At 59.1% G+C, this 52728-nt stretch carries 57 protein-coding genes (1 of these 57 cut by a window edge); 24 read left to right on the forward strand and 33 right to left on the reverse strand.

Annotated elements, in window-relative coordinates; translation table 11 throughout:
- Positions 1 to 242 precede the first annotated feature (242 nt).
- Positions 243 to 3059 carry a DNA polymerase I gene (gene polA / locus LAB08_RS00270; RefSeq protein WP_096514074.1) on the reverse strand — a complete coding sequence of 939 codons (2817 nt, stop codon included), beginning with the start codon at positions 3057 to 3059 and terminating at the stop codon, positions 243 to 245.
- Between the two features lie 74 nt (positions 3060 to 3133).
- On the opposite strand from polA, the gene LAB08_RS00275 reads away from it, so the two are divergent.
- Entirely contained in the window at positions 3134 to 3424 is a 291-nt protein-coding gene (locus LAB08_RS00275; protein ID WP_096514073.1) for a DUF2782 domain-containing protein, read from the forward strand.
- A 57-nt stretch (positions 3425 to 3481) separates the two neighbouring features.
- The gene (locus tag LAB08_RS00280) at positions 3482 to 4432 is read left to right on the forward strand and encodes a homoserine kinase (protein ID WP_096514072.1); all 951 of its coding nucleotides are present in this window, start codon (positions 3482 to 3484) and stop codon (positions 4430 to 4432) included.
- Between the two features lie 117 nt (positions 4433 to 4549).
- Here the strand turns inward: LAB08_RS00280 and znuA are convergent, their stop codons facing one another.
- Entirely contained in the window at positions 4550 to 5470 is a 921-nt protein-coding gene (znuA, locus tag LAB08_RS00285; protein WP_172901639.1) for a zinc ABC transporter substrate-binding protein ZnuA, read from the reverse strand.
- A gap of 66 nt (positions 5471 to 5536) precedes the next feature.
- On the opposite strand from znuA, the gene zur reads away from it, so the two are divergent.
- Genes zur through LAB08_RS00305 form a run of 4 tightly spaced genes read left to right on the forward strand, consistent with a single transcriptional unit; the run spans position 5537 to position 8342 of the window.
- On the forward strand, positions 5537 to 6019 hold the full coding sequence (gene zur / locus LAB08_RS00290; protein ID WP_096514070.1) for a zinc uptake transcriptional repressor Zur: 483 nt from the start codon (positions 5537 to 5539) through the stop codon (positions 6017 to 6019).
- Positions 6019 to 6804, forward strand: a complete 786-nt coding sequence (gene znuC, locus LAB08_RS00295) for a zinc ABC transporter ATP-binding protein ZnuC (RefSeq protein WP_096514069.1) — start codon at positions 6019 to 6021, stop codon at positions 6802 to 6804. Before zur ends, znuC begins: the two co-directional genes overlap by 1 nt.
- Entirely contained in the window at positions 6797 to 7585 is a 789-nt protein-coding gene (gene znuB / locus LAB08_RS00300) for a zinc ABC transporter permease subunit ZnuB (protein WP_096514068.1), read from the forward strand. Before znuC ends, znuB begins: the two co-directional genes overlap by 8 nt.
- 37 nt (positions 7586 to 7622) lie before the next feature.
- Positions 7623 to 8342, forward strand: coding sequence for a PA5502 family lipoprotein (locus LAB08_RS00305; protein ID WP_096514067.1), 720 nt, complete (start codon positions 7623 to 7625; stop codon positions 8340 to 8342).
- Positions 8343 to 8463: 121 nt separating this feature from the next.
- Here LAB08_RS00305 and katE read toward each other — a convergent pair whose 3' ends face one another.
- Positions 8464 to 10605 (reverse strand): catalase HPII, encoded by a 2142-nt coding sequence (gene katE / locus LAB08_RS00310; protein WP_301943432.1) that lies wholly within the window; start codon positions 10603 to 10605, stop codon positions 8464 to 8466.
- 206 nt (positions 10606 to 10811) lie between these two features.
- Between katE and LAB08_RS00315 the strand changes: the two genes are divergently transcribed.
- Genes LAB08_RS00315 through LAB08_RS00325 form a run of 3 tightly spaced genes read left to right on the forward strand, consistent with a single transcriptional unit; the run spans position 10812 to position 13327 of the window.
- Positions 10812 to 11819: a methionine ABC transporter ATP-binding protein gene (locus LAB08_RS00315; RefSeq protein ID WP_096514065.1), complete on the forward strand. Its 1008-nt coding sequence runs from the start codon at positions 10812 to 10814 to the stop codon at positions 11817 to 11819.
- Positions 11819 to 12493 carry a methionine ABC transporter permease gene (locus tag LAB08_RS00320; RefSeq protein ID WP_096514064.1) on the forward strand — a complete coding sequence of 225 codons (675 nt, stop codon included), beginning with the start codon at positions 11819 to 11821 and terminating at the stop codon, positions 12491 to 12493. Before LAB08_RS00315 ends, LAB08_RS00320 begins: the two co-directional genes overlap by 1 nt.
- A 60-nt stretch (positions 12494 to 12553) precedes the next feature.
- A complete protein-coding gene (locus LAB08_RS00325) occupies positions 12554 to 13327 on the forward strand; it encodes a MetQ/NlpA family ABC transporter substrate-binding protein (protein ID WP_096514063.1) in 774 nt (257 codons plus the stop codon).
- 169 nt (positions 13328 to 13496) lie between these two features.
- Here LAB08_RS00325 and LAB08_RS00330 read toward each other — a convergent pair whose 3' ends face one another.
- The 5 genes from LAB08_RS00330 to LAB08_RS00350 are packed head-to-tail and all read right to left on the reverse strand — an operon-like array spanning position 13497 to position 17399.
- Entirely contained in the window at positions 13497 to 14132 is a 636-nt protein-coding gene (locus tag LAB08_RS00330; RefSeq protein ID WP_096514062.1) for an SCO family protein, read from the reverse strand.
- Complete coding sequence (gene cyoE, locus LAB08_RS00335; protein ID WP_096514061.1) at positions 14129 to 15028, reverse strand: heme o synthase; 900 nt, start codon at positions 15026 to 15028, stop codon at positions 14129 to 14131. The genes LAB08_RS00330 and cyoE overlap by 4 nt, the downstream gene beginning before the upstream one ends.
- On the reverse strand, positions 15016 to 16089 hold the full coding sequence (locus tag LAB08_RS00340; protein ID WP_096514060.1) for a COX15/CtaA family protein: 1074 nt from the start codon (positions 16087 to 16089) through the stop codon (positions 15016 to 15018). The genes cyoE and LAB08_RS00340 overlap by 13 nt, the downstream gene beginning before the upstream one ends.
- Positions 16090 to 16099: 10 nt before the next feature.
- On the reverse strand, positions 16100 to 16693 hold the full coding sequence (locus tag LAB08_RS00345; protein ID WP_096515610.1) for a PA_0111/PP_0108 family redox-active disulfide protein: 594 nt from the start codon (positions 16691 to 16693) through the stop codon (positions 16100 to 16102).
- Entirely contained in the window at positions 16659 to 17399 is a 741-nt protein-coding gene (locus tag LAB08_RS00350) for an SURF1 family protein (protein ID WP_096514059.1), read from the reverse strand. Before LAB08_RS00350 ends, LAB08_RS00345 begins: the two co-directional genes overlap by 35 nt.
- A 71-nt stretch (positions 17400 to 17470) precedes the next feature.
- On the opposite strand from LAB08_RS00350, the gene LAB08_RS00355 reads away from it, so the two are divergent.
- On the forward strand, positions 17471 to 17674 hold the full coding sequence (locus tag LAB08_RS00355; RefSeq protein ID WP_096514058.1) for a twin transmembrane helix small protein: 204 nt from the start codon (positions 17471 to 17473) through the stop codon (positions 17672 to 17674).
- A 51-nt stretch (positions 17675 to 17725) separates the two neighbouring features.
- On the opposite strand, the gene LAB08_RS00360 is transcribed toward LAB08_RS00355, so the two are convergent.
- The 4 genes from LAB08_RS00360 to coxB form a co-directional block, all read right to left on the reverse strand.
- The gene (locus LAB08_RS00360) at positions 17726 to 18613 is read right to left on the reverse strand and encodes a cytochrome c oxidase subunit 3 (RefSeq protein ID WP_096514057.1); all 888 of its coding nucleotides are present in this window, start codon (positions 18611 to 18613) and stop codon (positions 17726 to 17728) included.
- A gap of 25 nt (positions 18614 to 18638) precedes the next feature.
- Positions 18639 to 19190 (reverse strand): cytochrome c oxidase assembly protein, encoded by a 552-nt coding sequence (locus LAB08_RS00365; protein ID WP_096514056.1) that lies wholly within the window; start codon positions 19188 to 19190, stop codon positions 18639 to 18641.
- Positions 19191 to 19304: 114 nt separating this feature from the next.
- Positions 19305 to 20897 (reverse strand): cytochrome c oxidase subunit I, encoded by a 1593-nt coding sequence (gene ctaD / locus LAB08_RS00370; protein ID WP_096514055.1) that lies wholly within the window; start codon positions 20895 to 20897, stop codon positions 19305 to 19307.
- 82 nt (positions 20898 to 20979) lie between these two features.
- Positions 20980 to 22107, reverse strand: a complete 1128-nt coding sequence (coxB, locus tag LAB08_RS00375; protein WP_096514054.1) for a cytochrome c oxidase subunit II — start codon at positions 22105 to 22107, stop codon at positions 20980 to 20982.
- Between the two features lie 371 nt (positions 22108 to 22478).
- Here coxB and LAB08_RS00380 point away from each other — a divergent pair, with 371 nt between their 5' ends.
- Positions 22479 to 23129, forward strand: a complete 651-nt coding sequence (locus LAB08_RS00380; protein ID WP_096514053.1) for a hypothetical protein — start codon at positions 22479 to 22481, stop codon at positions 23127 to 23129.
- A gap of 111 nt (positions 23130 to 23240) precedes the next feature.
- Here the strand turns inward: LAB08_RS00380 and LAB08_RS00385 are convergent, their stop codons facing one another.
- The 3 genes from LAB08_RS00385 to LAB08_RS00395 form a co-directional block, all read right to left on the reverse strand.
- Complete coding sequence (locus LAB08_RS00385; protein WP_096514052.1) at positions 23241 to 24767, reverse strand: SulP family inorganic anion transporter; 1527 nt, start codon at positions 24765 to 24767, stop codon at positions 23241 to 23243.
- A gap of 90 nt (positions 24768 to 24857) precedes the next feature.
- Complete coding sequence (locus LAB08_RS00390; protein WP_096514051.1) at positions 24858 to 25589, reverse strand: carbonic anhydrase; 732 nt, start codon at positions 25587 to 25589, stop codon at positions 24858 to 24860.
- A 243-nt stretch (positions 25590 to 25832) separates the two neighbouring features.
- The gene (locus LAB08_RS00395) at positions 25833 to 26891 is read right to left on the reverse strand and encodes a PA0069 family radical SAM protein (RefSeq protein WP_096514050.1); all 1059 of its coding nucleotides are present in this window, start codon (positions 26889 to 26891) and stop codon (positions 25833 to 25835) included.
- 230 nt (positions 26892 to 27121) lie between these two features.
- On the opposite strand from LAB08_RS00395, the gene LAB08_RS00400 reads away from it, so the two are divergent.
- On the forward strand, positions 27122 to 27427 hold the full coding sequence (locus LAB08_RS00400) for a hypothetical protein (RefSeq protein ID WP_096514049.1): 306 nt from the start codon (positions 27122 to 27124) through the stop codon (positions 27425 to 27427).
- Positions 27428 to 27645: 218 nt separating this feature from the next.
- Complete coding sequence (locus LAB08_RS00405; protein ID WP_096514048.1) at positions 27646 to 28290, forward strand: phosphatase domain-containing protein; 645 nt, start codon at positions 27646 to 27648, stop codon at positions 28288 to 28290.
- A 45-nt stretch (positions 28291 to 28335) separates the two neighbouring features.
- Here LAB08_RS00405 and LAB08_RS00410 read toward each other — a convergent pair whose 3' ends face one another.
- Entirely contained in the window at positions 28336 to 28623 is a 288-nt protein-coding gene (locus LAB08_RS00410) for a YheV family putative zinc ribbon protein (protein WP_096514047.1), read from the reverse strand.
- The gene (gene prlC / locus LAB08_RS00415) at positions 28620 to 30698 is read right to left on the reverse strand and encodes an oligopeptidase A (protein ID WP_172901638.1); all 2079 of its coding nucleotides are present in this window, start codon (positions 30696 to 30698) and stop codon (positions 28620 to 28622) included. Before prlC ends, LAB08_RS00410 begins: the two co-directional genes overlap by 4 nt.
- Positions 30699 to 30760: 62 nt before the next feature.
- On the opposite strand from prlC, the gene LAB08_RS00420 reads away from it, so the two are divergent.
- From LAB08_RS00420 to LAB08_RS00430, 3 genes are all read left to right on the forward strand, one after another.
- Positions 30761 to 31306, forward strand: a complete 546-nt coding sequence (locus LAB08_RS00420) for a gamma carbonic anhydrase family protein (protein WP_096514046.1) — start codon at positions 30761 to 30763, stop codon at positions 31304 to 31306.
- A 27-nt stretch (positions 31307 to 31333) separates the two neighbouring features.
- Complete coding sequence (locus LAB08_RS00425) at positions 31334 to 31984, forward strand: HAD family hydrolase (protein ID WP_096514045.1); 651 nt, start codon at positions 31334 to 31336, stop codon at positions 31982 to 31984.
- Positions 31985 to 32180: 196 nt separating this feature from the next.
- Positions 32181 to 32639, forward strand: a complete 459-nt coding sequence (locus LAB08_RS00430) for an REP-associated tyrosine transposase (protein ID WP_096514044.1) — start codon at positions 32181 to 32183, stop codon at positions 32637 to 32639.
- A 127-nt stretch (positions 32640 to 32766) separates the two neighbouring features.
- Here LAB08_RS00430 and LAB08_RS00435 read toward each other — a convergent pair whose 3' ends face one another.
- Positions 32767 to 33858, reverse strand: a complete 1092-nt coding sequence (locus LAB08_RS00435; protein ID WP_096514043.1) for an aminopeptidase — start codon at positions 33856 to 33858, stop codon at positions 32767 to 32769.
- Between the two features lie 60 nt (positions 33859 to 33918).
- On the opposite strand from LAB08_RS00435, the gene LAB08_RS00440 reads away from it, so the two are divergent.
- Positions 33919 to 34341: a PA0061/PA0062 family lipoprotein gene (locus LAB08_RS00440; protein ID WP_096514042.1), complete on the forward strand. Its 423-nt coding sequence runs from the start codon at positions 33919 to 33921 to the stop codon at positions 34339 to 34341.
- 40 nt (positions 34342 to 34381) lie between these two features.
- The gene (locus LAB08_RS00445; protein ID WP_096514041.1) at positions 34382 to 34807 is read left to right on the forward strand and encodes a PA0061/PA0062 family lipoprotein; all 426 of its coding nucleotides are present in this window, start codon (positions 34382 to 34384) and stop codon (positions 34805 to 34807) included.
- Between the two features lie 6 nt (positions 34808 to 34813).
- Here the strand turns inward: LAB08_RS00445 and LAB08_RS00450 are convergent, their stop codons facing one another.
- Both LAB08_RS00450 and LAB08_RS00455 read right to left on the reverse strand, forming a co-directional pair.
- Entirely contained in the window at positions 34814 to 35047 is a 234-nt protein-coding gene (locus tag LAB08_RS00450) for a DUF1161 domain-containing protein (RefSeq protein ID WP_095194445.1), read from the reverse strand.
- 185 nt (positions 35048 to 35232) lie between these two features.
- Positions 35233 to 35664, reverse strand: coding sequence for an OsmC family protein (locus LAB08_RS00455; RefSeq protein ID WP_096514040.1), 432 nt, complete (start codon positions 35662 to 35664; stop codon positions 35233 to 35235).
- 254 nt (positions 35665 to 35918) lie between these two features.
- Here LAB08_RS00455 and LAB08_RS00460 point away from each other — a divergent pair, with 254 nt between their 5' ends.
- Positions 35919 to 36920 carry an LLM class flavin-dependent oxidoreductase gene (locus LAB08_RS00460; RefSeq protein ID WP_096514039.1) on the forward strand — a complete coding sequence of 334 codons (1002 nt, stop codon included), beginning with the start codon at positions 35919 to 35921 and terminating at the stop codon, positions 36918 to 36920.
- Positions 36921 to 37048: 128 nt separating this feature from the next.
- Here LAB08_RS00460 and LAB08_RS00465 read toward each other — a convergent pair whose 3' ends face one another.
- Both LAB08_RS00465 and LAB08_RS00470 read right to left on the reverse strand, forming a co-directional pair.
- Entirely contained in the window at positions 37049 to 37270 is a 222-nt protein-coding gene (locus tag LAB08_RS00465; RefSeq protein WP_096514038.1) for a DUF1161 domain-containing protein, read from the reverse strand.
- 123 nt (positions 37271 to 37393) lie between these two features.
- Positions 37394 to 37609, reverse strand: coding sequence for a dodecin (locus LAB08_RS00470; RefSeq protein ID WP_008027736.1), 216 nt, complete (start codon positions 37607 to 37609; stop codon positions 37394 to 37396).
- A gap of 157 nt (positions 37610 to 37766) precedes the next feature.
- Here LAB08_RS00470 and LAB08_RS00475 point away from each other — a divergent pair, with 157 nt between their 5' ends.
- Positions 37767 to 38093 (forward strand): ElaB/YgaM/YqjD family protein, encoded by a 327-nt coding sequence (locus tag LAB08_RS00475; protein WP_096514037.1) that lies wholly within the window; start codon positions 37767 to 37769, stop codon positions 38091 to 38093.
- On the opposite strand, the gene LAB08_RS00480 is transcribed toward LAB08_RS00475, so the two are convergent.
- Positions 38066 to 38983: a LysR family transcriptional regulator gene (locus LAB08_RS00480; protein WP_096514036.1), complete on the reverse strand. Its 918-nt coding sequence runs from the start codon at positions 38981 to 38983 to the stop codon at positions 38066 to 38068. The genes LAB08_RS00475 and LAB08_RS00480 overlap by 28 nt on opposite strands.
- Before the next feature lie 112 nt (positions 38984 to 39095).
- On the opposite strand from LAB08_RS00480, the gene trpB reads away from it, so the two are divergent.
- The 3 genes from trpB to LAB08_RS00495 all read left to right on the forward strand — a co-directional run bounded on the left by trpB (position 39096) and on the right by LAB08_RS00495 (position 41684).
- Entirely contained in the window at positions 39096 to 40316 is a 1221-nt protein-coding gene (gene trpB / locus LAB08_RS00485; RefSeq protein WP_096514035.1) for a tryptophan synthase subunit beta, read from the forward strand.
- Positions 40316 to 41128 carry a tryptophan synthase subunit alpha gene (gene trpA, locus LAB08_RS00490; RefSeq protein WP_096514034.1) on the forward strand — a complete coding sequence of 271 codons (813 nt, stop codon included), beginning with the start codon at positions 40316 to 40318 and terminating at the stop codon, positions 41126 to 41128. The genes trpB and trpA overlap by 1 nt, the downstream gene beginning before the upstream one ends.
- A 121-nt stretch (positions 41129 to 41249) precedes the next feature.
- Positions 41250 to 41684 carry an anti-virulence regulator CigR family protein gene (locus tag LAB08_RS00495; protein ID WP_096514033.1) on the forward strand — a complete coding sequence of 145 codons (435 nt, stop codon included), beginning with the start codon at positions 41250 to 41252 and terminating at the stop codon, positions 41682 to 41684.
- Positions 41685 to 41814: 130 nt separating this feature from the next.
- Here the strand turns inward: LAB08_RS00495 and LAB08_RS00500 are convergent, their stop codons facing one another.
- The 10 genes from LAB08_RS00500 to LAB08_RS00545 all read right to left on the reverse strand — a co-directional run bounded on the left by LAB08_RS00500 (position 41815) and on the right by LAB08_RS00545 (position 51704).
- Positions 41815 to 43776, reverse strand: coding sequence for a DUF7844 domain-containing protein (locus LAB08_RS00500; RefSeq protein WP_096514032.1), 1962 nt, complete (start codon positions 43774 to 43776; stop codon positions 41815 to 41817).
- Positions 43773 to 44093, reverse strand: coding sequence for a DUF2388 domain-containing protein (locus LAB08_RS00505; RefSeq protein WP_008002141.1), 321 nt, complete (start codon positions 44091 to 44093; stop codon positions 43773 to 43775). Before LAB08_RS00505 ends, LAB08_RS00500 begins: the two co-directional genes overlap by 4 nt.
- Before the next feature lie 27 nt (positions 44094 to 44120).
- A complete protein-coding gene (locus LAB08_RS00510; protein WP_096514031.1) occupies positions 44121 to 44438 on the reverse strand; it encodes a DUF2388 domain-containing protein in 318 nt (105 codons plus the stop codon).
- Positions 44439 to 44545: 107 nt separating this feature from the next.
- Entirely contained in the window at positions 44546 to 44866 is a 321-nt protein-coding gene (locus LAB08_RS00515) for a DUF2388 domain-containing protein (protein ID WP_085716020.1), read from the reverse strand.
- A gap of 339 nt (positions 44867 to 45205) precedes the next feature.
- Complete coding sequence (locus tag LAB08_RS00520) at positions 45206 to 45421, reverse strand: DUF1127 domain-containing protein (RefSeq protein ID WP_007947887.1); 216 nt, start codon at positions 45419 to 45421, stop codon at positions 45206 to 45208.
- Positions 45422 to 45739: 318 nt separating this feature from the next.
- Positions 45740 to 47233 carry a succinyl-CoA:acetate CoA-transferase ScpC gene (gene scpC / locus LAB08_RS00525; RefSeq protein ID WP_096514030.1) on the reverse strand — a complete coding sequence of 498 codons (1494 nt, stop codon included), beginning with the start codon at positions 47231 to 47233 and terminating at the stop codon, positions 45740 to 45742.
- A 213-nt stretch (positions 47234 to 47446) separates the two neighbouring features.
- Positions 47447 to 48883, reverse strand: a complete 1437-nt coding sequence (locus LAB08_RS00530; protein ID WP_096514029.1) for an NAD(P)(+) transhydrogenase (Re/Si-specific) subunit beta — start codon at positions 48881 to 48883, stop codon at positions 47447 to 47449.
- Positions 48880 to 49236, reverse strand: a complete 357-nt coding sequence (locus LAB08_RS00535) for an NAD(P) transhydrogenase subunit alpha part 2 (RefSeq protein ID WP_096514028.1) — start codon at positions 49234 to 49236, stop codon at positions 48880 to 48882. Before LAB08_RS00535 ends, LAB08_RS00530 begins: the two co-directional genes overlap by 4 nt.
- 11 nt (positions 49237 to 49247) lie before the next feature.
- Positions 49248 to 50369: a Re/Si-specific NAD(P)(+) transhydrogenase subunit alpha gene (locus LAB08_RS00540; RefSeq protein ID WP_096514027.1), complete on the reverse strand. Its 1122-nt coding sequence runs from the start codon at positions 50367 to 50369 to the stop codon at positions 49248 to 49250.
- Between the two features lie 435 nt (positions 50370 to 50804).
- Positions 50805 to 51704 (reverse strand): LysR family transcriptional regulator, encoded by a 900-nt coding sequence (locus tag LAB08_RS00545; RefSeq protein WP_096514026.1) that lies wholly within the window; start codon positions 51702 to 51704, stop codon positions 50805 to 50807.
- 157 nt (positions 51705 to 51861) lie between these two features.
- Between LAB08_RS00545 and LAB08_RS00550 the strand changes: the two genes are divergently transcribed.
- Positions 51862 to 52728: the 5' portion of an acyl-CoA dehydrogenase gene (locus LAB08_RS00550; RefSeq protein WP_077047085.1), read on the forward strand. The gene runs 315 nt beyond the window's last position; only the first 867 of its 1182 coding nucleotides appear in the window; its start codon is at positions 51862 to 51864; its stop codon lies beyond the right edge, outside the window.

Here is a 52728-nt window from a genome sequence, read left to right on the forward strand (position 1 = left end):
CACTTAACACAACATAGGAGCATCGAAGGGCTTCACCAGCCATTCAGTAACTCTGAGTAGCAAATCTTCGGATTAGTTCATAATTTTTTCAAATACGTTTGGAATAACCCTAAGCGCGTTCTGGACTAAGAGCTCTTCGCCCACTGCCGCGGCGCTATCTGTAGGAGCTTGCTCGCGATGATGTATCGGGCGTAGCGATCAGCCTGACACTCTTTCGCGAGCAAGCTCGCTCCTACAGGGAGTCAGTGAGCCTCATCCCAGTTATTGCCCACACCCACTTCGACCAGCAGCGGAACATCCAGCTTCGCCGCACCACTCATGTGGATTCGAATTTCATCTCGGACCTGCTCGACCAGGTCTTCGCGCACCTCAAGCACCAGTTCATCGTGCACTTGCAGGATGACTTTGGCGTCGAGGCCCGACTCTGCCAGCCAGTTGTCCACCGCCACCATGGCTTTCTTGATGATATCGGCCGCGGTGCCCTGCATCGGCGCGTTGATCGCCGTGCGTTCGGCAGCGGCACGCTCTTGCGGCTTGTTGGAATTGATCTCCGGCAGATACAACCGGCGCCCGAAGAACGTTTCCACGAAACCCTGATCCGCCGCTTGGGCGCGTGTGCGGTCCATGTACTCACGCACGCCCGGATAGCGGGCGAAGTACGTATCGATGTAAGCCTTGGCGGTCTTGGTATCGACACCAATGTCTTTGCCCAGTTTCTGGGCACCCATGCCGTAGATCAGGCCGAAGTTGATCGCCTTGGCACTGCGGCGCTGGTCGGAGGTCACGTCTGCCAACTCGACTTTGAAGACCTCGGCGGCGGTGGCGGTGTGCACGTCCAGATTGTGGCGGAAGGCGTTCATCAGGCCTTCGTCACGGGACAGGTGCGCCATGATCCTCAGTTCGATCTGCGAGTAGTCCGCCGCCAGCAATTTGTAACCGGTAGGCGCCACGAAGGCCTGGCGGATGCGACGCCCTTCAGCGGTGCGCACCGGGATGTTCTGCAGGTTCGGGTCACTGGAAGACAGGCGTCCGGTGGACGCTACTGCCTGGTGATACGAAGTGTGGATGCGCCCGGTGCGCGGGTTGATCTGCTCCGGCAGACGGTCGGTGTAGGTGCTTTTCAGCTTGCTCATGGAGCGGTATTCCATCAGCACCTTGGGCAGCCGGTAGTCGTCCTCGGCCAGCTTGGCCAACACCTCTTCGGCGGTGGACGGCTGGCCCTTGGCGGTTTTCTTCAGCACCGGCAGGCCGAGCTTCTCGTAGAGGATCACGCCAAGCTGCTTTGGCGACCCCAGATTGAACTCCTCGCCGGCAATCTCGAAGGCTTCACGCTCCAGCGCCACCATCTTGTCGCCCAGTTCGATGCTTTGCACGCCCAACAGCGCGGCATCGACGAAAGCTCCCTGGCGTTCGATACGCGCCAGCACGGGCACCAGCGGGATTTCGATGTCGGTCAATACACTGGCCAGGCTTGGGATGGCGGTGAGCTTCTCGAACAGCGCCTGGTGCAGACGCAAGGTAACGTCGGCATCTTCAGCGGCATAAGGGCCGGCCTGCTCCAGGGCGATTTGATCGAAGGTCAGCTGCTTAACGCCTTTGCCGGCGATGTCCTGGAAACTCACTGTGGTGTGATCCAGGTACTTCAGCGCCAGGCTGTCCATGTCGTGGCGGGTGGCTGTGGAGTTGAGCACGTAGGATTCGAGCATGGTATCGAACGCAATGCCGCGCACGGTGATGCCGTTGGCCTGATCGCCACCGATGGCGCAGTTGGCCAGGATGTTCATGTCGAACTTGGCGTGCTGGCCGACCTTGAGTTTGTTCGGGTCTTCCAGGATCGGCTTGAGCGCGCGCAGGACCGTGTCGCGATCCAGTTGCTCGGGCACGCCGATGTAGGAGTGGGTCAACGGGATGTAGGCGGCTTCGTTGGCCTGCACCGCAAACGACAGGCCCACCAGTTGCGCCTGTTGCGCGTCGATGCCGGTGGTTTCGGTGTCGAAGGCGAACAGCGGGGCGTTATTGAGTTTCTCCAGCCAGGCGTCGAACCGTGCCTGATCGAGGATGGTCTCGTAGCGGGTTTCAGACGTTGCCACCGGCGCTTCGGCCTCCGCGATGGCTTCGGCGGCGCTGAACAGGTCGACGACTGGCTCAGGTTCGGCGGCAGTGCTCAGTTCAATGCGCTTGGCGTCCCGTTGCAGATCGTTCAACCAGCTCTTGAATTCCAGCAGGTTGTAGAGCTCGGTGAGCTTGACCGGATCTTCCGGGCCCATTTGCAGGTCATCGAGGCCGACGTCCAGCGGCACATCCACTTTGATCGTCGCCAGTTGATAGGAGAGGAACGCCATCTCCTTGTGTTCTTCAAGCTTGGCCGGCAGCGTCTTTGCACCGCGGATCGGCAGGGTCGGGACAATATCAAGCTGCGCGTAGAGCTCGGTCAGGCCGCCATTCACGCCGACCAGCAGCCCGGAAGCGGTTTTCGGACCGATGCCCGGAACGCCTGGAATGTTGTCGGAAGAATCGCCCATGAGTGCCAGATAGTCGATGATCTGTTCCGGAGCGACGCCGAATTTCTCCTTCACGCCCTCCACGTCCATGCTGCTACCGGTCATGGTATTGACCAAGGTAATGTGGCCGTCGACCAGTTGCGCCATGTCCTTGTCGCCGGTGGAGATGACGACCGGACGATCGGCGGCGGCACTGCTGCGGGCCAGGGTGCCGATCACGTCATCGGCTTCGACACCTTCGACGCACAGCAGCGGGAAGCCCAGGGCGATCACGCTCTGATGCAGCGGCTCGATCTGCACGCGCATGTCATCGGGCATGCTCGGGCGGTTGGCCTTGTATTCGGCGTACATTTCATCGCGAAATGTCCCACCCTTGGCGTCGAACACCACGGCGAACGGGCTGTCCGGGTACTGCTTGCGCAGACTCTTGAGCATGTTCAACACGCCCTTGACCGCGCCGGTCGGCAGGCCTTTTGAGGTGGTCAGCGGTGGCAGCGCGTGAAAGGCGCGGTACAGGTAAGACGAACCGTCCACCAGGACGAGGGGGGCTTGGCTCATGAGCAGGATCAACCTTTTCGGCGGGTCCGGCGCTAGAATAGCGGGACCGTTGACGACAAAGGGACAAGGTTATCATGCGCACACTAAATCGCCTGTTGCTGGCTGGGTTGTTTGCAACCGCACCGTTGGCCGTGATGGCGGCGAACGATGCGCCATCGCCTGAACCGGATGTAACCATTCGCACGGAAGGCGATAACACCATCAAGGAATACCGCCAGAATGGCTTTCTGTACGCCATTCAAGTAACGCCGAAAGGCGGAAAGCCGTACTTTCTGGTGCGCGCCGATGGATCGGACGGTAACTTCATCCGCTCGGATCAGCCGGATATGCTGATTCCGTCGTGGAAGATTTTTGAGTGGAAATAGTTTCTTAATTTCAATCGGCGCTGGCTCAACAGCGGCGCCCGTACTGGCAGTTTAAACATGTCTGTGTTCACCCCCCTGGCTCGGCCCGAGCTGGAAACTTTTCTCGCCCCTTATGGCCTCGGCCGCCTGCTTGATTTCCAGGGGATTGCCGCCGGTAGCGAAAACACCAACTTCTTTATCAGCCTGGAGCAGGGCGAATTTGTCCTGACTCTGGTCGAGCGTGGCCCGGTCCAGGAGATGCCGTTCTTCATCGAATTGCTCGACGTGCTGCACGAAGCCGATCTGCCGGTGCCCTACGCCCTGCGCACCACTGATGGGATCGCGTTGCGTGAACTGGCGGGCAAACCTGCGTTGCTGCAACCGCGTCTGGCCGGCAAGCACATCAAGCAAGCCAATGCTCAGCATTGCGCGCAGGTGGGCGAGTTGCTTGCCCACCTGCATCTCGCGACCCAAGCCAACATGATCAAGCGCAAAACCGATCGTGGCCTGGACTGGATGCTGGAGGAGGGCACGCAGTTTCTGTCGCACCTCAATACCGAGCAGAAAGATCTGCTGGAACGGGCGCTGGATGAAATCACACTGCAGAAAGAGAAAATTCTGGCGCTGCCACGGGCCAACATCCACGCCGATCTGTTCCGCGATAACGCGATGTTTGAAGGCACGCACCTGACCGGTCTGATCGATTTCTACAACGCCTGCTCGGGGCCGATGCTCTATGACGTGGCGATTGCCCTGAATGACTGGTGTTCGGACGATGAAGGTCTGATCGACGGACCTCGGGCGCGGGCGTTGCTCGGCTCTTACGCAGCGCTGCGTCCATTCACGGCCGCCGAAGCCGAGCTGTGGCCGACCCTGTTGCGGGTGGCCTGTGTGCGCTTCTGGTTGTCGCGCTTGATCGCGGCGGAGTCATTCGCCGGGCAGGATGTGTTGATTCACGATCCGATGGAGTTTCAGCAGCGGTTGGCGCAGCGGCAGACGGTCAATACGCCGCTACCGTTCGCCCTCTAAAAGCTTCGCGAGCAGGCTCGCTCCCACAGTTGACCGATGTGAACACAGATTTTGTGTCCGCGAGGGATCCCTGTGGGAGCGAGCCTGCTCGCGAATGGGGCGACACAAGTTCCGGAGTTACAACGACTCCAGACACCCCGCCAAATCATTCCCCAACTTCTCCAGCACCTGCTCATACCCCTGAGCGGTTGCCGGCGTGTACCCACCCAGCGCATCCAGCTCCGCCAGTTTCACGGGCAGGCCGGCCACCAGGGTTTCCGCCAGGCGCGGGCGCAACGGGGGTTCGCTGAACACACAGGTCTTGCCGACTTCCTGCAACCGCGCACGCATCGCTGCGACATGCTGGGCGCCGGGTTGCACCTCGGCGGCGACGCTGAACACCCCCGCGTGCTTGAGACCGTAGGCGTCCTCGAAGTAGTCGAAGGCTTCGTGGAACACAAAGTAAGGTTTGCCTTCAACACCGGCCAGGCGCTTCTTCAGCCGCAGGTCGAGGGCATCGAGGCGTTCATCAAAGGCCTTGAGGTTGCTCTCATACCGCGCGGCATTGGCAGGATCGGCCGCGCTGAGGTCGGCGGCCATTTTCGTGGCGATGACGCGTGCGTTGATCGGCGACAGCCACAAATGCGCATCCAGGCTGCCCGGACGGTGATCGTGGTCGTGCTCGTCGGCTTCTTCGGCGTGGGAGTGACTGTCCTCGGCGAAACGGCGCAGTTTCATACCGGGCAAATCCTGCACGGCGACGCTAGGCAGCGTACGACCATTGAGCACCCGAGGCAGGAAACCTTCCATGTCCGGCCCGATCCAGTAAACCAGATCCACGGACTGCACCTTCCGTACGTCGGAAGGGCGCAAGGCATAGTTATGCGGCGACGCTCCGGGTGGCAACAAGACTTCCGGAATCGCTACGCCGTCCTGCACCGCCGCGGCGATCAGCTGCAGCGGCTTGATGCTGGTGAGGACCTTGACCTCGGCTTGCGCCTGACCGATCAGCAGAAAACTTGCGAAAAATGCGACAAAGATTGAAAAAAGTCGGGACACGATGACCACTCGAAGAGGCGAGAACGGGTAACATAATAACGTCTCTCACAATAATCGTCGCCGCTCATGCCTAAAACACCGATTGCCAGCCGTCCCCACGACCACTCTCATTGCGTGCACAGCGCATTGTCTGAGGCCGATGCCCTGTGCGCGCGTCAGGGTTTGCGCCTGACTGCATTGCGGCGGCGGGTGCTGGAACTGGTGTGGCAAAGCCACAAGCCGCTGGGTGCCTACGACATTCTCGCGGTGCTCAGCGAGCAGGATGGTCGCCGTGCGGCGCCGCCGACCGTGTATCGCGCGCTCGACTTCCTGCTGGAAAACGGCCTCGTACACCGCATCTCTTCGCTCAACGCCTTCATCGGCTGCAATCACCCGGAACACGCGCACCAGGGGCAGTTCCTGATCTGCCGCGACTGCCACGCTGCCATTGAGCTCGAGCAGAAATCCATCAGCGACGCGATCATTGCCAGTGCCCAGGATGTCGGGTTCGTCGTTGAAGGCCAGACCGTCGAAGTGATCGGTCTCTGCTCGGGTTGCCAGGAGGCTTGATGAGCAACGCGCTGATCCGCCTCGAGCAGGTTGCTGTCACGTTTGCCGGGCAAAGTGTGCTGGATAACATCGAGCTGAGCGTCGAGCCAGGTCAGATTGTCACCCTGATCGGCCCCAACGGCGCCGGCAAGACCACGTTGGTGCGCGCCGTGCTGGGGCTGTTGAAGCCCGACAGTGGCAGTGTCTGGCGCAAACCGAAATTGCGGGTCGGCTACATGCCGCAAAAACTGCATGTCGATCCGACCTTGCCGCTCTCGGTCCTGCGTTTCTTGCGACTTGTGCCTGGGGTGGATCGTGCGATGGCCTTGGCCGCGCTCAAGGAAGTCGGCGCCGAACAGGTGATCGACAGCCCCGTGCAAAGCGTCTCCGGCGGTGAAATGCAGCGCGTCCTGCTGGCCCGTGCGCTGTTGCGCGAACCGGAGTTGCTGGTGCTCGACGAGCCGGTGCAAGGTGTCGACGTGGCCGGCCAGGCCGAACTCTATAGCCTGATCACCCGCCTGCGCGACCGTCACGGCTGCGGTGTGCTGATGGTCTCCCACGATCTGCATCTGGTGATGAGCACCACCGATCAGGTGGTTTGCCTCAATCGTCACGTTTGCTGCTCCGGCCATCCCGAGCAGGTCAGCGGCGATCCGGCCTTCGTCGAGCTGTTCGGGAAAAACGCACAAAGCCTGGCGATTTATCACCACCACCACGACCATGCCCACGATTTGCACGGCTCGGTGGTCAAAGCGCCCGGATCGGGCCATACCCATGTTCACGGAGATAGCTGCAAGCATGGCTGATTTTCTGCTCTACGCCCTGCTTGCAGGTCTGGCCCTGGCAGTGGTCGCGGGTCCGTTGGGTTCTTTCGTGGTCTGGCGGCGCATGGCCTATTTTGGCGACACCCTGTCCCACGCGGCGTTGCTCGGGGTTGCGTTGGGCTTCCTGCTGGATGTCAGCCCCACCGTTGCGGTCACCGTAGGCTGTTTGCTGCTGGCGGTGATGCTGGTGACGTTGCAACAGCGTCAACCGCTGGCGTCCGACACGCTTTTGGGAATTCTCGCACCGAGCACCCTCTCTCTGGGCTTGGTCGTACTAAGCTTCATGCACGAAGTGCGGATCGACCTGATGGCCTATCTGTTCGGTGACCTGTTGGCGATCAGCCCTGTCGATCTGGCCTGGATTCTGGGTGGCAGTGCGGCAGTGCTGGTGTTGCTGGTGACGTTGTGGCGGCCACTGTTGGCAATCACCGTGCATGAGGAGTTGGCCAGGGTCGAAGGCTTGCCCGTGGCGGGGTTGCGCATGGCGTTGATGCTGCTGATCGCCGTGGTGATTGCCGTGGCGATGAAAATCGTCGGTGTATTGCTGATTACTTCGTTGCTGATCATTCCGGCGGCTGCGGCACAACGACACGCCCGCTCGCCGGAACAGATGGCACTGGGTGCGAGCCTTCTGGGCATACTCGCCGTATGCGGCGGGCTGGCGCTGTCCTGGTTCAAGGACACTCCGGCCGGCCCGTCGATTGTAGTGACAGCCGCCGCGCTGTTTCTGCTGAGTTTTGTTCTGCCCCGCCGAGGGGTGTAGACTTGCTCGTTTTTTGCGCATATAGAGAGTCGCAGGAATGAAGTCGTTCCCCTCCCGTTATCTGCTCCTTGTCGCATTTTCTGTGCTGCTGGGCGCTTGCCAAAGCACGCCACCGGCAGCCACCGAGGCCCCGGATGCACGGGCCACGGCTATCGCACAGCTTGAGCAAAGCCTGGCCAGCAGCGAACTGGCCACCGCCGAAGATCAACTGGCCGCTTTGCAGGCTCAATCGCCCAACGATCAATCCCTGGAGCAATACCAGCGGCAATTGGCCGAAGCCTATCTGATGCGCAGCCAGATCGTGCTGCAAAAAGGTGACGTCAACGCGGCTGCTACTGCCCTGGCTCGGGCCCGTGCGCTGATGCCCAAGGCTCCGGCGCTGACTGGCGGGGTCAACGGTGCCATCGCTCAAGCCCGTAAGGCTGAACTGGATAAGGCCGAAGCGGACCTCAAGTCTGCCGAAGCCAAGCGCAAAGCCAAGGTCATTGACCCGGAGGCTGAAAGCACCACGGTGAAGCTGAAAATCACCGATATGGGGAAAGTGCGTCGTCAATTGGATGCCATCGCCGCCGATGTGGTGAATTTTCAGTGCGACGTGAGCATCCAGGTGCCGCGTACCGATGATTATCCTTGGTTGGCGAATCTGCTGACCAAGCGGGTGAACAAGCTTGATCCACAGTTTGATCTGAAGCTGGACCGACAGATCAATCGCAGCGTTCCGGCACAGATGGTTTTGAGTCCGCGCAAACAGCCTTAACAGCATCGCGGGCAAGCCTTGCTCCCACAGGTTTTGAGTCGCCCACCTGATTGATGAACGACCCATACCCTGTGGGAGCAAGGCTTGCCCGCGATGGCGTCCTCTGAATCAACACAAAAACCTAAGCCGGAATGGCTTTGGCCTTCGGCTCCCTCTCCCAAACCCGATGCTGCCCGATCGCCGCAAAAAACGCCTTGAACAGCTTGGCGTCCGTTCCCACGATCAACCCCGCATCAACCTCCAGCTTCAACACATCCATCAACTGCTTCGCCTCGCCATGCAACGCAATGGCTTTCAGGTGTTTGTACGCCTCCAGCAAGTAATGCAACGCCACGCCATCAGTGCTCAGCGCCTTGATCGAGGCCGCGCCACCGGGCACGAACACCGCATCGAACGCCACTGACGGCAAGCCTTCCATCGACGCGTCCACCGGCAACGATTTGCCTTCGGCGGTCTTCACCGGGGCCGAGCTCGGGCCGAGTAATTTGGCGTGCGCACCTTCAGCCTTCAGCGCTTTCTTGAGCACATCAATCGCTGCGCCATCTACCCCATTGGCCGCCAGAATCGCCACTTTGCGGGTCTTGATATCGGCGGGCAGCAAGTTGACCTGGCTCAACGCCGGTGAATGCTCCAGGGACGTTTTGGGTACATCCACCGTCCCGGCTTTCGGCGACGGCAGGCCCAGGTTCTGTGCGACCCGCCTGGCCAGTTCCAGATCAATGTTCGCCAGAATCTCATTCACCTGCCGTTCGCGGATGAATTCACGTTCCACCTTGCCCAGCTCAAAGCTGTACGCCGAAATGATGTGTTCCTGCTCGTGCTTGCTCATGCTGTGGAAAAACAGCCGCGCCTGGGAGAAGTGGTCGCTGAACGACTCGCTGCGCTGGCGGATTTTGTTGGCGTCGATGCGCTCCGGATAACTCTCGAAACCGCCATCCTGTGCAGACGGCGGGGTTTCCTTCGGCCAGCCGCCATCGATGGAGTTGGGCTCGTAGGCCGCGCGCCCCTTGTCGATGGTGGTGCGGTGCAGCGCGTCTCGCTGGCCATTGTTCAGGGGGGAAATCGTACGGTTGATGGGAATCTCGTGAAAGTTCGGCCCACCGAGTCGGCTGATCTGCGTATCGGTGTAGGAAAACAACCGGCCTTGCAGCAGCGGGTCGTTGGAGAAATCGATCCCCGGCACGATATGCCCCGGGCAGAACGCAACTTGCTCGGTTTCGGCAAAGAAGTTGTCCGGGTTGCGGTCGAGCACCATTTTGCCCAGCGGCGTAATTGGCACGATTTCTTCGGGGATGATCTTGGTCGGGTCGAGGATGTCGAAATCGAAGGCGTGTTCGTTTTCTTCCTCGATGACCTGAACACCCAATTCCCATTCCGGGTAGTCCCCCATCTCGATGGCTTCCCAGAGGTCGCGTCGGTGGTAGTCGGTGTCTTTTCCCGCGAGTTTTTGCGCTTCATCCCACACCAGCGAACAGGTGCCGGCAGTGGGTCGCCAGTGGAATTTGACGAAGCGCGATTTGCCTTCGGCATTGATCATGCGAAAGGTATGCACGCCGAAACCCTGCATGCTGCGCAGGCTTTTGGGGATCGCCCGGTCGGACATGGCCCAGATCACCATGTGCGCCGATTCCGGTTGTAGCGAAACAAAGTCCCAGAAAGTGTCATGGGCCGAGCCGCCGGTGGGTATTTCATTGTGGGGCTCGGGTTTCACCGCGTGTACGAAGTCAGGAAACTTGATGGCGTCCTGAATGAAAAACACCGGCATGTTGTTGCCCACCAGGTCGTAGATGCCTTCGTCAGTGAAGAACTTCACGGCGAAACCTCTGACATCACGCACCGTATCGCCTGACCCGCGAGGGCCTTGCACCGTGGAAAAACGCACGAACACGGGCGTCTTTTTGCCGGGATCCTGCAGGAAACCGGCCTTGGTCAAAACGCTGTGATTCTCATAACTCTGGAAATAGCCATGGGCACCCGTCCCGCGGGCGTGGACGATGCGTTCGGGAATGCGCTCATGGTCAAAATGCGTGATCTTTTCACGCATGATGAAGTCTTCCAGCAGTGACGGCCCACGGGCGCCGGCTTTCAACGTGTTCTGATTGTCGGCCACCTTCACGCCTTGATTGGTGCGCAGCGCTTCACCTGTGGCATCGGAGCGGAATTTTTCCAGGCTATCGAGCTTGGCGTTGGTGTTGCTGCGGTCCAGGGTATCGGTCCCGGCCAGTGCGCTCTTGGTGACGGCAGGTTTCTTGGTGCTCATCAGGCATGACTCCTCGGCTGTTTTCGAGTTGCCTAAGTAGTGACTGATGACGTTTTTAGCCGTTCCTTTTATCTGACCTTTGATCGCGTTATTGCCAAATCGCTGGTTGAATACGAAATAAATGCTAAGAACCTCTATACGGACAGGCTAAAATGCGCGCCCCGGCTAACCGCTGATCCTTTTTCAACGCGCCCCACAAGGTTCGCTACGTGATCGAGTTTCAAAACGTCCATAAAACCTACCGCGTCGCCGGTAGGGATATCCCCGCCCTGCACCCGACCAATCTGACGATTGAGAACGGCCAGGTCTTTGGCCTGATCGGTCATTCCGGTGCGGGAAAAAGTACCCTGCTGCGTCTGATCAATCGCCTGGAAAATTCCAGTGGCGGCAAGATCATCGTCGATGGCGAGGAAGTCACAGCGCTCGACGCCAACGGGCTGCGCCGTTTCCGTCAGCAGATAGGCATGATTTTCCAGCACTTCAACCTGCTGGCCTCCAAGACCGTGGCCGATAACGTCGCGCTGCCGCTGACGCTGGCCGGTGAATTGTCCCGCAGCGACATCGACCGGCGCGTCGCCGAGTTGCTCGCCCGAGTTGGTTTGTCCGATCACGCCAACAAGTACCCGGCGCAGTTGTCTGGCGGCCAGAAGCAGCGTGTCGGCATCGCCCGCGCCCTGGCAACCAAGCCGAAAATCCTGCTGTGCGACGAAGCCACCAGTGCACTGGACCCGCAGACCACGGCGTCGGTCCTGCAATTGCTGGCCGAGATCAATCGCGAGTTGAAGCTGACCATTGTGCTGATCACCCATGAAATGGACGTGATTCGCCGGGTCTGCGACCAGGTAGGGGTGATGGACGCAGGCGTGATCGTCGAGCAAGGTTCGGTGGCCGAGGTGTTCCTGCATCCAAAACACCCGACCACCAAGCGATTCGTACAGGAAGACGAGCACATCGACGAAAGTGAACAGCGCGACGACTTTGCGCATGTGCCGGGTCGCATCGTGCGTCTGACCTTCCAGGGCGAAGCGACCTACGCGCCATTGCTGGGCACCGTCGCCCGCGAAACCGGCGTGGACTACAGCATTCTCGCCGGTCGTATCGATCGCATCAAAGACATCCCTTACGGGCAACTGACCCTGGCCGTGACGGGCGGTGACATGGAGGCGGCTTTCGCCCGCTTCACCGCAGCGGACGTCCACATGGAGGTGCTGCGTTAATGGAAGCCCTGACAAGTTTCTTCGCCAATATCGACTGGTTTGAAATCTGGCTGGCCACCGGCGATACCCTGCTGATGCTCGGCGGTTCGTTGTTGTTCACCGTGTTGCTGGGCCTGCCGCTGGGCGTGTTGCTGTTCCTCTGCAGCCCGCGTCAATTGCTGGAAACCAAAGGCGTCTACGCGATGTTGTCGTTGGTGGTGAACATCCTGCGTTCGCTGCCGTTCATCATTCTGCTGATCGTGATGATCCCGTTCACTGTGTTGATCACCGGCACCTCGCTGGGTGTCGCCGGTGCGATCCCGCCACTGGTGGTAGGCGCCACGCCGTTCTTTGCGCGACTGGTGGAAACCGCGTTGCGTGAAGTGGATCGCGGCATCATCGAAGCGACCCAGTCGATGGGCGCGACCACGCGGCAGATCATCACCAACGCGTTGTTGCCCGAAGCCCGTCCGGGCATCTTCGCGGCGATTACGGTGACAGCTATTACACTGGTTTCCTACACGGCAATGGCTGGTGTGGTGGGCGCCGGTGGTCTGGGTGACCTGGCGATCCGTTTCGGTTACCAGCGTTTCCAGACCGATGTGATGGTGGTCACGGTGGTATTGCTGCTGGTGCTGGTGCAGGTTCTGCAAACCGTCGGCGACAAATTGGTCGTCCACTTTTCCCGTAAGTAAGACATGAGCCGGCCATTCGCTGGCAGGCGCCCAACGGGCGCCTCACATGGAGTTAGCTGAATGAAAAAACTACTCGTCGCCTTCGCTGCCGTTGCAGCCTTTTCCGCCCACGCTGCCGACACTTTGACGGTCGCCGCCACACCGGTGCCGCACGCGGAAATCCTCGAGTTCGTTAAACCGGCACTGGCCAAGGAAGGCGTGGACCTGAAGGTCAAGGTCTTCACCGATTACATCCAGCCGAACGTGCAAGTGGCGGAAAAACGTCTGGACGCCAACTTTTTCCAGCACCAGCCATACCTCGATGAGTTCAACAAGGCCAAGGGCACCCACCTGGTGTCGGTTGCCGGCGTGCACCTGGAGCCGCTGGGCGCTTACTCCAGCAAGTACAAGAAGCTGGATGAGCTGCCAAGCACCGCCACTGTGGTTATCCCGAACGATGCCACCAACGGCGGCCGCGCGCTGTTGCTGCTGGACAAGGCAGGCGTGATCAAGTTGAAGGATGCGAACAACATTCTGTCGACCGTCAAGGACATCACCGAGAACCCGAAGAACCTGAAATTCCGTGAGCTGGAAGCCGCGACCATCCCGCGCGTGCTGACCCAGGTCGACCTGGCGCTGATCAACACCAACTATGCGCTGGAAGCCAAGCTCGATCCGGCCAAGGATGCGCTGGTCATCGAAGGCAGCGACTCGCCTTACGTGAACATCCTCGTTGCCCGTCCTGACGACAAGGACAGCGACGCGATGAAGAAACTGGTGGCTGCCCTGCACAGCCCGGAAGTGAAGGCATTCATCATCGAGAAGTACAAAGGCGCGGTCGTGCCGGCGTTCTGATTGGCGGATGCAACGAAAAAGGGGACGCCGTGAGCGTCCCCTTTTTTGTGCCCGAAACACCGTAACTGTGGGAGCGAGCCTGCTCGCGAAAGCGGTTTGCCAGTCAACGATGATGTTGAATGTTATGGCCTCTTCGCGAGCAGGCTCGCTCCCACAGGGTTTTGTGTGGTTATTTGCGGTTAACCATCACCGGCAACTGCGCCACAAGCTTCGCATTGTTCAAAGGCGCTCGAATAAACCCGCGCTGCGTACCGTCCGGGCCGATGACCGCGAGGTTGCCGCTGTGGTCGACGGTGTAGTTCGGCTTGCTGGTGTCCGCCGGAATGAACGGGATGCTCACGGCGTTGGCGACCTTTTGCAGCTCCTGGGTCGACGTCGCTGTCAGGCCGATGAACTGCGGATCGAAGTAACCCAGGTACTGCTTGAGTTGCTTGGGCGTATCGCGGTTCGGGTCGACGCTGACCAGAATGATCTGCAACTTGGCCACAGCCTCGGGCGGCAGTTCGCTCTTGATCTGGCGCAGTTGGGCGAGGGTGGTCGGGCAGATGTCCGGGCAGAAGGTGTAACCGAAGAACAGCACGCTCCACTTGCCCTTGAGCTCGTTGATCGCCACCGGTTTACCGTCCTGGTCTGTCATCGTGACATCCGGCAGATTGCGGCTTTGCGGTAGCAGGATAATACCGGCATCGATCAGCGCCGTCGGGTCGCCCTGGCCTTTGCCGGAGAGCACTTTATTGATGGTCAGGCCCAGGACAAGCGCGATCAGGGCGACAAGGATGAAGACGGTTTTCTGGGTTCGGGTCATAGGTTCAACAATAAGTAGTGGTCTACGAGCAGGGCGATAAACAGCAGGAACAAGTAATAGATAGAGTACTTGAAGGTGTTGATCGCCGCGTGCGGCCGAGTGCCACGGTACAGCACCACGGCCCATTGCAGAAACCTCGCACCCAGGCCGATGGCGCAAATCAGGTAGAGCGGGCCGCTCATGTGGATCACGTAGGGCATCAGGCTGACGGCCAGCAGCGCGCCGGTATAAAGCAGAATATGCACCTTGGTGTATTGCTCGCCATGGGTCACCGGCAGCATCGGGATGTCGGCCTTGGCGTATTCCTCCTTGCGGTGGATAGCCAGTGCCCAGAAGTGCGGCGGCGTCCAGGCGAAGATGATCAGCACCAGCAACAGCGGTTCGGCGCTGACGTGTCCGGTGGCCGCGGTCCAGCCGAGCAGGGGCGGGGCAGCACCGGCCAGCCCGCCGATCACGATGTTCTGTGGCGTCGCACGTTTGAGGAAACCGGTGTAGACCACTGCATAACCGAGCAGCGAGGTGAGAGTCAGCCACGCCGTCAGCGGATTGGTGAAGGCCAGCAGCAAGGCCTGGCCGAGCAGTGCCAGTATCAAGGCAAAGGTCAGTGCGGCGGCAGGCGAGACCCGGCCCTCGGCCAATGGGCGCTTGTGGGTTCGGGCCATCACGGCGTCGATCCGCCGATCCACCACATGGTTCACCGCCGCCGCGCCGCCGGCACACAATGCAATCCCCAGGTTGCCGAACACCAGCACGGTCCATGGCACGCCAGCGCGAGTGGCGAGGAACATCCCGACCAGCGAGGTGATGAGCATCAGCACCACCACCTTGGGTTTGGTCAGCTCCAGGTAGTCACGCCAGATCGCCTGGCTGTGACGCTCGCCAATCAGAATCGCCATGGCATCTCTCCTTTTATTGTTATGGGCCCGGCTGAGTGTTTACGCGGACTGAAGCGCCAGCGTGCCGGCTGCTTGACCCGAACCAGACTGGTTCGCGCGTGATAGTTGACCAGCACCATCGTCAGCAGCAGCGCCGCGCCCCCGGCGTTGTGCGCCACGGCCACTGGCAACGGCAGATGAAACAGCACGTTGCTGATGCCCAGCGTAATTTGCGCCGCGAGGGCGATCAGCACCAACCCGGCGAGCCGCGTCATGCCGACGACTTTCAGTTGCCAGGCCAGGCCGAGCAATACCAGGGTCACCAGCAGCGCGCCGATACGGTGAGTCAGGTGAATCGCGGTGCGGGCATCGCTGTCCAGCTGCCCCCCGAGGTAGTTCGGACCGATGTGCTGGGTCAGGTGAAAACCATTGGCGAAATCCGCCGGTGGCAGCCATTGGCCATGGCACGTCGGGAAGTCGATACAGGCCACGGCGGCATAGTTGGAACTGACCCAGCCGCCGAGGGCGATCTGCAAAATCACCAGCAACAGGCCGGCGGTCGCCCAGTGTTGCAAGCGACGTGGCACCGTCAGCGCCGGCAATACGCCGGACAGGCGCAAGGTCAGCAGAAACAACAGACTCAAGGTGGCGAATCCGCCGAGCAAATGCCCGGTCACCACCTGCGGCCAGAGCTTGAGCGTGACCGTCCACATGCCGAAGGCCGCCTGGGCGAACACCACGGCCAACAGGAACAGCGGCAGCTTCACCGGTTGCCCCGGATGCTTGCGATGGACCCAGGCGCGACCGGCCAATATCGAGATAAGCAAGCCGAGGGTGCCGGCGAAGTAGCGATGAACCATCTCGTTCCAGCCCTTATGGGCTTCCACCGGGGCATCCGGGAAGTGCAGTTCGGCATGGGCCAGTTGGGCTTCGCTTTTCGGTACGCTGATAAAGCCATAACAGCCGGGCCAATCCGGGCATCCGAGACCGGCGTGGGTCAGGCGGGTGTAGGCGCCGAGCAACACCACCATCAGTGCCAGGAAGGTGGCAAACAGCGCGAGGCGAAATCCAGGTTTGGCCATGACGATGCCCTTATCCGATGTTCGACAGTTTCAGCAGGTGGCGCAGGTCGTTGAGCAGGTCCTTGCCTTTGACCGACGGGTCGTAGCGCAGCACCAGATTGCCGTGGGGGTCGATGATCCACAGGTGCGCGGTGTCATTGCCCTGGGCGCCTTTGGTGTAGATCTGCGGGTCTAGGGAATAGCGTTGCAACTGCGGGTACTCGTGTTGAAGTTTAGTCTCGTAATCACTGCTCAGCGGTTGTGTCACCGCGAGTGCGTGACTGGCGCGACCGGCATCGCGACCGAGGCCGATCTGGATTTGTCGGGCCAGATAAACCAGTTGCTGGCAGTCCACCGAACACTCCTTGGGTGCCGTTACCAGCAACTGCCAGCGGTCTTCCTGCGCCTGCACGCCAAGGTCGGCGCGGGTCTGGCCGTTGCCGATCAGTTCGCCGTGATAACTGCGGCCTTCCGGCACCCAGAACTGCAATTTGTACATGCCGGTGGCGAGGATCATCGGACCGACTACCCCGAGCACAATCAGCAGTAGCTGCAAACGTCCCTTGCGCCGACTCGGCAGCGCTTTTGCCTCAGACATGCTGGGTGGATTCATGGCCGCTCCCATGGTGTTTCTCCTTTGCGTTGTGCCAGCCGAGGTAGAGATAGAGGCCGAGCAGGGCGATCGACATGGCAAACCACTGCACGGCATAAGCGATGTGTTTTTCCGGGCCCGTGGCAACCACCGGCCAATCGGCCTGGTAAGTCGCAGGTCCGGTTTCTGCGCGTAATTCGTAGGCAAAGCCCTCGCGGCCCAGGGCAGTCCAGAGGGCCTTGGGGTCAACTGCCGTCAGCAGTTTTGGCCAGGTACTGGTGCTTGGGTCGGCGTGGAGCTGGAAAGCCGCACCGGGTGGAACGTAGACCCAGGCGTCGAGGCTCAGGGGCTCAGCCGGTGTAGAAAATTGTGGAGGTGTACGGCGGTCCGGCCATGGCAGCCAGCCGCGGTTGACCAGCAGCCACAGTCCGGTCACCTGATCCTGAAACGGTTGCAGCAACTCGACCCCGACCTTGCCGCCACGCTGGCGGTTATCCAGCAACAGACTATGGGCGGCATCGAATTGGCCGTGCAGGCGCACCCGGCGAAAGGCCGGGTCTGCCGTGTGTTGCAGCTCGGTGCTGGCCATCGATTCGGCAACCCGACGCTCCGCGTATGTTTGCAGCAGCGCGCTTTTTTCCGCGCCCCGGTTCAATTGCCAGAACCCGAGCGACACCAGCAGCGGCAGCAGGATCGCGACCACCAGTGTCGGCACAACGCCCGGCCGGAAGCGCTTCATGGCGTCGCCAGAAAGTCGGTCAGCGCGATAGCTATACTCAAGTGCATCGCTTGTCTCCCCGGAGTCTCACCATGCTCAAAGCAGCTATCGTCCTGATGCTGATTGCCACGGTTGTCAGCCTGTTCAGCGGCCTGTTTTTTCTGGTCAAGGACGACAGCAGCTCGAACCGCCTCGTCATTGCCTTGAGTGTTCGTGTTGCCTTGGCCGCCTGCACCGTCGGCTTGATTGCCTGGGGTTTCTTCAGCGGCCAGTTGGTGTCGCACGCACCTTGGTAGGGCGCGCACAGCGCGCAGCTACAAGCTCAAAGCTCAAAGCTTGCAGCGGCTCTAAAGCACATAAACGAAAACGAACAACCCGATCCACACCACGTCCACGAAGTGCCAATACCAGCTTGCCGCCTCGAAGCCGAACTGATGCTCATTGTCGAAGTGCCCGCGCAAGATGCGCATCAGCATCACGAACAGGATGATGGTGCCGATGGTCACGTGCGCACCGTGGAACCCGGTGAGCATGAAGAACGTGGCGCCGTAGATGCCCGAGCCCAGGGTCAGGCCCAGTTCGTGGTAGGCGTGGATATACTCTTCGGCCTGGAAACTGAGGAAGCCGCATCCCAACAGCACGGTGATCGCCAGCCAGAGTTTCAGCGCGCCGCGATGTCCCTTTTTCAAGGCGTGGTGGGCGATGGTGATGGTGACGCTGGAGCTCACCAGCAACACGGTATTGAGCAGCGGCAGACCCCAGGGGCTGATGACTTCCTTGGGGGGCGGGAACAGTTTGGAGTCCGGGTTGTTCAGTAACGGCCAGGTGAATTCGAAGTTTGGCCACAGCATATGGGCGATGCCTTTTGTGCCTTCGCCGCCCAGCGCGGGACCGGCAATGTGGCGCACATAAAACAGCGCGCCGAAGAAGGCGATGAAAAACATGACCTCCGAAAAGATGAACCAGCTCATGCCCCAGCGAAACGAGCGATCCATCTGGGCGCTGTACAACCCGCTGCGGCTTTCCTTGATCACTGTGCCGAACCAGCCAAACAGCATGTAGGCCAACAGCAGGCCACCGACGAAAAAGATCAGCGGGCCGTGGGATTCCGGCCGCGCTGCTTTCAGGTCGTTGAACCAGGTGCCCAGGCCGAACACGGTGGTGACCATGCCGATCGTGGCGATGATCGGCCATTTGCTCTGGGCCGGAACGTAATAATGTTCATGAGTTGCCATTTATTGTTCTCCTTATCGGGCACGCTCAACCGCCAGTGTTTACAGCGACCGGTGGATGTCGGGCGGTGATATCGAACAGCGTGTAGGACAGCGTCAGGTGCTTCACATCCTTGGGCATGTCACGGTCAACGATGAAACGTACCGGCATCTCGATCCGTTGACCGGGCTGCAGCACTTGCTGGGTAAAGCAGAAACATTCGGTCTTGTGGAAATACGCCGCCGCCGCGCTCGGCGCGATACTCGGCACGGCCTGGGCGCTCATCGGGCGGTCGGTGGGGTTGTGCGCAATGAAGATCATCTCGCTCACCGCCCCCGGGTTGGCCGTGAGCTCATCGCTCTTGGGGTAGAAATCCCAGGGCATATCGACAGAGTTGGTCGTCAGGAACTGCACGCGAACCTGCCGCGAGGCATCGACTGTCTGCTCACCCTCGTACTGCCCGGCGGTCTTGCCATTGATACCGAACGCCTTGCACATCACGTCGTAGATCGGAACCAGGGCAAACCCGAAGACAAACATCGCCACCACCACGATCAATAAACGTGTGACCAATTTCTTCATCGAAATCGAGTCAGCCATGATTCGAATCCTCAACACCAAACCCTGTAGGAGCGAGCCTGCTCGCGAAGCAGGCTCCGCGGTTCAGCAGACAAACCGCGTCATCGTTTTTCGCGAGCAGGCTCGCTCCCACAGTCATTTCACTTCCGGCGGCGTGGTGAATGTGTGATACGGCGCCGGTGACGGAATGCTCCACTCCAGGCCTTCAGCCCCGTCCCACGGTTTGGCCGGTGCTGGCGGACCGCCGCGGATAGTCTTGATCACGATGAACAGGAAGAAGATCTGGGTGGCGCCGAACATGAACGCGCCAATCGACGACACCATGTTGAAGTCGGCGAATTGCAGGTTGTAGTCCGGAATCCGCCGCGGCATGCCCGCCAGCCCCACGAAGTGCATCGGGAAGAAGGCCATGTTCATGCCGATGAACGACAGCCAGAAGTGCAGCTTGCCGAGGGTTTCGTCGTACATGTGGCCGGTCCATTTCGGTAGCCAGAAGTAGGCCGAGGCGAAAATCCCGAAGATCGCTCCCGGCACCAGCACGTAGTGGAAATGCGCGACCACGAAGTAGGTGTCCTGGTACTGGAAGTCCGCCGGCGCAATAGCCAGCATCAGCCCGGAGAAACCACCGATGGAGAACAGGATGACGAACGCCACGGCGAACAGCATCGGTGTTTCGAAGGTCAACGAACCCTGCCACATGGTGCTGGCCCAGTTGAACACCTTGACCCCGGTGGGCACCGCGATCAGCAGCGTGGCGTACATGAAGAACAGCTCGCCCACCAGCGGAATGCCGACCACGAACATGTGGTGCGCCCAGACGATGAAGGACAGGAAGGCAATAGATGCCGTGGCGTAGACCATCGAGGTGTAGCCAAACAGCGGCTTGCGTGAAAAGGCCGGGATGATCGAGCTGACGGCACCGAAGGCCGGCAGGATCATGATGTACACCTCGGGGTGGCCGAAGAACCAGAACACATGCTGGAACAGCACCGGATCACCGCCACCGGCGGCACTGAAGAAGCTGGTGCCGAAGTGGATGTCCATCAGCATCATCGTTACGCAACCGGCCAGCACCGGCATCACCGCGATCAGCAGGAACGCGGTGATCAGCCAGGTCCAGACGAACAGCGGCATTTTCATCAATGTCATGCCGGGGGCGCGCAGGTTGAGGATGGTGGCGATCACGTTGATCGCGCCCATGATCGAACTGATCCCCATCAAGTGGATGGCGAAGATGAAGAACGTCACGCTTTCCGGCGCATAGGTCGTCGATAGCGGCGCGTAGAACGTCCAGCCGAAATTCGGACCGCCACCTGGGGTGAACAGGGTCGATACCAGCAAAATGAACGCCGCCGGCAGCAGCCAGAAGCTGAAGTTGTTCATTCGCGGCAGGGCCATGTCCGGTGCGCCGATCATCAGCGGGACCATCCAGTTGGCGAGACCGACGAAGGCCGGCATCACCGCACCGAACACCATCACCAGACCGTGCATGGTGGTCATCTGGTTGAAGAATTCCGGCTGGACGATCTGCAACCCCGGCTGGAACAGTTCGGCGCGAATCACCATCGCGAACGTACCGCCCAGGAGGAACATGGAGAAGGCAAACCACAGGTACAGCGTGCCGATATCCTTGTGGTTGGTGGTCAGCACCCAGCGCATCAGACCCTTGGCAGGGCCGTGGGCGTGCTCGGTGTGGGTATGGACAGGGTCATCGATTACAGCAGTCATGTTCTGTCTCCTGCAAACAGACGGGCTGGGCAGGCCGGGGTGCATTGCCCCGGCCGGTTCCTGGTGTGCGCAATGGACCGGGTCATTTGCTTTCCGCCTGTTTCAACTCCAGCACTTCTTTTGGCGTGACCATGTCGCCCTTGTTGTTGCCCCAGGCGTTACGTTCATAGGTCACGACCGCCGCGATATCGACTTCCGAGAGCTGCTTGCCGAACGCCGCCATGGCGGTGCCGGGCTTGCCGTGGAAGACCAGGCTCAGGTGCGCTTCTTTTGGCCCGGTGGCGATTTTCGAGCCTTTGAGAGCCGGGAACATCGGCGGCAGGCCCTGGCCTTCGGCCTGGTGACAGGCTACGCAGGTGGTGTGATAAATCTTGTCGCCGCGCTCCTTGAGCTCGTCGAGGGTCCATTCCTTGCTGGTCAGCTCTTTGAGTTGCGCGGCTTCTGCCTTGCGCTCACCCAGCCATTTTTCGTAGTCAGGCTTGTCCTTGACCTCGACCACGATCGGCATGAATCCGTGATCCTTGCCGCACAGCTCGGCGCATTGACCACGGTAGATGCCGGGCTTGTCGATGCGGGTCCAGGCTTCGTTGACGAACCCCGGAATGGCATCGCGCTTGACCGCGAAGGCCGGCACCCACCAGGAATGGATCACGTCGGCGGACGTCACAAGGAAGCGCACCTTGGCGCCGATCGGCAGCACCAAAGGCTTGTCGACCTCGAGCAAGTAGTGCTCGCCCTTGGTTTCCTTGTTGTGGATCTGGTCGGCGGGCGTGGTCAGGTTACTGAAGAATTCGACGTCCTGGCCCAGGTATTTGTAATGCCACTTCCACTGATAGCCGGTGATCTGGATATCGATATCCGGTTCACTGGCGTCGTACATCTTGATCAGGGTGGCCGTCGCTGGAACCGCCATGACCACCAGAATCACGAAGGGCACGATGGTCCAGAGGATTTCGACGGTGGTGCTTTCATGAAATTTTGCCGCCACCTGCCCCGTCGAGCGGCGGTGAAGGATCATCGACCAGAACATGGCGCCAAAGACGATGATGCCGATCACTACACAGATCCAGAAAATGGTCATGTGCAGGTCAAACACAGCGTGACTGATTTCAGTCGCTCCAGGCGCCATATTCACAGTCCAGGCCGCTTGCGCCTGACTGAAAATCGACCACAACAGGAGGCCCATCCAGACATGTGGATGTCGCATCATTGCGGGTTCCCCTTATCGTTCTTGTTATCCCGCCGGCTTTCACCTGCGGCAAGGGAGCGGCTGCATCAGACTACGAACTTGAATCGCCGGGCCTTGCTGCAGTTGCAGTCGGGCGTCATCAGCTAACTCCATTCATGAGCGAGTATAGACAGCGGCTCTCACCTCGCAATGTGGCGGCGTAAATCATCTGAAACAGCATTAACTTGCGTTGCAGGTCACGAATGGAGAAGGATGCAGACGAGTGGTGGCAAACCGATATAACGGAGGCGTCTCAAGGATGAAATAATTATGACAAATGCGTCTTAGCATTTTTCATATGCCAGCTAAGTTATGTCTTCCCTATTTCATTGCCTTTGTTTCCTGGAGTTTTCATGAACACCGCCGCATTGCGCGAGCAGATCCAAAAAGCCCAACAACACGAAGCCGAGACCGGCCTGCTGACTCGTCAGCTGGAAAGCAAACTGCCTCATTTACACCCGGCGATCCAATTGCCGGAGACTGACGCCAACGGCGTGCTGACGCGTTTTGTCGCCGCCTATATTGATGAAGTACCTGACCTGCTGGATGCAGCCAATGAAGTCGCCAGGGAAGCGGGCATTGAGTCACAGATCAAACCGGTGCTGACAATCGCCGAGCAGTACTTCCTCCAGCCGCCGGCGATCATGGCCGGTCACGTCGGACTCGACAGCCTGCTGGATGAAGCCTACCTGGCGCACCGCTTTGTCGAAGAGGTCAATGACCTGTACATCAAGCATTTCGGCCAGCCACTGATCCCCTTGGACATGACGGTCGCCAATCTGATTGCTCACCAGTTGATCGGTGAAGAATTTGCCAACCAACTGGACGAGGCAGTGCATCACGCCGTGGACGAGATGCTCGACGACGAAAGCTTTGCGCTGGAATCGGTTGAAGCCTACCGCGAGAAGCTCAGCAGCCCCGACACCGGCGCCGCTTGGAAACGCTGGCCGTGCATGTCCCGCCGCCTTGGCGTGGGCCTGGAGCTGGATCAGACCGTGGCTTGATCCACCCCGGAACCTGTGGGAGCGAGCCTGCTCGCGAATGCTTTTGATCATTCAACATTTACGTCGATTGACAGAACGCTTTCGCGAGCAGGCTCGCTCCCACAGGGTTATCTACCCGACTGTACCTATGCCGGTATTGGTCCGCACCCGCCCCTCCAGCCTGCGTTTCAATCCGCGCGACTCAATCAACAACTTCGAACCCTTGGCCGCATTCGCCCGCCCCCATTCCTCCAGCAACTCCAGACACGAGTGATCGATGTAGCTCAGGTGATTGAGCGGCACATGCACCGTTGTGCCTGGCGCAATGCTGTCCAGCACCCGTGTCAGGGCCGGCACTTTGAGGAACGTCGCCGCGCCCACCAGGCGCAACTCCATTTCGCCGTCCCGGGGCAGGTCGATCAGGCTGATTTTCAGTCGTGAAGCCTTCAGTGCGAGTTTCACCAGTGTCAGGCCGAAACCGATCAGCACACCGGTCAGCAAGTCAGTGAAGATGATCGCCAATGCCGTCGCGGCATAGGTGAACATCGGCATTCGGCCATAGCGACCCAGGCCGCGGAAAGCCTTGAGGTCCACCAGTTTGAAACCGGTATAAACCAACACGCCGGCCAGGCTCGCCACCGGAATGCTTTGCAACACGCTCGACAGCAGCAATACGAACGCCAGCAGCCACAGCCCGTGGAAAATCGTCGAGTAGCGGGTGGTAGCCCCGGCCTGGACGTTGGCCGAACTGCGCACGATTACCCCGGTCATCGGCAACGCGCCGAGCAACCCGCAAAGCATGTTGCCGACGCCTTGCGCTGACAATTCACGGTCGAAGTCCGAACGCTGGCCACTGTGCATGCGATCCACGGCCGCGGCGGATAGCAAGGTTTCGGCGCTGGCGATGAAGGCCACGGCGAAGGCGGCGATCAACAGGGTGGGATCGGCCAGATTGAGCAGGTCCGCCGGTTTGAGCCAGTCGATGGCTTCGGCCAGGTTGGCTGGAACTTCAACCCGTTTGACCGGCAATGCCAGTAGCAGACTGGCGATCGTTGCCATACCGACCCCGAGCAACGCCCCGGGAATGAAGCGCAGTGAGTGCGGACGGAGTCTTTCCCACAGCCACATCACGGCGATGGTCGAAAGTCCGAGCAGTCCAGCCTGCCAGCCGAACGATGGCAGTGCCTGGGCCACCGCGTTGGGGAATGCCGTAAGGTTATCCAGACCGGAGGGCTTGGGCGTAGCGTCGAGCATCACATGCACTTGCGAAAGCACGATCAGTACGCCAATCCCGGCGAGCATGCCGTACACCACCGCGGGCGCAGTGACCCGGAACCAGCAACCCAGCTTCAAGCGCCCGGCCAGCAGCTGCAGAAACCCCGCCAACAGCAGGATGGGGCCGAGCATGACCACCCCGTGCTGACGCACCAGTTCGAACACCAGAACGGCCAGGCCTGCCGCGGGACCGCTGACTTGTAACGGAGAGCCTGCCAACCAACCCACGATCAGGCCGCCGACGATCCCGGTGATCAGGCCTTTGGCAGGGGGCAGCCCCGAAGCGATGGCGATGCCCATGCACAGGGGCAGGGCGACCAGAAACACAACCACCGAAGCCAATAACTCCCGTGGCAGAACAGCTTTGAGTTGAGCAGCACGCATGATGAATCTCCCGAAGTTTTCTTCAGGCATGGCAAGGCCGGACCGCTGAAACAGCGGCCGGCGTCAAACCACACGGTTTTTTAGGAGGATTTAGAAGCGCGCTTTTGGCGTCGCCATCGGAATCGGCAGGCTGCCATCGAGCGGCAGGAATCGACCCTGATCCGCGTCGTAGGCTTTGATCTTGCTGGTCTCGATGTCGTAGACCCAGCCATGGATGAACAAGTGACCGTTCGCGATGCGCGAGGCTACCGAGGGGTGGGTACGCAAGTGTTGCAATTGAGCGATGACATTTTCCTCAGTGAGGACATGCATCGTTTCGTTTTCGTCGGCGCAGTTGCAGTTGTCGTGCACCATGGTTTTCGCCACTTCCGCATGCTGCAGCCAGGCTTTGACCGTGGGCATTTTTTCCAGGGTGTGGGGGTTGAGCACCGCCCGCATCGCACCGCAATCGGAGTGGCCGCAAATGATGATGTGCTGCACACCCAACGCCAGCACCGCGTACTCGATGGCAGTGGAAACGCCGCCGTTCATCTGCCCGTATGGCGGGACGACGTTGCCGACGTTACGGGTGACGAACAGATCGCCAGGAGAGCTGTGGGTGATGAGTTCGGGGACGATGCGCGAGTCAGCGCAGGTAATGAACATTGCCCGTGGCGTTTGAGCCGTGGCGAGTTTCTTGAAGAGTTCTTCCTGTTGCGGAAAGATCTCCTGATGAAAATGCAAAAAGCCGTCAACGATATGCTTCAACGCTGCATCGGCGGTTTCCGCGCCAGGTTGCGCAGAAGCCGACGCAGCCAACGGCTGTTTATCCTTGTCACTCATGATTCATCCTCTTTGGCGAACGCTGGGAGTTATCCCGTGTTGTCCGGTGTGAAGCCAGTGGCTGGTTAAAAAACATCCAGGTCAAAAAGACTGACCCATCAGTCACTCGATGAACAAGGTAGCGGCCGAATCTTAACTCAAACTGAATCAAGCGCTCTAGAACGTATGTTCCAGGTCACGGAAAACGTGACCAGGCTAAAATTTGCCCAGGTTTTCCAGTACTCAACGATAGGCCAATTGTCCTTAAATCAACGACATTTGGCGACCCGGCGGACAAAAGGCTTCGCAGTCCAGATTAAAGCCTTCCCGATGATTGAGCCCCAGACGCTTGAGGGTTTTGGCAAAGCGTTGTGCCAGCAGGTCGGCAAAGGGGCCTTCACCACGCATCCGCGCCCCAAAGCGGCTGTCGTAAAGCTCCCCACCACGACTCTGGCGAATCAGGCTCAATACATGGGCGGCCCGTTGCGGGTAGTGGGCGTCCAACCATTCTGAGAACAGCGGCGCCACTTCCAGCGGCAGGCGCAGCATCATGTAGGCCGCACTTTGCGCACCGGCTGCGTGGGCCTCGGTGAGCAGGTTTTCGAGTTCGCTGTCGTTGATCATCGGAATCATCGGTGAACACAGCACCCCAACCGGAATCCCCGCGTCGCGCATGACCCTGATCGCCCGTAATCGGGCCTTGGGCGCCGCAGCGCGGGGTTCGAGGATGCGTTTAAGTTCGTCGTCCAGGGTGGTCAGGCTGATCATCACTGCCACCAATCTCTGCCGGGCCAGCTCGGTCAGCAGATCCAGATCACGAAGAATCAACGAGCCCTTGGTGACGATGGTCACCGGATGACGGTAACGCAGCAGCACTTCGAGGGTTTGCCGGGTGATTTTGTATTCGCGTTCGATTGGTTGGTAGGGATCGGTATTGGAACCGAGGTTGATCGGCGCGCATCGATAGCCGCGTTTGGACAGCTGTTCTTCCAGCACCTCTACGGCGTTGGTCTTGGCAATCAGCTTCGTTTCGAAATCCAGCCCGGGTGACATGTCCCAATAGGCGTGGCTGGGGCGAGCATAACAATAGATGCAACCGTGCTCGCAACCACGGTAGGGGTTGATCGAGCGATCGAAGGGCAGATCCGGTGAGTTGTTGCGGGTGATGATGGTCTTTGCCGTCTCGATGCGCACCTCGGTGCCTTGGGTCAACGGTACTTCCTGGTACCAACCGTCGTCCTCGGCGACCGAGCGATTGGGGGAGAAGCGATTGTGCGGATTGGTCGCGGTGCCGCGTCCACGGGGTGGCAAGGGAGTGCTCATGATCAACGCTCATTGCTGTATGTGCATACAGTATCCGAGGTTTGGCAAAGCGGCCAGTGCCGTTCGGCATATTTAGCCCTTATTCGCATTGAAATTCGTGATCGTTGGATTAATCAGTTTAACTTTGGTCATTCGTGGAAATACATGTCGAATAGCTTGAGTGTGTAAGTGCTCAGTATATTTACCGCTCACACAGTGTTTGTTGATTACTTAATAAATGGAGTTATTGAATGTCGACTTTTAATCAACGTGGTATTTTTTTGCAATTGCTGACTCCCAGTCCGGTCAACCCTCGAGAAGCGCGAGTTTCGATGCAGCTTGCCCGCAAGGAGTCAGGCTGGGATCCGGTAAACCAGGAGCAGACAGAGGCATTGGTGGATTGCCTCTGCATCGAGGCTGTATCCAGTGATGGCGGAAAGTCCTTTCGTATTAATACTGTTCGCCAGGATGTGGACGGTGATGGCGATATTGATAAAGATGACGAAGCAAAACTGTTGGCACTGGCCAAGGCTTATTCCAATATCTTGAATCCTTGATTTGTCGGGCTAAACCTATATGAAAAATCATGTGGGTTTAGTTGATAAACTTGCACGTCATAACAACGAAGTATTAATGATGTGTCCGAAGCGTGCTTTTGACCGACGGCATTAAAACGGCGGGTTCACAATTCTTTGACAGTCGGCTCACGGGCCTTTGACCGCTTGTAGCTAAATATGGGTGTCATCATCCTGCTACTCCTGACGGTCATCCATTCATGTCCCTGATGCGCCTTATCCCTGCGATGTGCCTGTCGCTGGTCGCCTGCCTCAACCTGACACCGGTATTCGCCGACGACTCTGCCTCGCCTCGTCCATCGGAATGGGCGCAACCGGTAGAGAAACAATACAACCTCTTCCAGATGTCGCCGACGCTCTACCGTAGCGCTCTACCCGACCAAGGAGCGGTACCGTTACTGGAAAAGCTCAAGGTCGCAACGGTGATCAGCTTTCTGCCCGAACCGGATTCACGCTGGTTGAGCACACCCGGTATCGAACAGGTGCAGTTACCCTATCGCACCAATCATGTAGACGACGCCGATGTGCTCAAGGCGCTGCGTGCCATTCAAACCGCCGAAGCCAAAGGCCCGGTACTGATGCACTGCAAGCACGGCTCGGACCGGACCGGGCTGATGGCGGCCATGTATCGGGTGGTGGTGCAGGGTTGGAGCAAGGAAGACGCGTTGAGCGAAATGACTCAGGGGGGCTTTGGTGACAGCACCCACTTCAAGGACGGCGTTCGCTACATGATGAAAGCGGATGTCGACAAACTTCGCACCGCGTTGGCCAATGGCGATTGCAGCACGAGCCCATTCGCGGCGTGTTCGATGAAGAGCTGGTTCCAGTCGGCCCACCTCCAGTAACAGCGCCTTCCACTGCATTGCGCAGTGGAAGGGTGTCTTTGTTACTCAGTGCTGCTCGTCAGGCTTTTTCTTCAGTTTTGGATTCGGAAAAAACTGCACGGCTTGAACTTTGACATCCGTGGATTTCACCACGGGTGTATTGACCCGTGTGCCCAACTCCTTGGGCACCGACAGACCTTGTTCATTCAGCGTATCGGAATAACCGCAGGCCACGCACTCGCGATGTGGCACGTTGTCTTCGCTCCACATCATCAACTTGTCCGGCTCACTGCAGGCCGGGCAAACCGCGCCGGCGATAAAACGTCGTTTGGTAATCACAGGACCCTCACTCATGCTGCCGCGCCTTCACTCAGGCCGCTATGGCGCAAGAGTGCGTCAATGGATGGCTCACGGCCACGGAAGTCGACGAACAACACCATCGGTTCCTGAGAACCGCCGCGCGCCAGGATCGCCTCGCGGAACGCGCGACCTGTAGCTGCGTTGAGCACGCCTTCTTCTTCGAACTTCGAGAAGGCATCGGCCGACAGCACCTCTGCCCATTTGTAGCTGTAGTAACCCGCGGCGTAACCACCGGCAAAGATGTGGGCGAAGCTGTTGGGGAAACGGTTATAGGCCGGCGGACGCATTACCGAAACTTCGTCACGTACACCTTCAAGCACTTGCAGCACGCTGCGACCGTCACCGTGAGTGGCGTGCAGTTCGAAGTCGAACAGCGAGAATTCCAGTTGGCGCACCATCATCAGGCCGGACTGGAAGTTTTTCGCCGCGAGCATTTTTTGCAGCAGGTCCTGAGGCAGTGGCTCGCCGGTTTCGTAATGGCCGGAGATCAGTGCCAGGCCTTCCGGTTCCCAGCACCAGTTCTCCATGAACTGACTCGGCAACTCGACCGCATCCCAGGCTACGCCGTTGATGCCGGATACACCGGCATGTTCGACACGGGTCAGCAGGTGATGCAGGCCATGACCGAATTCGTGGAAGAGGGTGGTGACTTCATCATGGGTCAGCAGCGCAGGTTTGCCGCTGTCGGCCGGGGTAAAGTTGCACACCAGGTTGGCTACGGGGCTTTGCAGCACGCCCTCTGCAGTGCGGCGACGGTCGCGGGCACCGTCCATCCAGGCACCGCCACGTTTGTTGGCGCGGGCATACAGGTCGAAGAAGAAGCGGCCGACGTGCTGGCCGTTTTCCTTGATTTCGAACAGGCGAACATCCGGGTGCCAGGTGTCGAAACCTTTTTGCTCGGCGATCTCGATGCCGTAGAGGCGTTGCACGATGGCGAACAGGCCGCTCAGCACTTTATCGATCGGGAAGTAGGCACGCAGGGCTTCCTGGGCAACACTGTAGCGCTGCTCGCGGAGTTTTTCGCCGTAGAAACCGCTGTCCCAGCTTTGCAGATCCGGGCAACCTTGTTCGGCGGCGTAAGCCCTGAGCTGTTGCAGATCTTGAGCGGCGAACGGTTTGCTGCGCTTGGCCAGATCGCGCAGGAAGCTCAGCACCTGATCGCTGGATTCGGCCATTTTGGTGGCCAGGCTCAGCTCGGAGAAACTGGCGAAGCCCAGCAATTTGGCAAGCTCCTGACGCAGGTCGAGGATTTCTTCCATGACCGGGCCGTTGTCGTTCTGACCGGCATTCGGGCCTTGATCCGACGCACGGGTGCAGTAGGCGGCGTAGACTTCCTCGCGCAAGGCACGATTCGGGGCGTAGGTCATCACCGCGTAGTAGCTCGGGAACTCCAGGGTGATCAGCCAGCCGTCGAGGTCCTTGGCCTGGGCCGCGGCAGCCATTTGCGCCTTGGCCGAATCGGTCAGGCCGGCGAGGGCGGCTTCGTCCGTGATGTGTTTGGTCCAGGCCTGGGTCGCATCCAGCAACTGGTTGGAGAAGCGGCTGCCCAGTTCGGACAGCTTGCTTTGCACTTCGGCGTAACGCTTCTGTTCGGCTTCCGGCAGGTCGATACCCGACAGGCGGAAATCGCGCAGGGCGTGTTCCAGGATAGTTTTCTGCGCCACGTCGAAACCGGCGGCTTCCGGGCTGCTGGCCAGGGCTTCATAGGCCTGGAACAGCTCGCGGTTCTGGCCCATTTCAGTGGAGTAGGCGCTCAACGCCGGCAGGCAGGATTCATAGGCTTCGCGCAGTTCGGCGCTGTTGCACACGGCATTCAAGTGGCTGACCGGGCTCCAGGCCGCGCCCAGACGGTCATTGAGTTCATCCATCGCCAGCACCAGGCCGGCCCAGGTCGGCTGTTTGCCCTGGGTCTTCAGGATCTCGATAATGGCGGCGCGGTTGTCAGCCAGGATCTGTTCGATGGCCGGTTGCACGTGTTCGGCGCGGATCGCGGAGAACGGCGGCAGGTCGTAGGACTGCAAAAGAGGGTTGTTCACGCTCACGGTTGGCACCTTGGCTGGAAGAATCATGCAGCCATCTTAATTACAATCGGCACTCACCGCAGCTATCAGCGACAGAGAGAGAACCTATCGTGTCCCTTCGCAAGTATCAGAACCACACGCCATTAATCGGCAATGGCGCTTTTGTCGACAGCTCGGCGGTGGTGATCGGCGATGTTGAAATCGGCGAAGACAGTTCGATATGGCCATTGACGGTGATCCGCGGCGACATGCACCGCATCCGCATCGGTGCACGCACCAGCGTGCAGGATGGTTGCGTGTTGCATATCACCCACGCCGGGCCGTTCAACCTCGACGGTTTCCCGTTGCTGATCGGTGATGATGTGACCATCGCCCATAAGGTCATGCTGCATGGGTGCACTGTCGGTAGCCGGGTTTTGATCGGCATGGGCAGCATCGTCATGGACGGTGCGGTGGTCGCCGATGATGTGATCATCGGTGCCGGTAGCCTGGTGCCACCGGGCAAGCGCCTGGAAAGCGGTTTCCTGTATGTGGGCAGTCCGGTGAAACAGATCCGGCCTCTGACTGACACGGAACAAGCCTTTTTCACCTACAGCGCGGCGAACTACGTGAAGCTCAAGGATCTGCATCTGGCCGAAGGCTACGACCGGATCTGAACTGTTGCACTCTGCCCAGGAATTTTCATGCATTACCAAACGATTTTGTTCGACCTCGATGGCACCCTGACCGATCCTCGCGAAGGCATCACGCGTTCGATTCAGTTTGCCTTGAGCAAGCTCGGCATCGACGAACCCGACCTGACCAGGCTCGAGCATTTCATCGGCCCGCCGTTGTTGCAGGCGTTCATGCAGTTCTATGACTTCGACGAAGCCAAGGCCTGGGAAGCGGTGAATTTCTACCGCGAGCGCTTCAAGGTCACCGGGCTGTACGAAAACCGCGTGTTCGACGGCGTCACGCCGCTGTTGGAAACCCTTGGCGGACAGGGTCGACAGCTGTATATCGCGACCTCAAAACCATGGATCTTCGCCCGGGAAATCGCCCGTCATTTCGACTTCGCCAAACACTTCAAAGTGATCTTCGGCAGCGAACTGGACGGCACCCGCACCAACAAAGTCGAACTGATCGCCCACTTGATGGCCGAAGAGGGCCTCGACCCGACCAACACCCTGATGATCGGCGATCGCAAGCACGACCTGATCGGTGCCCGTAGCAACGGGCTGGACGCGGCAGCGGTGGGCTACGGGTTTGGCAGTCACGAAGAGTTGAGCGCCGAAGCTCCGGCCTGGCATTTCGAAACACTTGAGGAGATGCATCAGGCGTTTTTGAGGAGTTAGTACCGTCGCCATCGCGGGCAAGCCTTGCTCCCACGGGTTTGTGTCGTTCGAAGCATTGCGTACAACCGGAGCCCTGTGGGAGCAAGGCTTGCCCGCGATGACGTCAGCTCAGACACATCCCGATCAATTGATTAGCTCCGACCCTCCTTCAACCATCTAGCCTGATGACTCAGGCCAAGATCAAGGAGGATCACTCATGCCAAGCCAGCATCAATCCCATCGTTTGCGTTCGGGTCGCTACTCGGAGGAGGGGCAGATCTATTTGCTGACGGTTGTCGTAAACAACCGCCAGCCCGTCCTTTCCGGCTTTGAGGCGGGCCGATTGGTTGTCGACGCATTTCGCAAAGCGCAACAAGAGCAATCTGCCAACTCGTTAGCCTTCGTCGTCATGCCGGATCATTTCCATTGGCTGATCGAACTGAAAAGCATGCCGTTGCGCACTTTAATGGGGCGCACGAAGTCGCGGACAACGGTCGCGCTCAACCGCTTGTTACAGAGAGAAGGTTCATTGTGGCAGTCGGGATTTCATGACCGCGCCATTCGAAAAGAAGAGGATCTACAGGCAGTAGCTCGTTACATCGTCGCCAATCCATTGCGTGCGGGATTAGTCGATAAAGTTGGAGATTATCCGCTGTGGGATGCGATCTGGTTGTGATCAGACATTAAATAAACCTTACGGGCGCCATCGCGGGCAAGCCTTGCTCCCACGGATTTGTGTCGTTCGACGCGTTGCGTACAACCGGAGCCCTGTGGGAGCAAGGCTTGCCCGCGATGGCGTATGCTCAGGCGCCGGAAATGCTGGATTCCACCAACACTTTCAACGCCGCCTTACGCTCCTCAACCGGCAACGCCCCCACCCTCTCGACCTGCGCGTAAAACCTCACCCAATCTCCTCCCATCTGTTTAAACAGCGCCGAAAACGCGGGCACCCACTGGTCGTACAAGCCAAACGGCAGTAGCCGGGCATTGTTCAGCGGTGCATTGATCCAGGCGTCGTAACCTTTGTCTCCCGCCCATTGGTTGTCACGCAAATGTCGGTATTCGACGCGCAGACGCTCGAATTCCGCGGCCTTGCGCTGGCGCATTTGCTCGGGCGGCAGTGGCAGGGCGTAAAGTTTTTCGAGGCGGGCACGGGTGTCCAGCACCAGTTGAATGAACTGATCCCGTTGTTGCGCCTGCTTCCCGTTGTCTGGCGGCAGGCTCCGGTAAGCACGCCATTGGCGGGTGCCTTCCTGCTCGACGAAGGTGGCGAATGATTCGTTGAACTCAGTGTCGTCCTTCACATACACACGCTGATGCGCCAGTTCATGAAAAATCAGCGTGGCCAGGCGTTCATCGCCCCAGCCCATCATCGAGCTGATGATTGGATCGCTGAACCAGCCCAGCGTCGAATAGGCCTCGACGCCACCGATTGACACGTCCATGCCCTGCAGACGTTGCAGCGCCGCCTCACCACGAGCCGCACTCTGGCTGTAGTAACCGCGATAGGCCACACAGCCCGCGACAGGGAAGCAATGGTTCTGTGGCTTCAAGGAAAACTCCGGCGTGACAAACACGTTCCAGACGACATAGGGCCGGCCGATGTCTGCGTACAACCGGTAACTTTGATTATCCGGCAAATGCAGCTGCTGGCTGGCAAACGACCGGGCCTTTTGTGATTGGGCCAGGTGCGCGCGCAGTTTCTGATCGCGGTTGGGGTCGGCAATGACACTGGAAACGGGTTCCCGTGCGCGCAGCAATTGCCATTGGCCACTGGCCAATTGGCTGTAGTAGCCGACGCTGGAACAACCGTTGAGCAACAAAAGCAGCACACCCGGAAACAAAATGCGTAAAACGCGATCAAGTAACCCAAGGCTTGGACACGGCCTGATCAAAATAAAAAATTCCCTGGAAAGTCTGTTCGCAAGACTATCCCGCCTGACTGGAGCTCCGCTATGCGCAAGTTGATGCTGACGGGAGGCCTGCTGTTGCTGGCCGGTTGTGCTGGTTTCGGAATACCTCGCCATGATCCGACGCAGGCATGGATCGCACTGGAGTCGCATCAGGAAGACACCGCCCTGCAAGCACTGAAGGTGGATAACCAGGCAACCGATGACAAACGCTATTTCCAGGTGCAGCCCGGCAGTCATGAGTTGACGGTTCGCTACCAGTTCCCGGTCCAGTCCACCAATATCGGTCCGGGCGCCGGACCGCTGTGGCGCGATTGCCAGATGAATGTGAAATTCAGCGGTTTCAACGCCGGGGAGCGTTATGAGTTGCAAGCCGGGAATATCGGGTTTCGGCCATGGGCCAAACTTTACGATCAGCAGCGAAAAGTGATTGGTAAAGGCACGCCGGCGGGCTGCCAACACACCTGATCGGCGCTATTCTGAATACCCTTACCTTGGGACATTCATCATGCGCAGGTTGATGCTGTTACTGGTCGCTGGTGCGGTTGTGGGCTGTTCGACGCCGCCGTTGCCGGCGGTCAATCCACAAATGGCGTGGGTCGATTTCTCTACGCCATTTCCCAACGATAAATTGCTGATGGCCGAGCGACTGGATAACCAGCGCCTGCGCGACGGGCGTTTTTTCCAGGTCACTCCCGGTCGCCACGAATTGACTGTTCGCTTCGATTTCGAGGTGCCCAGTGGAGGTGGTATGGACATGTTCGGCGGTGGCAGGGAACGGCTGTGTTACTTGATCATCAAGTACGATCATTTCGAAGCCGGTCAGCGTTATTTGCTGCAAGCCCGTTCCATGGCGTTCACCCCTGAAGCTCGCCTGTATAACGCCAAACGTGAAATCGTCGCCGAAGATAGTCAGGCCAACTGTATTAATTAGAGCCTGTCAGCGGTCGTTCTTTTGGTAGATGATTTTTTTGGTGCCGTTTTCGCACGAGCCCACGACCATGTTCTGATCATGCACTTCGTCATTGGTGACGATCTCCAGGGTGTAGGACGTAACCCCGCGGGCCTGGATCTTGGCTTCGATTTCGGCCTTGAGTTCTTCGCAGGGTTTCGGTGCCGCCAGGGCCGAGGTGGCCAGTGCGCAACAGATAACCGTCAAGGCAAAACGTTTCATGGTTGAAGCTCCATTGAGGCAGCACGCAGGAATCTGCGTTTTGGCTGCTGTCATTTATTCGACCACAAATTGATGAGCCTTGTTTTGTTTCAAGGCAAAAAAGATCGCAGCCTTCGGCAGCGCCTACAGGGGATCGAGTTTCAATGTAGGAGCTTCCGAAGGCTGCGATCTTTTCATTTCAACGCTTAATTGATCAACGTCGCATCCAGACTGATTTTCGCATTCAGCACTTTGGAAACCGGGCAGCCTTCTTTGGCCTTGTTGCTCAGTTCCTCGAATTGCGCCTGGCTGGCACCAGGGATTTTTGCCTTGAGGATCAGTTTCACCGCTGTGATCGCAAAACCGCCCGCCACCTGGTCCAGGGTCACTTCTGCCTGGGTATCGATGCTGTCGGCCTTGAGGCCGGCATCACCGAGAATCATGGAAAAGGCCATGGAGAAACAACCGGCGTGGGCCGCGCCGATCAGCTCTTCCGGATTGGTGCCCTTGCCGCCTTCGAAACGTGCCTTGAAGCCGTAGGGCGCTTCCCTGAGTACGCCGGTTTCCGTGGAAATCGAGCCGACGCCGGTTTTCAGATCACCTTCCCAATGAGCCGATGCCTTCTTAATGATAGCCATGCCTGTCTCCTCAAGATCCGGCGCGAAGCGTCGCGCCTGTGGGGTTTCGGTTGCTCGTGTTGGTATCTAGGGTTCTGAGGATAGTCCGGGAAGCAAAGTTCACTTCATCTGATTGACCTACGTTTTTAGTAGGATTTTTTCTCGGTGCTATTGAAACTCGGGTATATGCCCACATTGCATGAAGCACGCTTTTGGATTCGGCAGGTTTTCGTTCGCAAGAAAAAACCTGCGCCCTCAATTGGAGAAGCAGGTTCATGAAACGACTGTCCGATATCAAGTTCTCGACCCTCGATCTGGTGCCCGTGCGGGAAAATGGCAGCGCGGCTCAATCGCTGCGCAACTCGCTGGACCTGGCGCAGCACGTCGAGAAATTCGGCTACAACCGGTTTTGGGTCGCTGAACACCACAACATGGACGGCATCGCCAGTTCCGCGACTTCGGTGCTGCTGGGCTACCTGGCGGGTGGCACGTCGACTATTCGCGTGGGTTCGGGTGGGGTGATGTTGCCCAATCACGCGCCGCTGGTGATCGCCGAGCAGTTCGGTACCCTTGAAAGCCTGTACCCGGGACGCATCGACCTCGGGCTCGGTCGCGCGCCGGGTTCCGATCAGATGACGGCCCGTGCGCTGCGCCGCGAGCGCTCCGGCAGCGCCGATGACTTCCCGGAAGATGTGGCCGAACTGGTGCGTTATCTTGGCCCGCGCACGCCGGAGCAGCGCGTCATCGCGATGCCGGGCACCGGTACCAATGTGCCGATCTGGCTGCTGGGTTCAAGCTTGTTCAGTGCGCAACTGGCAGGTGAACGGGGTTTGCCCTACGCCTTCGCTTCACATTTCGCACCGCGCTTCATGCACGAGGCGATTCGCGTCTACCGCAATCACTTCAAGCCTTCGGCGGTGCTGGACAAGCCCTACGTAATGCTCGGTGTGCCACTGGTAGCCGCCGACACCGATGAGCAGGCCGACTATCTGGCGACCTCAGTGTTCCAGCGCATACTCGCGCTGATGCGTGGCCATAGCCTGGTGCAGCGCCCGCCGGTGAAATCCATGGATGGCCTGTGGCTACCCCATGAGAGGGAGGCTGTCATGGACTTCCTGGGGCTGGCGATGATCGGCGGCCCGCAGAAAATTCGAGCCAAACTGGACGTGCTGATCGAGCAGACTCAGGCTGATGAGCTGATATTTACCTGCGACCTTTACGAGCATGCTGATCGTCTGCGTTCCTACGAGCTGCTGGCGCAGGTCATGAAAGGCTGACATTTCGCTTTATCAATGTAGGAGCGAGCTCGCTCGCGATGCTCGCCAACGATTACGTTGCAAGCCTGACACCCCGCGGTGGTCTCAGGTTCATCGCGAGCGAGCTCGCTCCTACAGGGTTCTGGTATTTAGCGTTTGTAGACGATTTCCTTGGTGCCCTTCTCACAGGTGCCGACGACTTTTCCGCCAGCCGCAGAGCCTTTATCGACAATTTCCAGCGAATAACCGGAAACGCCTTTGGCATCAAGCTTTGCTGCGATCTCGGCTTTCAGTTCTTCGCAGGATTTGACATCAGCGAAGGCTGTCCCCGCCAGACTCAACAAACCTGCCGCCAAAATAAACTTCTTCATCAGTCGCATTCTCTGGTCGGATCAAAAGGGAGCACCCAGCCTTTGGCCAGATTTAGTTATGTAGCGCCTCGCCATTCCCTATGGCACTCGGCCAGCGCGTATTCCAAGAAGGCTAGACTATTGTCAGCTGCTGGCAATCCTGAATCCGACCTTTAGCGTTACCTGAAAGTGCGCAGCCTTGCCGTCCTTGATGTGCCCGCGGGTTTCGGTCACTTCAAACCATTCCATGTACTTGAGACTTTTACTGGCCTCGGCCAGTGCGTTGTTGATCGCGTCTTCGATGCTGCTGGTGGACGAGCCAACCAGTTCGACTTTCTTGTAGGTGTGATGGTCAGTCATGGCGTTCTCCTTAGGGTGTGAAATACAGCCTAGCAGTGATTTTCTGTCTTACTTCTGCCGGTCGGTCCGACAGGGAAGTTCACATTTACTGCACTTTCTCGAGCCCCTGAAGTCCCAACCAACACACGCCACTCATCAACAATGCAGGAGAGCCACCATGGCTAACAGCTCGTTACGTAAAGCCTCATTGCAAAGCATGGAAGCGGAGATCGAGAGTCTGCTCAAATCCTTGGAAAGCCTGAAGGACGACGCCTCGGACGAGTCGCGTAAAACCCTCAAGGTGCTCAAGGGCAACGCCGAGAACGCGCTGAGACATTCGCGTCATCTGCTCTCCGATGCGTATGAGGAGGTTAAAGTGAAAACCCGTGAGACCGGGATTGCCACCCGGGACTACGCCCAGGAACACCCTTGGACGACAGCCGGTGTCGCCGTGGGTGCATTGGGTCTGCTGGCTGCCTACTTGCTGATCAAGCGCGGTGACTGATCCGTCTGGCGCAACTCGTTCTTGAGCCATTGCGCCAGTTGTCGGGCGCGCCCGTCCGCGGCGCGCTTGGGCAGCCACAGCGCCAGTTGCGCCGGGGTTTCGCTGAAACCCCAAGGCGCAACGAGTCGCCCCGCCCTCAAGTCTTCGGCCACCAGCGGCTCAGGGGCAATCGCCACGCCCAGCCCGGCCACGGCGGCCTCCAGCAAGTAATACAAATGTTCGAAACCCTGACCGTACCTCAGCGCATTGGCGTCGAGGCCGCTTTGTTGCGCCCAGCTGGGCCAGGCTTGCGGGCGCGAGGTGGTATGCAGCACTGATTCATTGAGCAGGGCTGTGGCCGGCGCGGCTTTGAGCTTATCGAAGCCGACGAATCGAGGACTCATCACCGGGCCGATCCGCTCACTGGCGAGCTCGAACACTTGCATATCCGCCGGCCATGGCGGCTCGGCAAACACCAGCAAGGCATCCAGGCCGGGGCGACGGGGATCAAGATCGCCTTCTCCGGCCGACAAGTGCAGGCGCAGGTCCGGAAGATCGGCATTCAGCCTTCCCAGGCGAGGAATGAACCAGCGTGCCAGCAGGCTTCCCGAGCAGCCGAGCACAAAAGGTGCATCGGCGGTGTTCTGGGTAAGCTCGGCGCACACGGTGCGCAGGCGCTCGAAGGCTTCAGCGCTGGCATCGCGTAAACGAATGCCGGCATCTGTGAGTTTCAGGCCGCGGCCATCCTTGCTGAACAGACTCACCCCGAGGTGTTCTTCCAGCACCTTAAGCTGCCGGCTGACCGCGCCATGGGTGACGTGCAGCTGTTCCGCCGCCTGACTGACACTGTTCAGGCGGGCGGTGGCTTCGAAGGCGCGCAGGGCATTAAGCGGTGGCAGGTCGTGGCTCATGATATCTGTGAGTTTTCCTGACAGGTTGTGGCGATCTTATCGGTTTTCAGAGCGCAGTGTCAGAGGTAGAGTGAAGCCCATTGTCATATCACGCATTCAATTGGAGCGCCCCATGACCCAGACTAATCTGCGCAACGGCCCTGACGCCAACGGCCTGTTCGGCGCGTTCGGCGGCCGTTACGTCGCTGAAACCCTGATGCCGCTGGTCCTCGATCTGGCTCGCGAATATGAGGCGGCCAAGGACGATCCTGCATTCAAGGAAGAATTGGCCTACTTCCAGCGCGACTACGTCGGTCGTCCGAGCCCGCTTTATTTCGCCGAGCGCCTGACCGAGTTCTGTGGCGGTGCGAAGATTTATCTCAAGCGTGAAGAGCTGAATCACACCGGCGCGCACAAGATCAACAACTGCATCGGCCAGATCCTGCTGGCGCGGCGCATGGGCAAGAAGCGCATCATCGCCGAGACCGGCGCCGGCATGCACGGTGTGGCGACCGCTACCGTGGCCGCGCGTTTTGGCCTGGACTGCGTCATCTACATGGGCACAACCGACATCGAACGTCAGCAGGCCAACGTGTTCCGCATGAAGCTGTTGGGCGCCGAAGTGATTCCGGTCGTGGCCGGTACAGGCACCCTCAAGGACGCGATGAACGAAGCCTTGCGTGACTGGGTGACCAACGTCGACAACACGTTCTATCTGATTGGCACTGTGGCCGGTCCGCATCCTTATCCAGCGATGGTCCGCGACTTCCAGGCTGTCATCGGCAAGGAAACCCGCGACCAGTTGCAAGCTCAGGAAGGCCGTCTGCCGGACAGCCTGGTGGCCTGTATCGGTGGCGGTTCCAACGCCATGGGCCTGTTCCACCCGTTCCTCGACGACAAGAGCGTGGAAATCATCGGCGTTGAAGCGGCCGGCTACGGCATCGAAACCGGCAAACACGCGGCCAGCCTGAACGGCGGCGTACCGGGCGTGTTGCACGGTAACCGCACCTTCCTGTTGCAGGACGACGATGGCCAGATCATCGACGCCCACTCGATCTCCGCAGGTCTGGACTACCCGGGTATCGGCCCGGAACACGCCTGGTTGCATGACATCGGTCGTGTTCAGTACACCTCGGTGACTGACGACGAAGCGCTTGCCGCCTTCCATCAGTGCTGCCGCCTGGAAGGGATTATTCCGGCGCTGGAAAGCGCCCACGCCTTGGCTGAAGTGTTCAAGCGCGCACCGACGCTGCCGAAGGATCACCTGATGGTGGTCAACCTGTCCGGCCGTGGCGATAAAGACATGCAGACCGTGATGCACCATATGGAACAATCAAAGCAGGAGAAACACTGATGAGCCGCCTGCAAACGCGTTTTGCCGAACTCAAGGAACAGAACCGTGCCGCTCTGGTGACCTTCGTCACCGCTGGCGACCCGGGCTACGACACGTCCCTGGCGATCCTCAAAGGTTTGCCGGCCGCTGGCGCCGACGTGATCGAGCTGGGCATGCCCTTCACCGATCCAATGGCTGACGGCCCGGCGATCCAGCTCGCCAACATTCGCGCCCTGGCTGCCAAGCAGAACCTGGCGAAAACCCTGGAAATGGTGCGTGAGTTCCGCAAGGACAACAACGAAACGCCGCTGGTGCTGATGGGCTACTTCAACCCGATCCACAAATACGGCGTACCGCGTTTCATCACCGATGCAAAAGAGGCCGGTGTCGATGGCCTGATCGTGGTGGACATGCCACCCGAGCACAACGGCGAACTGTGCGATCCGGCGCAGGCTGCCGGTCTGGACTTCATCCGCCTGACCACCCCGACCACCGACGATGTACGCCTGCCGACCGTGCTCAACGGCAGCTCCGGCTTTGTGTACTACGTGTCCGTTGCCGGTGTGACCGGTGCCGGCGCGGCAACTCTGGAGCATGTTGAAGAGGCGGTCGCTCGCCTGCGTCGCCATACCGATCTGCCGATCAGCATCGGTTTTGGTATTCGCACGCCGGAGCAAGCGGCGTCTATCGCACGTCTGGCCGATGGTGTGGTTGTGGGTTCGGCACTGATCGATCACATCGCCGATGCCTCGACACCGGAACAGGCGATCGATGGCGTGCTGAGCCTTTGCTCGGCATTGGCCGACGGCGTGCGTAAGGCTCGCGTCAGCTGAAGGTAAAGTTCCTGATACAGAGGAATTAGAGCCTTCCGACACAGACTAATCAGCAAGACCGAGGGCTTCAGGACTGCGTTCTGAAGCCCTTTTTGCTGTGTGTGTTGTGAGGAAAACCTTGATGAAAATATCGAAGCGTCTGATTGCCGGCCTGGGCGTTCTGATGCTCAGCGCTACTCCGTTTTTGCCTGTCAGCGCAGACCAGCACGATGATCACGGCCGTTACGATAATCATGGTGACTACCATGGCGATGAACATCACGACCATGACAACCATCGTGGTGGGCCCCCACCACGGGACTTCGGTCCGGTTCGCCAGACGATCCACGACAATCACGGCTACTTCGTTCGGGGCGCACCGCCACCACCCGGAGTCTATGTGGTGCGTGGTCGGCCGCTGCCCCGTGGCTATTACGGCGAACGGCTGGATAATCGAGCATTGAGCCGGCTGCCGTATTACCCGGGTTACGAATGGCGCCGTGCCGGCGCAGACGTGGTACTGATTGCTGCGGGCACCGGGATTGTCTATGAGGTTCTGCAGGGGGTTCTGTACTGACGGATCACATTGGACCGAACCCTGAGCCACTGTAGGAGCGTGCTTGCTCGCGATGGCGTTGTATCAGTCAACCTGGATGTTGAAGCTGATGGCCCTTTCACGAGCAAGCTCGCTCCCTCAGGTCGTGGGGTCAAGGTAGCTCTATCCCGCCCGACGCCTTGTGCAGTTTGCGCAGATGCTCGCCAATCTGTTTTACGTTGGCCTCGTTGGCGGCCATTTCGGCGGCGCGGCTCGGTTCCAGCAATGCTCTCACTTCTTTGTCCAGAGCCCCGGACAGCGCCAGGAGCTGCTTCTGGCGCTGGCTGCTTTCCGCTTCCAGATGCTGCCACTCGCTCGGTTGCGGCAAGCCATAACCGTTGGTGCCCAGCAGTTCCGCCGGCCGACTGAGGAAGCCACTGTTGGCGAGAATGTCCTTGAGTGTCTCGTTGGCCTTGTCCATGCCGCCATTCTTCAGCTCTCGGGCACCCAGATAGCGTTGCTTTACTTCATCCTGGGCCAATAGCAACTGTTGACGGAAACTCGCTTGCTCCAGCAGAAGCAACGCCGCACTGGTGCGTAAATCGGCCTGTTCGAACCATTGCCGACGCTCCGAGGCTTTCAAGTCGAGCCATTCTTCGACGGTGTCCTGTTTGATCGGCAACTGCTTTTTCAGGATCTCGAACATGGCCTGATAGCGTTCGCGGAAGGAATCAAAACGATAACCCAGGCGCAAGGCCTCTCGCGGATCGTCCAGCACGCTGGTATCCGCCAGTCCACGGCCCTTCAGCACTTCCAGCAAACCGTTGGGCATGATGTTGTCGAGCCCCACCAGTTGCGGGTTGTTGGTGCCACCACGCAGTAATTTCAGTTCCTCCACCGCGCAGTTGTTGGACAGGAAGAAGTAGTTGCCGTCGTAGCTCCAGTGCATCTCCGCGGCACGTTCCACCACGTCTTCAATCTCTTGGCGTGACAGGTTCAGGGGCACGGAGGCGAGGCTGCGCAGTTCGGTCTTGGTGTATTCGTCGATGACCTGAGACAGCGGCAGGATAAACAGCCGCGAAGGGTATTTACCGACCAGGCCATCCCAGCTCGACAACTGTACGTCGCCGACGAAGGCGCGGTACGACAGCACCAGATGCTGGTCCAGGTCCAGTCGACAATCTGGTCCGCGTGGTCGGCCCGGCGCGCAAATCACCAGGCGCAACATGCTGTGGCCCCAGCGACTGAACAGGTTCTGGTTGGCCTCGGCCAGCAGATAGTCAACGGCATAGACCCGCTCCGGATCGACCTGGCCCAAAGGTGTCTTGGCGAAGTCGTTGCCGGCATTGAGGAAAGCGAAGGTTTTGCCGCAGGCCTCTTTGGCGGCGGGTGCCCAGCCGAAATGTTCCTTGTAGTAGCGGTACAGTGCCGGGCGGCGGCAGGCGTAGCTCGGGTCGAGGAGGAAATACTCCATGTTGACCGCGACGAATTCCTTTGGGCTGCTGGTTTCGTAGATATCCGGGCTGCGGGCAGTCTGGCGGTTGTGCTGCTCGCGTTCGCCGCGACGGCCCACGTATTGCTGCCAGCCGGCGAGGTCGAGCAGACGCGGGTCGTCGCTGAGGGTAAAGCGCCGATCGGACTGCCCGCGACATTGGTCGGGAATGCCAACCAGCCCTGAGCTGTTGCTGCGCTGGGTGCAGCGTTGGATCAGTTTGCGTTCTGCTTCCGGCCACAGGCGCGCCCGATCGTAGATGTGTGTCAGTTCGTGCAACACCGTGGCCAGCAGTTCCAGGCGCACGGTGCCATGGGGGCGATGGGTTTTCCGGGTCGCGGCGCTGCCATCGGTGAGGCCGGCCAGCAGTTTACGGTTGAGATCGAGCTCGGACACCGGTGATGCCTGGCCGTAGGCGTCGTGCGGCATGTCATCGGTCCAGCCAACGTCGATGCGCCGGTCCAGTTGCTCGATAAAGCGTGGCGGCAGTGCCTGCATGGCTTCATCGAGCAACGCCTGGCTGGCTTGTTGTTGCGCGGGAGTCAGACCTTCGGTCTTGAGATGTAACTGAAGGCCTGCATGGGCCGTGTTGCCAAGCAGCAACAGGGCCCCGGCCAGCAGCCAGGCGCCTGGACGCCTCACAGTGCGAGGATGGCTTCGGCGAGATCCTGATCACTGGCGTCACGGGCTTCCGGTACGCGGGTGCGCAGCAAATCGAAAGCGGATTCCAGGTGAGCGCCACGAATGTCGCCATTGCTGGCAACGAAACTGGCGGCGTCGTCCTGGGCTTCGCGCACGATTTTCGAATCGCGAATGGACGTGGTGGTGTCGGAGGTGAAATCGAGGGTGCGCTGGGTAGCACGGATCAGCATGTTACTGGTGGCAACCAGAGTATGTGCCTGGGCCACATCGGCTAACAGCAACAGGCCTAAGGTGGCAGCAATCAGCGGGTTACGCATGGAACGACTCCAGAAAAGCAGGGATAACTATTGGACGAGAATTGCTTGTGCCAGTTCAAGGTCGCTGGCATGAAGTTTTGCCTGGGTTCGGCGCAGATAACGCAGGGCCGACTCCAGTCGTGCGCCTCTCAGTTGGCCGTCACTGGCAATGAATGCCGCAGCATCATCCTGGGCGGCGAACAGCAGTTTATGGTCGAAGGGCGCGCTGGTCACCAAACTTGTGGCGTAACCGCTGGCGACGATGCCTTGGGTGGACAGGTTGAAGGCGTCATAAGCGTGGGCTGATCCACAGTAACCAAGGGTAAGCAGGACGGGAGCGATCAACAGATTTGAAGGAAAACGCATGAGACTCGACAGTTGAAAGTGAGCCCCAAGGCTAACGCAAGGTCCGACCTGGATCCAGCCACGAAACGCTGGGGCACGCCGGGCGTACCCCATGTCTGTGCAGCCGTTTAGATGGTCAGGATCGCTTGCGCCAGTTGTGCGTCGCTTGCGTTCAATTGAGGTGCCTGGTGGCGAATGTGGTCGAGGGCGCTTTCGAGTTTCACGCCGCGGATGGAACCTTCGCTGGCGACGAAGCTGGCAGCGTCGTCACGGGCCGCGAGCACGATTTTGTCATCCTTGAACGACGACGAGACGACGTCGGTGGTCGCATCGGACGTGGCTTTGAGCGCGTTGACCACAGCGTCGGTGGTCACGATGAAGCTGGTTGCGCTGGCATTGGCGGCCACGGCAAACAGGGCAGCAGCACTGAGCAGACGAAGACGGGACATGGGTAACTCCTTTGGGTAAAACCGATTGAAAGGTGGCGCAGTGTCGAATGAGTCAAACGTTAGACACTCAATATTCGCCACGTTCTGAATGGATAGTAGGCCGGTGCGTATTACCGCGACAATCTGATCGTGTGAAGGATCATCTGGTGAAGCTTTTAACGAGTATGAGCTTATCGGTATAACTGTACAGGTCTACTTCACGTTTTATCAAACTGTACTGATGCCGCCTTTTTTTACCCCTTAAACGACAAAACCCGCCGTGGTTTCCCACGACGGGTCTTGTTTGTTCAATTCGGGTTGCTGGCGGCGGACCTTAAGGTCAAAGCCAGCGACGCTAACTTAGCGCCAGAACGGCTTGCTCAGCTCTTCGTAGCGTTGTGCTTCGCTAATCCCGGCGTCAGCCAGCAGACGCGAATCCAGACGAGCCAGTTGATGGCGGCTGGAGATGCGGCGCTGCCACAGCATCAGGTTGGCGATAACGCGCAGAGGCATGGAAGCCTGGGTTTTTGCAGCGGTGTCTTCGAAGAACAGATCGGAACTGAGTGTACGTTCCATGGTTTTCATCCTTCCGCTTGTGGCGGGATTAGGTAGTGGTTTAACTGGTGCCCATGATCCTCCTGTTTGCCTAGTCTCTGTAGATACAGTTCACCTGTATTGTGAGAGCTCAGTTAACTGTTTATAGGGGGTGTACTGGTCAAAATTGAGGCAACTGTACCTATCTGCACCGTTACAGTGCGTTTTTGCTGATTTGATGTCAGGGGGTGGGTATTTCGGTAGGAAATGACCGGTACAGCAGTACAGTTTTTGACGGGATATGGCTTGGCAATAGCAAGCTGACGAAACTGTGTTTTCGTCAGCTGCTATCTGTATCAACTACGAGGTGAGCATTCGTCCGGTTTCTTCCAGCTTGATGTGCCAACTCAGGGCATCGCGCAGGATGTGTGGCGTGTGTCCACCGAGGGCGCAGGCGGCAGTGAAGTAATCATTCAGTGCCTGGCGGTAGTCAGGGTGTACGCACTTGTCGATGATGACCCGGGCACGCTCCCGAGGCGCGAGGCCTCGCAAGTCTGCCAGGCCCACTTCGGTCACGAGGATGTCGACGTCATGTTCGGTATGGTCGACGTGGCTGACCATCGGAACCACGCTGGAGATCGCACCGCCCTTGGCGATCGACTTGGTCACGAACACGGACAGGTGCGCGTTGCGCGCGAAGTCGCCCGAGCCACCGATGCCGTTCATCATCCGCGTGCCGCAGACGTGAGTGGAGTTGACATTGCCATAGATGTCGAACTCCAGTGCCGTGTTGATCCCGATGATGCCCAGGCGGCGCACGACTTCAGGGTGGTTGGAAATCTCCTGCGGGCGCAGGACCAGTTTGTCCTTGTAGCGCTCCAGATTGCCGAACACGTCGGCATTGCGCCGGCTCGACAGGGTGATCGAGCTGCCCGAAGCAAAGCTCAGCTTCCCGGCATCGATCAGGTCGAAGGTCGAGTCCTGCAGCACCTCGGAGTACATCGTCAGGTCTTCGAACGGCGAGTCGATCAGGCCACACATCACCGAGTTGGCGATGGTACCGATGCCGGCTTGCAACGGGCCGAGCTTGTTGGTCATGCGCCCGGCGGCCACTTCCTGTTTGAAGAAGTCGATCAGGTGGTCGGCAATGGCTTGGGTCTCGGCGTCCGGTGCCAGCACGGTGGAAGGTGAGTCAGCCTGGTTGGTGACCACGATGGCGACGATTTTTTCCGCTGGAATCGGGATGGCAGTGCTGCCAATGCGGTCGTCGACTTTGACCAATGGAATCGGGGTGCGGGTCGGGCGATAGGTCGGAATATAGATGTCGTGCAGGCCCTCGAGGTTCGGGTTGTGCGCCATGTTGATCTCGACAATCACATGCTTGGCGAAGATCGCGAAGCTGGCCGAGTTGCCCACCGAGGTGGTCGGCACGATATGGCCTTGCTCGGTGATGGCGACGGCTTCAATCACGGCAATGTCCGGCAACTTCAGTTGCTGGTTGCGCAATTGCTCCACGGTTTCCGACAAGTGCTGGTCGATGAACATGACTTCACCGGCGTTGATCGCCTTGCGCAGCGTGCTGTCGACCTGGAATGGCATACGTCGCGACAGCACGCCGGCTTCGGTCAATTGTTTGTCCAGGTCATTGCCCAGGCTGGCGCCGGTCATGAGGCTGATCTTCAGTGGCGTGACCTTGGCGCGCTCGGCCAGCGCTTGAGGGACGGCCTTGGCTTCGCCGGCGCGAGTAAAGCCACTCATGCCGACGGTCATGCCGTCTTCAATCAGAGCGGCAGCGTCGGCAGCGCTCATCACTTTGTCCAACAACGAAGGCAGGCGAATACGGTCACGGTACATGGGTTTTTATCTCGGGCAACAGGTAGCAGGACGTGCAGTCTAGTGAATTGCGCCGACTTCTGTCCCGCTACCAAGGTCGCAATCGAGGCGTCTATTCCGGGCCTTTTAAGCAAAACACCGTTACCGGATCGGTAACAAAAGAATAGTTTGTCTGACGATTTGCGCAAACAAAAACGCCCTGACAAGTCAGGGCGTTCTGTGTGCCGTGCGGGGTTACTCCACAGCCTTGACCATGTCTTCGATGACCTTTTTAGCGTCGCCGAACACCATCATGGTTTTGTCCAGGTAGAACAGCTCGTTGTCCAGGCCGGCATAGCCGCTGGCCATCGAGCGCTTGTTGACGATGATGGTCTTGGCCTTGAACGCTTCGAGAATCGGCATGCCGGCAATCGGCGATTTCGGATCGTTCTTGGCGGCCGGGTTGACCACGTCGTTGGCGCCCAGCACCAGCACCACGTCGGCCTGGCCGAACTCGGAGTTGATGTCGTCCATCTCGAACACCTGGTCGTACGGCACTTCGGCCTCGGCCAGCAGTACGTTCATATGTCCCGGCATACGACCGGCCACCGGGTGGATCGCGTACTTCACGGTCACACCGCGATGGGTCAGCTTCTCGGTCAGTTCCTTCAGCGCATGTTGCGCCCGTGCTACCGCCAGGCCGTAGCCCGGAACGATGATCACGGTGTCGGCGTTGGTCAGCAGGAAAGTCGCGTCGTCAGCCGAACCGGATTTCACCGGACGGGCTTCTTTCGAACCTGCAGGGCCGCCTGCGTCGGCCGTATTGCCGAAACCACCGAGCAATACGTTAAAGAAGGAGCGGTTCATCGCCTTACACATGATGTACGAGAGAATCGCACCGGACGAACCCACCAGAGAGCCGGCAATGATCAGCATCGAGTTGTTCAGCGAGAAGCCGATACCCGCTGCTGCCCAGCCGGAATAGCTGTTGAGCATCGACACGACGACCGGCATGTCGGCACCGCCAATCGGGATGATGATCAGCACGCCGAGCACGAAGGCCAGCGCCAGCATCAAGCCGAAAGCGGTGTAGTCGCCGGTGAGCATGAAGGTCACGCCCAGTGCCAGCGTGGCCAGGCCCAGCAGCAGGTTGAGCTTGTGCTGGCCGGAGAACTGTACCGGTGCGCCCTGGAACAAGCGGAACTTGTACTTGCCCGCCAGTTTGCCGAAGGCAATGACGGAACCGGAGAAGGTGATTGCACCGATGGCGGCACCGAGGAACAGTTCCAGGCGGTTACCGGCCGGGATCGCGTCACCGAGTTGCTGGACGATGCCCAGCGACTGTGGCTCGACCACGGCGGCCACGGCGATGAATACCGCTGCCAGGCCGATCATGCTGTGCATGAAGGCGACCAGCTCAGGCATTTTGGTCATCTCAACGCGTTTGGCCATGATCGAGCCAGCAGTGCCGCCGATCAACAGGCCGACGATCACGTAGACGATACCGTCATGGGCCAGTTCGGCACCGAGTTTGTAGATCAGGCCGACGGTGGTGAGGATCGCCAGGCCCATGCCGAGCATGCCGAATAGATTGCCGCGACGCGACGTGGTTGGGTGCGAGAGGCCCTTGAGCGCCTGGATGAAGCAGACCGAGGCGATCAAATACAGGGATGTAACCAGATTCATGCTCATGCTTGCTGCACCTCAGCCTTGACTGCTTCGGCCTTGGCTACCGGAGCTTTTGCTGGAGCCGCTTTCTTCTTGAACATTTCCAGCATGCGCCGGGTGACCAGGAAACCACCAAACACGTTGACGGCGGCCAGGGCCACGGCCAGGGTGCCCATGGTCTTGCCCAGCGGGGTTACGGTGAGGGCGGCGGCCAGCATGGCGCCGACGATCACGATGGCGGAAATGGCGTTGGTGACTGCCATCAGTGGTGTGTGCAGTGCAGGGGTCACGTTCCAGACCACGTGGTAGCCGACATAGATAGCCAGTACGAAGATGATCAGGTTGTAGATACCGTGAGAGATCAGCATGTCTTCCATTGTTTTTATCCTCAGCCGTTCTTGCGCACGATCTGGCCGTCGCGGCACATCAGGCACGCGGCGACGATATCGTCTTCAAGGTTGATCACCAGTTGTCCATCTTTATCGAACAACAGTTTCATGAAGTCCAGCAGGTTGCGTGCGTACAGCGCCGAGGCATCGGCAGCCACCGCAGCTGCCAGATTGGTCGGGCCGACGATGGTCACGCCGTGCTCGACGACTACCTGGTCAGCCACGGTCAGCGGGCAGTTGCCGCCCTGGGCTGCCGCGAGGTCGATGACCACCGATCCTGGCTTCATTTGCGCCACGGTTTCCGCGCTCAATAGCGTCGGCGCCTTGCGGCCCGGAATCAGTGCGGTAGTGATGACAATGTCAGCCTGCTTGGCGCGTTCGTGCACGGCCACGGCCTGGCGCTGCATCCAGCTGGCCGGCATGGGGCGTGCGTAACCGCCGACACCGACTGCGCATTCACGCTCTTCATCGGTTTCGTAAGGCACATCGACGAACTTGGCGCCGAGGGATTCGATCTGCTCTTTTACCGCAGGGCGTACGTCGGACGCTTCGATTACCGCTCCCAGGCGTTTCGCCGTAGCGATCGCCTGCAACCCGGCAACACCGGCACCGAGAATCAGCACGCGCGCCGCTTTGACGGTGCCCGCAGCAGTCATCAGCATCGGCATGAAGCGCGGATAGTGGTGAGCCGCCAGCAGCACGGCCTTATAGCCGGCGATGTTGGCCTGCGAGGACAACACATCCAGGCTTTGGGCGCGGGAGGTGCGCGGCGCGGCTTCCAGCGCAAACGCGGTAATCCCGCACTCGGCCAGTTTGGCGATGGTTTCATTGCTGAACGGGTTGAGCATGCCCACCACAATCGTGCCGCGCTTGATCAGCGCCAGCTCGCTGTTGCTGGGTGCGACCACTTTGAGAATCAGCTCGGCGCCAAACGCATCATTGGCGCTGCCAATGGTTGCACCTGCCGCTTCATAGGCACTGTCGATAACGCTGGCATTAATGCCGGCGCCACTCTGAACAGTGACCTTATGGCCCTGGCCGATCAGCTTCTTAATGGTTTCGGGGGTAGCAGCAACCCGCGTTTCACCCGTCTGGGTTTCGAGAGGAACACCAATGTGCACGTCAAATCTCCTGCGTGATCTTATTAAGTAAACCCATGCACTACGGATGGTGCGGCTGGGGCGGCCGATCAGCACGGCCCCGCCAAATCAAGGCGGGGCGCGGCATTTTGCAGGCGAACTTTGTGCCCTTCAAGAGATTATGACGCGTGACGGAAAATTAACTACAAGTCACCCCGTGACCGAATGTCGCATCAATTCGGTTCAATCCCTTGCCCAGCGTGCCTTTCAGACGATTTTGCCAAAATTCAGCAATTTTCACATCGGCCATATGAATGATGCTTTATTGCTACGAGATAGCGGCGCAAAGCCATGTGTTCAGGCGCTTGTGGAACGTTTGTACTGCTTTCTCGTACAGTCTTCGAATATGCGACAAATACTTATATCTGTAGGGTTTTTATTTTACTGACTACGAGGTCAGCTAATGCTCGTAAGCCTTTATCCTTCTAGGCTGTAGCTGTGCGCCTGATTGACCAGCCAATCCCGAAAAGCCCGTAAAGACGCCGATTCGACCTTTCGCTCAGGAATCATCAGGTAATAAGCCTTGATGCTGGAGAGTGCCTGAGGGTTGGCGATCACCAATCGTTTCTCGGCCAGTTCGCGCTGAATCAGAAACGGTGGAATCAAGGCGATGCCCATGTCGTGCATGGCCGCTTGGGCCAGCATGGAGAATAGCTCGTAGCGCGGTCCTGTCATGTCGCGAGGGACATTCAGTCGCTGGGAGTTAAACCAATGTCGCCAGGCATAGGGGCGAGTAGTCTGCTGTAGCAGGGGTAATTCGGCGATTTCGCCGGCTGTCAGGAGGGTCTTTTTTCCCAGCAGGTTGGGACTGCACACGGGCAGTGGGTGTTCGCCCATCAAGCGGTGGGACTCTGTGCCGGACCAGTCCGCATCGCCGAAGTAAATCGCCGCGTCGAAGTCGGTATCGGCAAACAGGAACGGGCGCGTGCGGTTCGTCAGATTGACCGTCACCTCCGGGTGTTTTTGCTGGAAGTCCTTGAGTCGAGGCAACAGCCATTGAGTGCCGAAGGTCGGTACCACGGCCAGTTCGATCACGTTGGCTCCCTGTTGCCCCATTACGGACAGGGTGTCCCGCTCGACCGCGTCGAGTTGAGTGGCAACCCGGCGGCTGTAGGAAAGCCCGGCTTCGGTCAGCTTCACTCCACGTCGCGAGCGTCGGAACAATTCAACATTGAGGAACTCCTCAAGGCTGGCGATCTGTCGGCAAATCGCGCCCTGGGTAAGCGACAGCTCTTGTGCTGCCTTGGTAAAGCTCTCGTGTCGTGCAGCCGCCTCGAAGCTGATCAGGGCGGTTGTACTGGGTATCTTCCTGCGCATGTACGTCAACCTCACTAATACATCGCATTAATTGCGTTATGCGACGTTTCGAAGTGAGAAATTAGCACAACAGTATGCGAAATCCTCGTTTGCCGGGACGACGAACCCGGCCTAGGATCAGTCCACGTTATTTGACCTGTTTCGAGAGGACACACTCATGGCCGGTAAAGCTAGCTTCAACTGGATCGATCCCCTTCTGCTGGATCAACAGCTCACCGAAGAAGAGCGCATGATCCGTGATACTGCTGCGCAGTTCGCCCAGCAGAGCCTTGCGCCGCGAATTCTCGAAGCGTTCCGTCATGAAAAAACCGATCCGGCCATCTTCCGCGAAATGGGCGAAGTGGGTCTGCTGGGTGCAACCATTCCCGAGCAGTACGGTGGCAGCGGCCTGAACTACGTCAGCTACGGCCTGATTGCCCGTGAAGTCGAGCGTATCGATTCCGGCTACCGCTCGATGATGAGTGTGCAGTCCTCGCTGGTAATGGTGCCGATCAATGAGTTCGGTACTGAAGCGCAGAAACAGAAGTACCTGCCAAAACTGGCTTCGGGTGAATGGATCGGCTGCTTTGGCCTGACCGAGCCTAACCACGGTTCCGACCCGGGCGCGATGATTACCCGCGCACGCAAAGTCGAAGGCGGCTACAGCCTGACCGGTAGCAAGATGTGGATCACCAACAGCCCGATCGCCGATGTGTTTGTGGTGTGGGGCAAGGACGATGCGGGCGATATCCGTGGTTTCGTCCTGGAAAAAGGCTGGAAAGGCCTGAGTGCCCCGGCGATTCACGGCAAGGTCGGCCTGCGGGCATCGATCACCGGCGAGATCGTCATGGACAACGTCTTTGTTCCGGAAGAGAACATTTTCCCGGATGTCCGCGGTCTGAAAGGTCCTTTCACCTGCCTCAACTCCGCGCGTTACGGCATTTCCTGGGGCGCTTTGGGTGCCGCAGAGTTCTGCTGGCACACTGCCCGCCAGTACACCCTGGATCGTCAGCAGTTCGGTCGTCCGTTGGCCGCCACTCAGTTG

The sequence above is a fragment of the Pseudomonas izuensis genome (assembly GCF_002356535.2).
In the GTDB taxonomy this organism is placed as follows: domain Bacteria; phylum Pseudomonadota; class Gammaproteobacteria; order Pseudomonadales; family Pseudomonadaceae; genus Aquipseudomonas; species Aquipseudomonas izuensis.

Excerpts from the sequence above, each read along its gene's own strand:
- LAB08_RS00495 (WP_096514033.1), top strand. The coding sequence starts at position 41,250 with ATGAAAATATCGAAGCGTCTGATTGCCGGCCTGGGCGTTCTGATGCTC.
- LAB08_RS00480 (WP_096514036.1), bottom strand. The coding sequence starts at position 38,983 with ATGAGCCACGACCTGCCACCGCTTAATGCCCTGCGCGCCTTCGAAGCC.
- LAB08_RS00405 (WP_096514048.1), top strand. The coding sequence starts at position 27,646 with ATGTCCCTGATGCGCCTTATCCCTGCGATGTGCCTGTCGCTGGTCGCC.
- LAB08_RS00275 (WP_096514073.1), top strand. The coding sequence starts at position 3,134 with ATGCGCACACTAAATCGCCTGTTGCTGGCTGGGTTGTTTGCAACCGCA.
- LAB08_RS00340 (WP_096514060.1), bottom strand. The coding sequence starts at position 16,089 with ATGGCCAAACCTGGATTTCGCCTCGCGCTGTTTGCCACCTTCCTGGCA.
- ctaD (WP_096514055.1), bottom strand. The coding sequence starts at position 20,897 with ATGACTGCTGTAATCGATGACCCTGTCCATACCCACACCGAGCACGCC.
- polA (WP_096514074.1), bottom strand. The coding sequence starts at position 3,059 with ATGAGCCAAGCCCCCCTCGTCCTGGTGGACGGTTCGTCTTACCTGTAC.
- LAB08_RS00455 (WP_096514040.1), bottom strand. The coding sequence starts at position 35,664 with ATGGCTATCATTAAGAAGGCATCGGCTCATTGGGAAGGTGATCTGAAA.
- LAB08_RS00280 (WP_096514072.1), top strand. The coding sequence starts at position 3,482 with ATGTCTGTGTTCACCCCCCTGGCTCGGCCCGAGCTGGAAACTTTTCTC.
- LAB08_RS00520 (WP_007947887.1), bottom strand. The coding sequence starts at position 45,421 with ATGGAACGTACACTCAGTTCCGATCTGTTCTTCGAAGACACCGCTGCA.
- LAB08_RS00345 (WP_096515610.1), bottom strand. The coding sequence starts at position 16,693 with ATGGGAGCGGCCATGAATCCACCCAGCATGTCTGAGGCAAAAGCGCTG.
- LAB08_RS00355 (WP_096514058.1), top strand. The coding sequence starts at position 17,471 with ATGCTCAAAGCAGCTATCGTCCTGATGCTGATTGCCACGGTTGTCAGC.
- LAB08_RS00440 (WP_096514042.1), top strand. The coding sequence starts at position 33,919 with ATGCGCAAGTTGATGCTGACGGGAGGCCTGCTGTTGCTGGCCGGTTGT.
- LAB08_RS00380 (WP_096514053.1), top strand. The coding sequence starts at position 22,479 with ATGAACACCGCCGCATTGCGCGAGCAGATCCAAAAAGCCCAACAACAC.
- zur (WP_096514070.1), top strand. The coding sequence starts at position 5,537 with ATGCCTAAAACACCGATTGCCAGCCGTCCCCACGACCACTCTCATTGC.
- LAB08_RS00450 (WP_095194445.1), bottom strand. The coding sequence starts at position 35,047 with ATGAAACGTTTTGCCTTGACGGTTATCTGTTGCGCACTGGCCACCTCG.
- coxB (WP_096514054.1), bottom strand. The coding sequence starts at position 22,107 with ATGATGCGACATCCACATGTCTGGATGGGCCTCCTGTTGTGGTCGATT.
- cyoE (WP_096514061.1), bottom strand. The coding sequence starts at position 15,028 with ATGGCGATTCTGATTGGCGAGCGTCACAGCCAGGCGATCTGGCGTGAC.
- LAB08_RS00475 (WP_096514037.1), top strand. The coding sequence starts at position 37,767 with ATGGCTAACAGCTCGTTACGTAAAGCCTCATTGCAAAGCATGGAAGCG.
- LAB08_RS00385 (WP_096514052.1), bottom strand. The coding sequence starts at position 24,767 with ATGCGTGCTGCTCAACTCAAAGCTGTTCTGCCACGGGAGTTATTGGCT.
- znuB (WP_096514068.1), top strand. The coding sequence starts at position 6,797 with ATGGCTGATTTTCTGCTCTACGCCCTGCTTGCAGGTCTGGCCCTGGCA.
- LAB08_RS00470 (WP_008027736.1), bottom strand. The coding sequence starts at position 37,609 with ATGACTGACCATCACACCTACAAGAAAGTCGAACTGGTTGGCTCGTCC.
- LAB08_RS00465 (WP_096514038.1), bottom strand. The coding sequence starts at position 37,270 with ATGAAGAAGTTTATTTTGGCGGCAGGTTTGTTGAGTCTGGCGGGGACA.
- prlC (WP_172901638.1), bottom strand. The coding sequence starts at position 30,698 with ATGATTCTTCCAGCCAAGGTGCCAACCGTGAGCGTGAACAACCCTCTT.
- LAB08_RS00510 (WP_096514031.1), bottom strand. The coding sequence starts at position 44,438 with ATGCGTTTTCCTTCAAATCTGTTGATCGCTCCCGTCCTGCTTACCCTT.
- trpA (WP_096514034.1), top strand. The coding sequence starts at position 40,316 with ATGAGCCGCCTGCAAACGCGTTTTGCCGAACTCAAGGAACAGAACCGT.
- LAB08_RS00445 (WP_096514041.1), top strand. The coding sequence starts at position 34,382 with ATGCGCAGGTTGATGCTGTTACTGGTCGCTGGTGCGGTTGTGGGCTGT.
- LAB08_RS00530 (WP_096514029.1), bottom strand. The coding sequence starts at position 48,883 with ATGAGCATGAATCTGGTTACATCCCTGTATTTGATCGCCTCGGTCTGC.
- LAB08_RS00515 (WP_085716020.1), bottom strand. The coding sequence starts at position 44,866 with ATGTCCCGTCTTCGTCTGCTCAGTGCTGCTGCCCTGTTTGCCGTGGCC.
- trpB (WP_096514035.1), top strand. The coding sequence starts at position 39,096 with ATGACCCAGACTAATCTGCGCAACGGCCCTGACGCCAACGGCCTGTTC.
- LAB08_RS00460 (WP_096514039.1), top strand. The coding sequence starts at position 35,919 with ATGAAACGACTGTCCGATATCAAGTTCTCGACCCTCGATCTGGTGCCC.
- LAB08_RS00390 (WP_096514051.1), bottom strand. The coding sequence starts at position 25,589 with ATGAGTGACAAGGATAAACAGCCGTTGGCTGCGTCGGCTTCTGCGCAA.
- LAB08_RS00410 (WP_096514047.1), bottom strand. The coding sequence starts at position 28,623 with ATGAGTGAGGGTCCTGTGATTACCAAACGACGTTTTATCGCCGGCGCG.
- LAB08_RS00535 (WP_096514028.1), bottom strand. The coding sequence starts at position 49,236 with ATGGAAGACATGCTGATCTCTCACGGTATCTACAACCTGATCATCTTC.
- LAB08_RS00365 (WP_096514056.1), bottom strand. The coding sequence starts at position 19,190 with ATGGCTGACTCGATTTCGATGAAGAAATTGGTCACACGTTTATTGATC.
- LAB08_RS00350 (WP_096514059.1), bottom strand. The coding sequence starts at position 17,399 with ATGAAGCGCTTCCGGCCGGGCGTTGTGCCGACACTGGTGGTCGCGATC.
- znuC (WP_096514069.1), top strand. The coding sequence starts at position 6,019 with ATGAGCAACGCGCTGATCCGCCTCGAGCAGGTTGCTGTCACGTTTGCC.
- LAB08_RS00400 (WP_096514049.1), top strand. The coding sequence starts at position 27,122 with ATGTCGACTTTTAATCAACGTGGTATTTTTTTGCAATTGCTGACTCCC.
- LAB08_RS00545 (WP_096514026.1), bottom strand. The coding sequence starts at position 51,704 with ATGCGCAGGAAGATACCCAGTACAACCGCCCTGATCAGCTTCGAGGCG.
- LAB08_RS00330 (WP_096514062.1), bottom strand. The coding sequence starts at position 14,132 with ATGACCCGAACCCAGAAAACCGTCTTCATCCTTGTCGCCCTGATCGCG.
- LAB08_RS00505 (WP_008002141.1), bottom strand. The coding sequence starts at position 44,093 with ATGCGTAACCCGCTGATTGCTGCCACCTTAGGCCTGTTGCTGTTAGCC.
- LAB08_RS00395 (WP_096514050.1), bottom strand. The coding sequence starts at position 26,891 with ATGAGCACTCCCTTGCCACCCCGTGGACGCGGCACCGCGACCAATCCG.
- LAB08_RS00325 (WP_096514063.1), top strand. The coding sequence starts at position 12,554 with ATGAAAAAACTACTCGTCGCCTTCGCTGCCGTTGCAGCCTTTTCCGCC.
- LAB08_RS00360 (WP_096514057.1), bottom strand. The coding sequence starts at position 18,613 with ATGGCAACTCATGAACATTATTACGTTCCGGCCCAGAGCAAATGGCCG.
- LAB08_RS00430 (WP_096514044.1), top strand. The coding sequence starts at position 32,181 with ATGCCAAGCCAGCATCAATCCCATCGTTTGCGTTCGGGTCGCTACTCG.
- scpC (WP_096514030.1), bottom strand. The coding sequence starts at position 47,233 with ATGTACCGTGACCGTATTCGCCTGCCTTCGTTGTTGGACAAAGTGATG.
- LAB08_RS00320 (WP_096514064.1), top strand. The coding sequence starts at position 11,819 with ATGGAAGCCCTGACAAGTTTCTTCGCCAATATCGACTGGTTTGAAATC.
- LAB08_RS00305 (WP_096514067.1), top strand. The coding sequence starts at position 7,623 with ATGAAGTCGTTCCCCTCCCGTTATCTGCTCCTTGTCGCATTTTCTGTG.
- LAB08_RS00425 (WP_096514045.1), top strand. The coding sequence starts at position 31,334 with ATGCATTACCAAACGATTTTGTTCGACCTCGATGGCACCCTGACCGAT.